Origin of the sequence: Zhenpiania hominis, from assembly GCF_014333425.1 — a bacterium.
Lineage (GTDB): Bacteria > Bacillota > Clostridia > Peptostreptococcales > Anaerovoracaceae > Hominibacterium > Hominibacterium hominis.
Map to the genome: position 1 here is coordinate 1 of NZ_JACRYT010000023.1, position 50,729 is coordinate 50,729.

A 50,729-nucleotide genomic window follows, 5' to 3' on the forward strand; every position below is an offset into this window, starting at 1 on the left:
CATCGATATCAGAAATCCCTCCGGAATATGCTTTCTCCAATATTTTGTTGATGAGTTTTTTTGCGATTTGTTGTATAATTGTTTCCATAAGAGACCAGTTCCTTTCGTGAGTTTTTGTGATGAAAACTATTTTATCATTTTGGAACTGTCTCTTTTTAGTTCTCTCTCAAAAATTCCACAATTATTTTACACTATCAAGACTTCCATCAGTGGAAGCAAGACCTGGGTGGACAACAGCAACAAATATCAGACCAGACCGGGCGAGCTGGAACTGACTCTGACCCGTCAGATTCAGGGCGGCGAGCCAGAAACCGTAAAGGTTGAACCGACCTGGAAAGATACAAATACGAATGAGTGGACATTTAACTATGCAGATCTGCCGAAAGCGGATGAGAATGGCAATGTGTACACTTACACCGTGAAAGAAACAATTCCGGCTGCGGGTGGCGATGACCGCTACGCTGCTTCCAACGAAGGAACCGCGAATGCGGATTATGAGCTCACCAACACTCTGACCGGTAAAACGGAAGTTTCCGTAAGCAAGACCTGGAAAGACGGCAGCGACGCGGAAGATACACGACCGGGCGAAATCACCATACAGCTCTACAAGACGCTGGATGGAGACAAAGAAGAGCAGCCGGTAACAGGAGATAATGGAAAGGTTACGTTAAACAGTGGTAATGGATGGCAGCATACATGGAAGGAACTTCCGAAATATGAAGATGGAAAGCTGATTCACTATACGGTAAAAGAAATTGCGGCAGATGGAACAACCGCTCTTGAAGAAAACGGTGCTTACGATAAGAACTACATCGTAAACTACGGCGGAACACAGGCGGACGACTATACCATCACCAACACGCTGGTTACTTCTCAGACCGTAACGAAGCTTTGGGAAGGCGATGATGAAGCAGATTTAGAGAACACGGTTGATCGACCGACGAACATCACAGCGCAGCTTTACGCGAAGATCGGAGACGGAGAGGCGAAGCCGGTAAATGGTAAAACGGTTAAACTAAATAAAGATAGCGGATGGACCCACACCTGGACGAACCTGCCGAAGTATGATGGTGATAACCTGATTCACTATACGGTAAAAGAGCTGGATGCGGATAACAAACCGGTGGATCATGAAGGTGCGTACAATGACGATTACACCGCGTTTTACGCGACCGATTCGGAAACCGGAGAAGTGACGATTACCAACTACCACCAGCCGCCTCAGTACATGTACCTGGGTCAGGTGGAAATCCGCAAGGATGTTGTGGTAAATGACGCGGAAGGAAATCCGCAGCCGCAGAAAGTAACTGACACCTTCTATGTAGCCTTGTTTGAAGATGAAGAGCTGACGACCATGGCAACCGATTATGACGGCAACAAAGCTATGAAAGCGATTGAGTTTAACGGCGAATCTTCTAAGGCGGTGACCATCGACAATATGCCGGTAGGTCCGACAACACATCCGGTTACCTATTATGTAGCGGAAGTGGATAAAGACGGAACCCCGGTTGATAACAGCTTCAAGTACCAGGCGACAGTGACAAAAGGAAAAATCAGTCTTGACATCAAGCATCTTGATAACAAGGAGGATCCGGCAGTCATTACTAATGCCTTTGGTAACATCCTCGCCAGCATCGGCGGGACTAAGACCTGGGCGGATGAAGACGCAAGCGAGCGTCCGGCTTCCATCGAGGTAATCCTGCAGCAGAACGGTCAGGACTATGTGGACGCCAACGGCGACAAGTACATTAAGACGGTAACCGCGGCGGACAACTGGACCTACACCTTTGAAAATCTGCCGGAATACGATGAAGACGGAAAAGCTTACCAGTACTCTGTCAAAGAAGGATACGTAGACGGCTATACTCCGGAAGTAACCGGAATGGATATCCGGAACATTCAGGACTACGAAGGTTACTACTATGAAGGAACCGTCCGCATTACCAAGCAGGTGCTGCTGAAGGGCGATGACTACAATGTAAAAGACGTGTATTACGCGGGTATATTCAACGACAAGGATTATAAAGATCCGCTGACAAATGATGACGGCTCTCAGTATATTGTGCCGCTGGTACTGGAGGATGAGAGTGAAACAACGGTGGAAATCACAGTGCCGTTTAACAAAGAGGATTCCGCGGAATACTATATCACCGAAGTCGATGAAAACGGCGTTCCGGTGAAAGACGCCAAAGGTTTGGAATACAAAGCGTCTGTAAAGGGCGGCAAGGTAGTTCTCGATACAGAGGATACCGAAGGCGATGTGACAATCGTCAACTCTTACGACAAAGAAAAGAAAGGCAACCCGAACGCTCCGAATACATCGGATACCCCGGGCGGCAGCGGAACCCAGACCGGCGACAACAGCAATATGACCCTGTTGATTCTGACTATGCTGATGGCTCTCACCCTGATGGGAGTTCTGGCTCTCGGCAGAAAGCGGAAAAAGTCCTGAAAAAATCATAAGTTAATACCATAAGAATCTTTTTCAAAGAAGGGGCAAGCCACATTCCTGTGACAGCCTCTTCTTTTATTGAAAATCTGCCCTGTTCCCTTGCCTGCCCCCATTCGTCCCAAACTGAACGGATTTTCAAGATTTAGGACGAATTTTTCCCGTTTTCGCGCCCTGTAACCCGGGAACCTGCCCGGATCGCCCCGCATCCTCGATTCCCAACCCCTCTAGCCCACAAATTTTGTACCAAATCTCCGGTTTTTAACCTGTTTCGGACGGAGCCCCCCGGACGGAAACGTGAAAAAACCAAAAAACAAAAAAGAAAAGGGCCCCTGCCTGGCAAGCCGGGGCTCTTCCCTGTGCTATATAAGCAATATTGTAAGTCAGAAGATGACAAAATCAGAGGCTCTTCACATATTCGTGAAGGGGCTTTATCATGTACTGGCTGTAAGGCAGCTTATCCGTACTGATGTAGCCCGCCTCAGCGTCGATCAACTGAGGCAGCCGGTTTAAAATCGTAGCGCATGTCAGCTCTACTGTTGCCGGTCTGTTGACAATAACTGTCGTATCCGGCTCCCCGTAAAGAGTCCATTCATTCTTATCAAACTCTTCCGGCGCGTATACTTTTCCGATACATTCCGTTTCCAATGTGATGCCTTCGGCAGTTTCGGTCGTTACAATCGCGGACATTCCTGTAGCATCGCCTGCCTTAATGGTCATACCCAGTGTTTCAGAATGCAGGTCTTTTTCATAAGTGTGCGGCACGCATTTCTGCGTCTGAGAAGTAATGGTCAACCCCAGCTTACTGCAGAGCCAGCCATTCTGATTCCACATGTAAGACGGGATGTACTCTCCTTTTTCCACCAGACTCCCGATTTCGTCCGAAGACAGGGAGTTGTAATTGCCAATCTGTTTTTCAAATTCATCCAACGTCAGACCGGCTCCGTGGCCTTGAGCCAGCGCGATCCCGTAGTCTTCCACGTTGTAGCTGCTGCTGCCCTTTATCTTTGTGATGTGAGCGGAAGAAGCCGCCAGATTGGTAATCATTGTGCCCCAGAAAAGATCCGGATAGCCGCTGCCGCACAGCGTACAGCCATGTTCCTTTGCGAGAGCGTCCAGTTCCTTTGTGATGTCAGGAGAAGAATTCCATGGATAAAGGGACTCTTCACAGGTGGAAATGGCATTGACGCTGTTCTTCGCGCAGACGGAAAATGCTTCCTTCAGCTCAGCCATTGTACTGCGGGTGGCAATCACACACACATCCGGCTTTGTTGCCTTCAAAATGGCGTCCGCCTCATCCGCCGGGGAAATTTTCACTCCCACCGGATCGCATCCAATGACACTGCTTACGTCTTTTCCGATAATTTCAGGGTTCATATCGAAAGCAGCTACAAGCTCCGCGCCTTTATCCAGCACATACTGCATCAGATATTTGCTCATTTTTCCGCACCCGTACTGGGCAACTCTTACTTTACGTTTCATAGTAAGACCTCCTTTTATTGGGACAATCACTTACTTAAAAGTATAAACAATAAACGAGTATTTGATACGCGTATCTTATGCTGTTTTCCTATGATACTGTCAGTATAAAGGTTATACTAACTATAAAGTCAAGTGTTTTTTAAAATTATTTTTTGGATACAATGGGAATTTCGATTTTATAAAACATATTCCGCTGATCATCCTCAAAGACCGGAAATTCCACCAGCACCTCGCACATGTAGTCCCCGCACACCTCAAAGCCGCTTTCCTGAATCCGATCCAGCAGCCTGCGCGCGTTGTCCCGTTCCGCGTAAAAATCGTCTGAACAGATACAGTAGTACATGGCGGCAGGGATTTTTTCCGGCTGAAAGGATTCGTCTTCCGGATCCACAAAGAGAAATACTTCATGGGCGGAAAACGTGCCGTCCAACAGATCCTGCCGCCGCATAATCGTCCCGACATTGCAGAAATAGCTCATAGCCAGGTCATTATTCGCAAGATGCATCTTCAGCTCCCGCAGCATATACTCGTAGCCGGTGTAGTCCTGATCAAAAAAATCCTTCTCAGAAGTATAACGGTAAATATAGCGTTCCGAAATATACTCCATGAACATCTGTCCGTCCTTGGGAAGGGCGTCGTACTGCCTGTAGTTCTCCAGGGTTCTGGAGATGGAGCGCTTTCTCCGGTTCAGATCTTCAATCTGCCGGTCAATTGCGCCGTTCTGCTCCTGAAGAAACTGTTTGATGCTTTCTGTATTTCCTTCCTCCAGCTGCTGGCGGATCTGCTTGAGGGTCATGCCGTAGTCCTTCATGTACTGAATCATGTCCAGCCGCGCGGATTGGATGATGTGATAATAGCGATATCCGGTATTGGGATCGGTAATCATTGGGGTCAGCAGCCCTTCCCGATCATACAGCCGTAGCGTCTGCTGAGAAATCCGGTTTAATTTTGCCATCTGACCGATGGTTAATCTTTGCAGGTCCATAAAAACCTCCTAAATGTTTACTCTTGATGTAAGGTTATAATTCATTATAACCGCCAGAAGAGAAAAAAGAAAGTCTTGCCTGACTTTAGCTTCATCCGGCAAGCACAGGATATTGCAGGATAACCATTACATGCCTTCTATCATGCTATTCCTTTCTTTCGGGCAAAACAAAACGACAGATTTTTTTAAGGGACTCCATATCCTTATGATAGTGCCCTGATATAACACAAATAGCAAATATCCCGTATATAGAATACAGATATTTATTTCTTTAATTTTGCTTTTAATGTTTTTAGGATATCATCTACATTTTCTGCATTTGCGACATTTTCATATTCTTTTCCAAAATCAATCAAAATTTCTTTCGACTGCTTTTCTTCCTCCTTTACAGACGAATATATTTCTTCAAATTTACCATTCTTCATCGCGTCTTCAATAAATAGCTTCGAATTTTCAGGGAATTCGTCCCAGCCACCATACAAACTTTCAACGGCTTCATTAATTCTGTCCAAAGTAATTGATTCGCCATCATGTTCATGGGCCGCTAAAACTCCGATAATATCTGATAAATCATTTTTATACTTTCTTCCTGCACGAAGTTTCATAGCAATGAGATATTCGCCCTTAATCGAGCGTACCGTAACAACATTTGCAAATGTTCTATAATAAACAGATATTTCATCCAATTTCGGTGAGTAGGATCCGGTTCGCATAAAATCATTATTGATCCATTTATTCGGCAGTCCAAATCTGTCTCCAACACGATTAATCGCCTCTTTCATGGAAGACGCGGCATGAATGATTGCGTCAATATCTGTTGTCATATCCCGAAAACCATAGTTTACAAGGATTGCCGCGCCGCCTGCCAGAACAATCTCAGCAGGCATATTTTTTCCTGCCACCCTTCGATATTCTTTCGCAAGCTCTTTCAGGTAATTATCTAAATTATCTTTCGTAAAACTGTTAGGTGACATTCCGTACCTCACTCTCTACAATGTTAAATTTTATAAACTCCGGTATGGATTCTTCCATAGCCTTGCGCTTTAAATTGTCATTCCGCGCGATGCGAGACGCGACCAATACGCTTGAGGGATATATGATTTTCTTAAGTTTCATATTCCGAAGATCATTATATTGCGCGCAAATCGGGATATCATTTACCCGGCTGACATAATCGAGCATTGCCAAAAGATACAGACATTCCGGATACCATTTCTTTCTGTGATATTTTCCGATTATATCTTCTTCTAATACCTCTACCACAAATGGGATATCGCCTTTTTCTTTCAGACTATGGCATATATTACTTTTGAAAAGCTCAAAATCTATACGGACTTCCAGGTATGGCTCAATTATGCTTTCCATTGACACGCCAAGCTCTTTTGCTATACGATAGATCGTTTCTGCGGAACACTTTTCAATTCGCGCCTTTCCATTACAAATATCATTGATTGTTGTGTATGGAATCCCACTGTTTTTAGCCAGACGATATTTTGTTATGTTTTTCTCTTTTATCAATTCATTTATCGTCATTTCGCTCCGCCTCCTTATATTGGTATTATAACGGTAAACCGATACAATATCAATGAGTTCATTGTTAATTTTATGCTCTTTTACATCTTTACATTCTTCTGCATAAATCGATTGCAAACGTAATTGGCTTTAAACATTGTATCATGACAAAAAATGCCGGCATTGCGGGGCAGGCCGCTTTTTGCCGCGTGGATACCTTGACAGCCGCGCTTGAAATCCTGTATATTACAGGCAGAAATCCACCAAAGAAGAGCGGACAGAAACGAGGTAACGTATTATGGAAAGATCGAATGGCAAAGGTCCCGTTCTATGCGAGAGAGAGGCGGGTACAGGTTTTAATATCTATAAAGTAAGAGGCAGCAGATATACAGCTGTTCTGGATGGAGGAAAAGTCAGCCATGACTTTCTGCGGGATACGGACTTTCTGATTCTGAATCGGTGCAGTCCGGATCGGATGGAAGGAATGCGGAACATTCTGGACCTTAATCCGGATATTCAGATAATAGGTACCAAAGTGACTTTGAACTTTACACAGGAATTTTTAGGGAGAACCTTTCAGAAGAGAATGATCCGGGATGGAGACTGCCTGGATCTGGGAGATGTAACGCTTCACTTTGTTTGTGTTCCCAACATAACATGGAGCAGGCATCAGAACCGGACCTGGAGAAAGGCCTATAAATTCCTTCAAATGCCCAACTGGCAGTGGATCGACAGCCTTTACACTTATATCCCGGAAGAAAAAACAGTTTTTTCAGGGCAGACATTCAGCGCAAAAGACGGCAGCCGGAGAACCATGTATCTGGAAGATCTCGCGCTTTTCCGGGAGCAGGTCAAAAAAGCCGTCGAGCGGATCCGGCAGCTGGACGCGGAGACGATCCGGCCGGAAAAGGGAAGGGCACTTTCTTTGCGAACCGCGGTGTCTGAATATCAGGAATGGATAGACGAACGAAACACGGAGACCGGAAACAAACAGGCGGTAGTACTTTACCGTTCCGATTTTGGATGCACGAAGCAGCTGGCAGAGTGGGTCGCGAAAGGAATTGAAAAAAACCGGGATCTTGAGGTAAGTCTGATTTCTCTTGCGGAATCGCCGGAGAATCTGAAGGATCTGCTGTATAGGGCAGACGGGATTGCCATGGGCGTCCCGACAAATCAGGAGGACTGCGAAAAAAGCATGCGGCTTCTGACCGCGGAACTGTCTCCTTCGTACTGCAGAGGCAAACTGGGAATGGCGTTCGGCTCCTTTTCTTATCAGCCCAAAGGAGTTTCCAATATGCTGCGGCGCATGGAGCAGCTGCAGATGCGGGTTCTGAAAGAGGACTTTTCCGTAAGATTTCAGCCCCAGCCTGAAGAACTGGAAAGGGCGGAATTCCTGGGTGAACATTTTGGAAAATGTATTTTGGCAGGAGAAGTGCTGCCGATTTTAGAAATGCCTGCGGAAGAACACATAAACCGGATCGAAACGAACCGCCGCTTTGTAATTATCGGAAATGGAGCCGCCGGGACAACCGCCGCGGAGGAGCTGCGCAAACGGGATCGGACCTGTACAATCGAGATAATCGGAGATGAGCCCCTGCCGGGCTACAACCGGCAGATGCTGACAAAGGGCGTTTTAAACGAAATCTCCCATAAAAATATGATGCTGCGTCCGAGGGATTGGTATGAGAAACAGCAGATCGACGTGACACTCCTCGCAGCCGCGGAGCGGATCGATCCGGACAAAAAGCAAGTTTTCCTTTCGGACGGAACAGACAGGCGCTATGACAAATTGATTATCGCTACCGGCGCGGAGCCTGCGATTCCCGATATCCGCGGAACGGAAAAGCAGGGAGCCTTTACGATCCACAAAGTGGAAGCAGTGGATAAAATGCGAACATATCTGCGTGAAAGTCAGGCGCGGGATATTGTGATCGCCGGAGGGGGAATCCTGGGAATGGAGACAGTCGCGGAGCTTTCCGGATCAGGAATGAATCTGACTATCGTGGACAGCGCGCCGTTTCTTATGGCTTCTCAGCTGGATCCGAAGGCCGGAGAACTTCTCGCGGAGGCAGTTGAAAAGAAGGGAATCCGGGTACGTGTCTCCGCGGAGATTTCGGAAATTCTGGGAGACGGGAGCGTGAGCGGCGTAAAACTGGAGTCGGGAGAAATCCTGAAAGCTCAGGCAGTGATCGTCTGCGCCGGGATTTGGGAAAATGGAAGAATCCTTCCGGAGAATCAGAGCGGAGCGATTGTGGTGGATGAAAAGATGCGGACCAAAGTGAAAGATGTTTATGCCTGCGGCGATTGCGCCGCTTTCCGGGGAGTCAACTACGGGCTTTGGACCCAGGCGGTGGAAATGGCAAAGGTTGCGGCGGCCAACGCGGCGGGGGAAGACGCGCGCTACCGACCTGTCGTGCCGGCAGTCACCTACGCGGGACTGGGACTGAGCCTCTTCGCCATCGGCGACACAGGAAAAGACAGAGAGGTATTTTATGCGGCCAAAGAACTGGACCTTCCACAGCAGAAGATTTATAAAAAGCTGTATTTCAGAAATGAGAAATTCTGTGGAGGTGTTTTGTTGGGAGATGTGGATATGGCGCCGGAACTGGTGAAAGCCTATGAGGAAAAAAGCGCAATTTCTGAATTGAAACTATAGAGTAAAAGGGCATGATCCCGTGGAATCATGCCCTTTTGCGGGAAAGGAGCCTGCAGAGCAGGCAGATAACGATCAAAACCGCAGTCAGTATCAGAGCCGCGAATCCCGAAAATTGCAGCCCTTCGCTGATAATTTGCGCGGCCAGTCGGGAGACGGCGTCGCTTTCGTCGGCCATGCTACGGACAAAATCCGTGAGATGGGCATCCGCGTTTGCCGCCAGCAGACAAACCGCGCCAGCGAGAAAGCTGACAACCGCCCACCAGATAAAACCAAGTTTGCTTCCCCAGAACAGCATGATCAGCATAATTCCAAGAATCAGACAAATGGCAGCCAGAACAAGCTGCATAGAACTTCCGAGAAAGGTCTGAGCTTGAGATAATTCAGACTGGGAGGAATTGGGGGCCATTGGATTCTGAGAAACCGGCAGAGAGGAATTGAGATCCTGCACAAGCTCATCGCCGTTTTCTTCCACATAATTGCGAACCTGTTCTTTCTGACTATCCGAAATGGAAAGACCTGATTCCGCGGAAAGCTCGTCCAAACTTTCGTCCGTCAGATCCAGAAGGTCTTGTTTTGTGAAGCGGGAAAAGTTTTCGCCCTGCAGAGCTGACTGGATGGCAGAGGCGGTGTATTGCCCTATAAATTCAGAGGCCGCGTCAGTCTGCATCGCTTCGTTTAGAAATTCGCTGACCTTTTCGTCCGCGTTTTCATCCGCCTGCCTGCTGGCGGCGTCCAGAGCCTGCTGTGAAATTTGATTTGTAAAATCCGTTTCCTGAACAGCTTTTGCGATTGAATCAGATGAGATTGCTTCATTGCAGGCGATGACGCCCATCAACGCGCCCTGCGCGCAGAGCAGCAGGAAAGACAGGATCACTGCGAGAAAAACCTTCAGTACTTTCATTTTTTTCCTCCTTTTTGCTTTTTATAACGGTCAATATGCTGTTTGAGCAGTTCCATTGCTTCTGAATACCTGGTGGAGCCCGCTCCCGGGAAGGCCTTCAGCAGACGCTGCTGTCCATATGTAAGTTTTCGTTCCAATTCCATGCGATGTTCTTCGGCGAGCTGCTTTTTCTTCCTTGCGCGAATTTGCAGCTCTTCTTTTCCCTTTGAAAGTTTTTCGCGAAATTCGTCACTCTGCTCCTCAAGTTCAGATTTCGCTTTTTCCGCGTTATCTTTTGCGCGGATAGAACCTTCGTACAGAACCTCTGTAACATCATCTGAAAATTCACGGAGTCTGGATGCCGTTTTTTCAATATGCAGCAACCGCTTGTTGAGACCTATCATGGTGCCGATTGTAGCGGCGCAGTCCGCCAGAAAGGCCGCTCCCAGAATACACAGGATGACAGGCCCCAGCGTATGGGGTACCAGGGAAAGAAGAAACGCGACCGTAGGGTGCGCGATATATACAACAAAGACACAGGCCAATCCCCACATAATGGAAAAGCGCAGACAAATATAGCCTCCGATGTTAAACGGTTCCTTTGAGTAATCCCACCATCGCTGATGAAACAGCTTTTCCAGTATAAATCCGGTTAGCCATTCCAAAAATGAACAAAGAATGACAGAACCCAAAAATAAAATCACCCCGTGAGCCGCCAGAGGTTCAAGCAGCCATATAATGACAACAACACTGACCCCGTAAATAGGGCAGATGGGACCGTTTAGAAAACCGCGATTTATCAGCTTTCCTCTGCTCAGAGCCTGAAAACAGACCTCCGTACACCAGCCGAGAAACCCGTAAATGAAGAAAAACGCGGACAACTCGTAAAAAGTCAGATGCATAACAGCAGTATCCTTTCCTTCTTTTTTATCATTATATCACAACATCCTGAAAAGGAGAGTGAAGTTTTTCCGAAGGGGCGCCACTTTACACGTTCTGATAAACTTTATATAATAAAAGTCAGAAAACCAGACCGCGGCCGCGGGATTTCTTATAACGCTCGCCAACAGCATCCCCATGTATGATACACGTATGTGCGCGTTAGGAGATCATCTCAGCTATACCGCCGGTGTTAATATGCAGATGTTGGTGCCGCTGATGATAGGAAAATTGACGGCGGGGATTGCCGCGGCGGTTTTGGCATGGATCGTGATGCGCGCAGGTACAGGGCGTGCCGGACAAGCATGATGAGTGCGGAAATGGAACAAAGACGAACGATGATGGGTGTGCATGTGAAAAACGTTCGACATTGTAGAAAAAAACTTGTTTTTTCCGAGCATTCTTCATTGAATCAGGTGAAAAAAGATGCTAGAATAATCCCGTAAATATGCAGTTTTTAGACAAAAAGGCGAACGATATTTGCCTGAGAGGCGATAACGTACGGAAAGGGCGAAATCATGGTAAGAAGAATATACGTAGAGAAGAAAGATGGATTTGACGTAGAGGCGCAGGGGATGTTTGCCGATATCCGGGAAAACCTGCACGTGGACGGACTGACCGGAATCCGCGTTTTAAACCGCTACGACATTGACGGAATTGATGACGCGACCTACGAGAGAGCGAAATACACGGTGTTTGCAGAACCAGCGATTGATACGGCTTATGACGAAGAGATGCCGGATAACCTGGGTTCTGCAACTTTTTTTGCGGTGGAATATCTGCCGGGACAGTACGACCAGAGAGCGGATTCGGCGGCTCAGTGCATCAAATTGATGAACGCGGAAGCGGAAGCTTCGGTCCGGTTCGCGCGGGTGATTGTTCTGGAAGGGAATGTAACGCCGGAGCAGCAGAAGGAAATCCAGAACTATTGCGTGAATCCGGTGGATTCTCAGATCGCGGAAAATGAAAAGCCTCAGACCCTGGATATGGAAACAATGGTTCCTGAAAATGTAAAAATCATGGACGGATTTACAAAGCTGGATGAAGAGGGACTGCAGAGCTTTCGCAAAGATATGGAATTTGCCATGAGTGAAGGGGATATCCGCGTGATTCAGGAGTATTTCAAAAATGAAGAACAGCGGGATCCGACTCTGACAGAACTGAAGGTCATCGATACTTACTGGTCTGACCACTGCCGCCATACGACTTTCAATACCCAGCTGACACAGGTGGAATTTGAGGATGGCCCTTACGGAGCGATTGTCCGCAAAGCCTTTGAAGAATATATGGATATGCGAAAAGAGGTTTATGGAGACCGGGAAAAAGATGTGTGCCTCATGGACATGGCCAGCATCGGAACCAAATACCTCAAGAAAAAAGGAATTCTTCACGATCTGGACGAATCCGAAGAAATCAACGCCTGCAGCATTAAAGTAAAGGCAGAAATCGACGGAAAAGAAGAGGACTGGCTGGTGATGTTCAAAAACGAAACCCACAACCATCCGACGGAAATCGAGCCTTTTGGCGGCGCGGCAACCTGCCTGGGCGGTGCCATCCGCGATCCTCTTTCCGGCAGAGTGTATGTTTATCAGGCTATGCGGGTAACCGGTTCGGCGGATCCGAGAAAACCGGTGGAAGAAACCCTTCCGGGAAAACTTCCTCAGAGAAAGATTACACAGGGCGCGGCGTCCGGATACAGTTCCTACGGAAACCAGATCGGACTTGCCACCGGACTTGTGGATGAAGTGTACGATGAGGATTACGTTGCCAAGAGAATGGAAATCGGCGCGGTAATCGGCGCGGCTCCGGCTGACCATGTGAACCGGAAGGTTCCGGCTCCGGGAGACGTTATCGTACTGGTAGGCGGCCGCACGGGAAGAGACGGGTGTGGAGGCGCTACCGGTTCTTCCAAGGAGCATACTGAAGAATCCATTCTGGAGTGCGGAGCGGAAGTCCAGAAAGGAAATCCGCCGGTAGAACGGAATATCCAGAGAATGTTCCGCAGAAAAGAAGTAGCGACCCTGATCAAACGCTGCAACGACTTCGGCGCGGGCGGCGTGTCCGTAGCTATCGGCGAGCTGGCGGACGGCCTGGACATCAATCTGGATCTGGTTCCGAAAAAATATGAAGGACTGGACGGCACGGAACTGGCGATTTCCGAATCGCAGGAACGAATGGCCGTTGTTGTAGAGAAAGAAAAGGAAGCGGAATTCATCGCCTACGCCAGCGAAGAAAACCTGGAAGCCACAACGGTGGCAAAAGTAACGGATGAAGGACGTGTTAAAATGTACTGGCGCGGAGACTGCATCCTCAACCTCTCCAGGGCGTTCCTCGATACCAACGGCGCGAAACAGGAAGCTGCCGTAGAAATAAAAGGAAATTTCGACCCATCCGTGCTGACAAAGACTATGGCGCCGGAAACGGCTCTGTCGGATCTGAACTGCTGCAGCAGGAAAGGTCTCATTGAACGGTTTGACAGCACCATCGGAGCGTCAACGGTGCTGATGCCTCTGGGCGGAAAGTACCAGCTTTCCCCGGCTCAGGGTATGGCGGCGAAACTTCCGGTAACCCAGGGAGAAACAACGACAGCGACCCTTATGGCCTATGGATTTAATCCCAAAATCGCCAAAGCGAGTCCTTTCCATGGAGCCATGTACGCGGTCATCGATTCGGTAACGAAAATGGTCGCTATGGGAGCGGACTATAAGACCATCCGTCTGACCTTCCAGGAATACTTTGAAAAACTGGGTGATAATCCAAAACGGTGGGGCAAGCCCTTTGCCGCTCTGCTGGGCGCGCTGCGGGCGCAGAAGGAACTGGAAATCCCGTCCATCGGAGGAAAAGACAGCATGTCGGGAACCTTTATGGACATCAATGTTCCGCCGACGCTGGTATCTTTCGCGGTAGCGGCGCTGGACGCCGGCGAGGTGGTTTCCACGGAACTGAAACAAGCCGGATCCCAGCTTGTTTACCTGCCTGCTTCCAGAGACAAAGAAGGTATCATCGACTTTACAGCATATAAAAAATCCATGGACAAGGTAAGAGAACTGACGGCGGCCAAGAGAGTGCTGTCCGCCTCCGCTATCGGAGAAGGCGGTCTCTTTATGACCCTTGTGAAAATGGCAGTGGGAAATAAAATCGGCGTCTGCGCTCCGGAAACGGAAAACACCGGCCTGGATTACGGCGGAATGGTTCTGGAGCTTTCGGCGGACGAGTCCCTTGAGACTCTCTTTGAAGGGGTAACCTTCCGCAAGATCGGAAACACAACCGACAGAGAAGAAATTCTCATGAAAGGAATTTCCATGAGCCTGGATGAAATCATCCGCAAATGGGAAGCTCCGCTGGAAGGGGTGTTCCCGGTACGAACCAAAGATAATACCAGCGAAACGGTGGAGGCCCTTTCCTATACAGAAAGAAACCGCAAGGCTCCGGCAGTAAAACTCGCCAGACCGCGGGTTCTGATTCCGGCATTTCCGGGAACCAACTGCGAAATGGATTCCAAGCGCGCCTTTGAGCGGGCAGGAGCCCAGGCGGACATTCACATTATCCGCAACATGACTCAGAACCAGCTGATTGATTCCATCAAAGAACTGGAAGCGAAAATCCGGGAAAGCCAGATCATTATGATTCCAGGAGGCTTCAGCGGCGGAGACGAGCCGGACGGTTCGGCCAAATTCATTACCGCCGTATTCCGCAATCCGCGGATCAAAGACGCGGTAACGGATCTTCTGGAAAACAGAGACGGTCTGATGCTGGGAATCTGCAACGGCTTCCAGGCTCTCATCAAACTGGGACTGGTGCCGGAAGGAAGGATTATCGACACGGATGAGAACAGCCCGACTCTGACCTACAACAAGATCGGCCGCCATGAATCCTGCCTGATTCGGACGAGAGTGGCTTCCGTAAAATCTCCATGGCTTGCCGGCGCGGAATTGGGAGATATTCATACGGTCGCGATTTCTCACGGAGAAGGAAGATTTATCGCCGATGAAGCGGTTATGAAACGGATGATTGAAAACGGACAGGTGGCAACTCAGTATGTGGATTTTGACGGCAATCCTTCTATGGATATTGCCTTTAATCCGAACTTTTCCAACATGGCCATTGAGGGAATCACCTCGCCGGATGGAAGAGTCTTAGGTAAAATGGGTCATTCCGAACGAATCGGACAGTATGTATATAAAAATGTAGACGGAAACAAGGAACAGAAGATCTTTGAATCCGGCGTAAAATACTTTAAATAATTGGAACATAGGAATGGATTGTATCCATTCCTATGTTTTGCGGCTAGTTGGATACAAAATTTATGGATTTGCAGGATCGGATTTGAAAGAAAGCAGCAGAAAAGAGCCTTTTTTCAAGAACCCGATCTCGCAACCGGGAAACTTTTGTATCCTGCCCCGCATTTTCAGCAAAAAGGATACAAAGGAGCCTGAGCCCGGACGGAGGCTGGAAGGCTCGGAACAAACAGGAGGGAAAAATGAAAGTTGCGATTATTATGGGAAGCAAATCGGATTACCCGGTTGTACAGAAAGCAGAGGATATTTTAAAGCATTTTAATGTGGAAACAGAAACGAGAATCATCAGCGCTCATAGAACGCCGAAGGTTGCGGAAGAGTTCGCGGAAAACGCGGAAAAGAACGGATTTGAAGTGATTATCGCGGCAGCGGGAAAAGCGGCGCATCTGGCAGGCGTACTGGCGGCCACTACGCCCCTTCCGGTAATCGGGATTCCGATGAAATCCAGCACACTGGATGGACTGGACTCTCTGCTGTCCGTTGTACAGATGCCAAAGGGCGTTCCGGTAGCTACCGTGGCTGTTGACGGAGCGGAAAACGCGGGAATCCTGGCGGTCCAGATCCTCAGTACCAAATATCCGGAATTGCGACAGGCCATTAAGGATTATAAACAGAAGATGGCGGAAGATATCATCAAGCTGGACGAAGAATTCCGCACGCCGGATGAAGAAAAAGTGATTGTTTCCGATAAATAACCCCAAGAAAGAAAGGAAGAATACCATGAAAAAATTAGAACAGCTCTATGAAGGAAAAGCAAAGAAAGTATTTAAAACCGACGACCCAAACCTGTACATCGTAGACTACAAAGACGACGCGACCGCTTTTAACGGCGAGAAAAAAGGGCAGATCGCGGGAAAAGGCGCGGTGAACAACGTAATGAGCAATATCGTATTCCAGCTCCTGGAACAGAAAGGGGTGCCGACCCATTTCGTGGAACAGCTCAGTGACAGAGAGACTGTGGTAAAGGCAGTAAAAATTCTGCCTCTGGAAGTCATCATGCGGAACGTTTCCGCGGGTTCCTTCGCCAAACGCTACGGAGTGGAAGAAGGAATTGTATTTGACAAGCCGACCTTTGAATTTTCCTACAAAAACGACGATCTGGGCGACCCGCTGATGTGTGAATCCCATGCCCTGGCGCTGGGACTTGCTACCGAAGAGCAGATCGCGACCATTAAAAAATACGCGGCTATCGTAAATGATACGCTGAAAGAATTCTTCCTGGATAAGGGACTGAAGCTGATCGACTTTAAAATCGAATTCGGTCTTTATGACGGAGAAGTGATTCTGGCGGACGAAGTTTCTCCGGACACCTGCAGACTGTGGGATGTAAAGACCAATGAGAAGATGGACAAAGACCGGTTCAGAAGAGACCTGGGCAATGTGGAAGAAACTTATCAGGAAGTATTAAAGCGCGTAAAGAAAGCGGATTAATGAAGGGGATAGAAGAAAAATTTCATGACGAATGCGGCGTCATCGGAGTATACGCGCCGGGGAAAAAAGATATTGCCCGCGGCGTATATTTCGGACTGCATTCCCTGCAGCACAGAGGGCAGGAAAGCGCGGGAATCGCGGTTAACAGGCAGGGAACCATTCAGTACCATAAAGATATGGGTCTGGTGCAGGAAGTCTTTAACGACGAAATCATAGAGCGGATGCAGGGCGATATCGCGATCGGGCATGTACGCTATTCCACCGCGGGGGAAAGCCACGCGGGCAACGCGATGCCCCTGGTGATCTATTTGAGGGACAAGGCGGTAGCGCTGGCCCATAATGGAAACCTGGTCAACGCGCGGATTCTGAAGCAAAAGATGCAGAATAAAGGCGTCATCTTTCAGACGGAGATTGATTCAGAGGTCATTGCCGCGCTGATCGCCAGATACGGGCGGGACGTCCCCATTGAGGAAGCCATTGAGAAAGCGCTAAAGAAAATTCAGGGAGCTTACGCGCTGGTTATTACCACCGGGGACAAACTCATCGGAGTAAGAGATCCCAACGGTTTGAGGCCCTTATGCATCGGGAAAAATGAAGATGGCTATATCTTCTCCTCAGAAAGTTGTGTGTTTCCACTTCTGGGCGCGAAGCTGGTGCGGGATGTGGAGCCGGGCGAACTGGTTGTTATCAAAAATGGGGAGATTACCTCATATCCGTACGCTCGAAAAGAAAAGCTCGCTTCCTGCGCGTTTGAGTATGTCTACTTCGCGAGACCGGACAGCCGGATTGACGGAATCGGCGTGTATACCGCCAGGAGTAAGTGTGGAAAAATCCTGGCGAGGGAATGGCCGGTTCCGGCGGATATGGTGATTTCGGTTCCGGATTCGGGAACGGTTGCCGCTATCGGCTATGCGGAGGAATCCGGTATTCCCTATGGTGAAGGGCTGATTAAAAATCGCTATATCGGAAGAACCTTTATCCAGCCGGATCAGAGAATGAGGGAACTGTCTGTGAAACTAAAACTCAATGTGCTGGAGGAAAATGTCGCGGGCAAGCGGCTGATTATGGTAGATGACTCGATTGTAAGAGGAACAACCAGCGGAAAGATTGTAAAAATGCTGAAGGACGCGGGCGCCAGAGAAGTTCATATTCGCGTGGCTTCTCCTCCGGTAACCGACCCCTGCTTTTTTGGCATTGACACTCCGGATAAAGAAAAGCTGGCAGCGGCAAAGTATACCATTGAGGAAATCTGTAAGATGACCGGAGCGGATTCTCTTGGATATCTCAGCGTGGAGGGTATGTTGCGGGCCATTGGCCTGGGCAAAGACCGAATTTGCACCGCCTGTTTTACAGGAGAATATCCGATGGAACTGCCGGAACAGAATCGGAAAGAGAGGAAAGATCATGGATGATACAAAAAAACTGACTTACAAAGACGCGGGCGTGGACACCAAAGAAGGCGAACGGGCCGTCACCCTGATGAAGGATCATGTAAAGCGTACCTTTAATGAAAACGTCCTCACCGGACTGGGAAGCTTTGGCAGCCTGTTCCAGATCGATGTGGCGACCATGAGCCAGCCGGTGCTGGTTTCCGGTACGGACGGCGTAGGAACCAAACTGAAAATCGCCTTTATGATGGACAAGCATGATACGGTAGGCATTGACTGCGTGGCAATGTGCGTCAACGATGTTCTCTGCCAGGGGGCAAAACCCCTCTTTTTCCTGGACTACATCGCGACCGGAAAAGTAAAGGCGGAAAAAATCGCGGATATTGTAAAGGGTATCGCCGAAGGATGCAGACAGTCAGGCAGCGCCCTGGTCGGCGGTGAGACTGCGGAAATGCCGGATTTCTACGGGGAAGGCGAGTATGACATGGCGGGCTTTTCCGTGGGAATGGTGGACAAGGAAAAGATCATCACCGGAGAACATGTGGCGGAAGGAAATGTTATCATCGGCATCGCTTCCAGCGGAATCCACAGCAACGGCTATTCTCTGGTAAGAAAAGTCTTTTTCGATAAGATGAATATGAAAGTGGATACCTACGTGGACGAGTTGGGACAGACCCTGGGTGAAGCTCTGCTGACTCCGACAAAAATCTACGCGGCAGCCTGCAACGCAGTGCTTCCGAAATATGATGTGAAGGGAATCGTCCACATTACCGGGGGCGGATTCTTCGAGAATATTCCGCGGATTCTGCCGGAAGGGCTTGCGGCGAAAATCAAAGTAGGCACCTGGAAAGTTCCCCCGATTTTCCCGTACATCAAAAAATGCGGAAATATCGATAAGATCGAAATGTTCTCCACCTTTAACATGGGCGTGGGCATGATGATGATTGCATCAGCCAAAGACGCGGACGCGGCGGTAAAGGATCTGCGGGCCGCGGGAGAAACGGCGGATATTATCGGACAGATCGTCAAATCAGACAGTGAACGAGTAATATTGGAGGATAAATAAATGGTCAATATTTCCGTACTGGTTTCCGGCGGAGGGACAAACCTGCAGGCCCTCATTGATAAAGTGGAGAGCGGCGAACTGGCGGGCGCGGAGATCGTGCAGGTCATTTCCAGCAGGGAAGGCGTCTTCGCCTTGGAGCGGGCGGCAAAAGCCGGAATCAAAGGAAAGGTCATAAAGGATACGGACGGGCTGCTCAAAGCCCTCGCGGAGGAAGACACGGATCTGGTGGTTCTGGCCGGTTACATGAAAGTACTGGAGCCGCCGGTGATCGACGCTTACCGGGGGCGGATTATCAATATCCATCCGTCTCTGATTCCCAAATACTGCGGAAAAGGATTTTACGGCAAGCGGGTGCACCAGGCAGTGCTGGACGGGGGAGAAACGGTGTCCGGAGCAACCGTTCACTTTGTGGATGAAGGCGTGGACACCGGAGAAATTATCCTGCAGCGGGAGGTGCCGGTAGAGCCGGGGGACACGGCGGAGACTCTGGCCGCGCGGGTATTAAAAACCGAACATGTTATTTTAGCAGAGGGAATAAAAAAAGTAATGGAAACTTTACCAGAAAAAGGAGGTCAATAGATGGGAGGAGTTATTGGATTTGTCTCAAAACAGGACTGCGTAATGGATTTGTTTTTCGGAACCGACTACCATTCGCACCTGGGAACCAAACGGGGAGGAATGTGCGTACTGCAAAAGGACGGCTTTAACCGGTCGATCCACAATATTGAGAACACCCCGTTCCGCAGCAAATTCGAAGTGGATATCGAAGAAATGGAAGGGAATATGGGAATCGGAGCTATCAGCGACGGGGATCCCCAGCCCCTTACCGTCCGCAGCCGGCAGGGCGACTACGCCATTACAACGGTGGGACGGATTAATAATAAAGAAGAAATCGTAAAGGATCTTCTGGAAGACCGGCCGGGACAGTTTATGTCCATGAGCGGCGGAGGCATCAACAACACAGAACTGGTAGCCGCTCTGGTTTCGGAAGGAAAAGACATTGTGGACGGAATCCGTATCGCTCAGGAGCGGATCGAAGGTTCCGTTACCATGCTGGTTCTGACGAAAGAAGGTCTTTACGCGGCCAGAGACAAATACGGCAGAACCCCTCTGATCATCGGCAAAAAGGATGGGGCCTATTGCGCGGCTTCTGAGTCCTTTGCCTTCATCAATCTGGGATACAAATACCAGCGCGAACTGGGCCCCGCGGAAATCGCTTTCCTTACCGCGGAAGAGGAAAAGACCGTGGGAGAGGCCCAGGAAGACATGCGGATCTGCGCGTTCCTGTGGACCTACTTCGGATATACCACATCCATTTACGAAGGCAGGAATGTGGAAATGATGCGTAACCGCAACGGGGAGCTTCTGGCTCAGAGACCGGGAGAAAGCGATCTGGACGTGGACTATGTGGCCGGCGTTCCCGACAGCGGCGTGGCTCACGCGCTGGGATACGCCAACCAGTCGAGAGTGCCTTACGCGCGTCCGCTGATTAAATACACGCCGACCTGGCCGAGAAGCTTTATGCCGCAGAACCAGAAGGCCCGGAATCTGATTGCCAAGATGAAGCTGGTTCCGGTATTTCAGATTATCAATGATAAAAAATTCGTACTGATCGACGACTCCATCGTAAGAGGAACCCAGCTTTCGGAGACTGTTTCCTACCTTCTGGACAACGGAGCAAAGGAAATTCATGTCCGCTCCGCCTGCCCGCCGATTATGTACGGCTGCAAATACCTGAACTTCTCCCGTTCTGTCAGCGACCTGGAGCTGATTACCCGCCGGGTTATCCGGGATTTGGAAGGCATTGAGGGAGAAGAAATCGACGCGGAAATCCTGAAAGAATACGCCGACAGCAATACGCAGAAGCATGAGGATATGGTGGAGGAAATCCGCAAGCGTCTGCAGTTTGACAGTCTGAAGTTCCAGAACCTGGAGGACACCATCGAAGCCATTGGTGTTGATAAATGTAAGTTATGTACCTATTGTTGGGATGGAAAGGAATAGAAAATGAGAGCATTACTGAGTGTTTCCGATAAAACCGGAATTGTAGAGTTCGCCCGTGAACTGGAGAATCTGGGAGTTACCATTATTTCCACCGGCGGAACGCATAAAAAACTGGAGGAAAGCGGCATTGCCGTTACCGGAATTTCCGATGTGACGGGATTCCCGGAATGTCTGGACGGCAGAGTGAAAACCCTGCATCCGGCAGTCCACGGCGGAATTCTGGCCATGCGGGACAAGCCGGAGCATATGAAACAGCTTGCGGATCTGGGAATTGAGACCATCGACATTGTGGCGATCAATCTGTATCCGTTCAAAGAAACGATTTTAAAGCCGGGGGTAACTCTGGAAGACGCCATCGAAAACATCGACATCGGCGGACCGACCATGCTCCGCTCCGCGGCGAAGAACCATAAAGACGTGGTTGTAATCTGTGATCCGGCGGATTATGAGACGGTAATTGATGAGTTAAAGAAAAACAAAACCGTTTCCTATGACACCAAATACCGTCTGGCTCTGAAGGTGTTCCAGCACACGGCTGCTTACGACGCGATGATCTCCGACTATCTGAGAAAGCAGATCGGAGCGGAGCTGCCGGATAATCTGACTATGACCTTTGAAAAGGTGCAGGAACTGCGCTACGGCGAAAATCCGCATCAGAAAGCTTCTTATTATAAGGAGATTCAGCCTGCGGACGGAAGCCTTGTAAAGGCGCAGCAGCTCCACGGAAAAGAGCTTTCCTTTAATAACATCAATGACACCAACGGCGCTCTGGCAGCTCTCAGAGAATTTTCAGAGCCTACCGTCGTGGCGGTAAAACACGCCAACCCGTGCGGCGTCGGAACAGGAAGCGACATCTACACCGCTTATAAAAGAGCTTATGACTGCGATCCGACTTCGATCTTCGGAGGAATCGTGGCGGCAAACCGTCCGATTGACAAGGCGACTGCCGAGGAAATCAACAAGATTTTCATTGAGATCGTCATCGCGCCGGACTTTACAGACGAGGCCATGGAAATTCTGACACAGAAAAAGAACATTCGTCTCCTGAAGCTGCCGGACATTGAAAATAAAGAGGCGGCAGGCGAGATTGATATTAAGAAGGTGAGCGGCGGCCTGCTGGTTCAGGGTGTGGACGATATTCTCTTTGACGAAAACGCGCTGAACGTTGTGACCGACCGGGCGCCGACGGAAAAAGAGATGGAGGATCTGCGCCTTGCCATGAAGGTGGTAAAACATATTAAATCCAATGGCATTGTAATTGCCAAGGATCAGGCGACTGTCGGCATCGGACCGGGACAGGTGAACCGGATCTGGGCGGTGGAAAATGCCATCCGCCAGGCCAATACTTCTCTGGAAGGATCGGTTCTGGCTTCAGACGCGTTCTTCCCCTTTGACGACTGTGTAACCGCGGCGGCGAAAGCGGGCGTGACGGCAATTATTCAGCCGGGAGGCTCTATTCGGGATCAGGAATCCATTGACAAGGCCAACGAGCTGGGAATCGCCATGGTATTTTGCGGAATCCGCCATTTCAAACATTAATTGCAGGAGTAACATATGCGAGTATTAGTAGTGGGCGGCGGCGGCAGAGAACACGCCATCGTGTGGAAGCTGGCCCAGAGCCCGAAGGTTGATAAAATTTACTGCGCGCCGGGCAACGCCGGAATCGCACTGGACGCCGAATGTGTGCCTATCAAGGCCGAGGATATTGAGGGTCTCTGCGCCTTTGCCAGAGAAAGCCAGATCGATCTGGCGGTTATCGGGCCGGAGGTACCCCTCGCCATGGGAATTGTGGATGAAATGGAGGCTGCGGGAATCGCGGCCTTTGGCCCTAATAAAAAATGCTCCCAGCTGGAGGCCAGCAAAGCCTTTACCAAGGACTTTTTAAAGCGGCACAGCATCCCGACCGCCGGATACAGAGAGTTTACTGACAAACAGGAACTGCTGGACGCGGTGGGAATCTTCGGCTATCCTATGGTGCTGAAGGCCGACGGTCTGGCAGCGGGAAAGGGCGTTGTCATCGCGGAAACAGAAGAAGACGCCAGAAAAGCCATAGAGGAAATGATGGGAGAGAAAGTGTTCGGCAGCGCCGGAGACAAAGTAGTCGTAGAGGAGTTCCTTACTGGCGTGGAAGCTTCCATGCTGTGCTTTGTAGACGAGTATACGATTGTTCCCATGGAATCGGCCCAGGACTACAAGCGGATTTTTGACGGCGACAAGGGTCCGAATACCGGAGGAATGGGGACCTACTCTCCAAGTCTTGTGTTCGATAAGGAACTGGAAGAGCGGATTCGCCGGGAAATTCTTGAGCCGACTCTGAAAGGCTTTCAGGAAGACGGATTGGATTTTAAAGGCGTGCTCTTTATCGGTCTGATGATTACAAAAGACGGCCCGAAGGTTATCGAATTCAATAATCGGTTCGGTGATCCGGAGGCGCAGTCGGTTCTGATGCGTCTGGACAGCGATCTTGCGGATATTTTTACGGCAGTGACGGAAAACCGGCTGTCGGAAACAGAGATGAAATGGAGCGACAAAAAGGCCGTGTGCGTGGTTCTGGCTTCCGGCGGCTATCCGGGAAGCTATGAAAAAGGCAAGGAAATTACCGGCCTTGATAAAGTGGATGAGGATGTGGTCGTGTTCCACGCGGGTACCGCCAGCGACCATATCTGCGACGCCAGCTCCTGCCGCAGCGCCATTGTAACCTCCGGAGGAAGAGTGCTGGGCGTGACGGCTGTGGGGGCAACCCATGAGGAGGCTCGTCAGAAAGCCTTTGACAATGTGAAACGGATTTCCTTTGAAGGGATGCAGTATCGAAATGATATTGGATTAATCCGCTCGGATCTGCTATAATAGAAAAAAGAAATAAGGGAGGCAATATTATGAGTAAGCAGATTATAACCATCAGCCGTGAATTCGGTAGCGGAGGAAGATTGATCGGAAGACGACTGGCGGATGATTTGGGGATTCCTTATTATGATAAAGAGCTTCTGAGCAGAATTTCGGAAGAAAGCGGATTTTCGAAAGAGATGATGGAAGAGGCGGAAATGAAAGCCAAGAACAGCTTTTTCTACAGCCTGTCCTCTGCTTTTGGAACCGGAGATTCCGGCCCGGACAGCCTTTCTCTGAACGAGCGGTTTTTCCTGGCGCAGTTTGATACGATTCGCAAGATTGCCGACGAGGGATCCTGTGTCATCGTAGGAAGATGCGCGGACTATGTGCTGCGGGGTATTCCGGGAGCGACGAACATTTTCATCTATGCGGAAAAAGGCGATAAGATCAAACGCGCGGTGGAAGAGTACAATGTTCCGGAAAAAGATGTAAAGAAGGTTATGAACGATACCGACAAGGCCCGCGCCAATTATTACAATTACCATACAGGCCGCAAGTGGGGAGATCCGGTCAACTATAACCTGTGCATTGACAGCGGTTATATCTCCATCGATAATATTGTCAAACTGATTAAAGATTATCTGGAGCTGAAAAACGAACGTTAAATAAACAAAATCCTCAATTAAATCCTGACTGAAATACGAATATGGAGAAGGGATTCCCGTCAGAAGACTTTTCTTATGACGGAGGAACCCTTCTCCTTTTTTAACAGAAAGCTAAAGTGTTTACGGATTTTTCTCCTCAAGACAGGACTTCATAATCTGCCAAAATCGCTTGAAAAGCCAGCTGCGGTCTGTGTCCGAGTAATAGAGCCCAAAAGAAAAGGGCTTTTGATCGGTGAGGGGGATACAGCACAGCGTCTTCGTCGACATATTGGGAAGCGCGGGAAGCAGTGTATAACCAAGTTCCGCCTTGACTAAGGTCAGAACGCTTTCATAGCTGTCCCCGAAAAAACGCTCTTCCTCCGGAAAGGAAGAAGCGATTCTCAGCTGCAGCTGAAACAGGGACTGGGGAATCCGGTGGGATTCGCATAAAACGATGGGGCCATGCAGCTTGTCCGCTGTCAGAGACTGATATTGAGCCAAAGGGTGATTCCTGCTGCAGATACAGCAAATCGGGCTGGAAAAGAGATTGTGATACTGCAGGGAGTCGCTTTTATAGGTGTTCTTTGCGCCGAACATCACATCAATCTGCCCGGATTCCATAAGATTGGAAAGTATATCAAAAGGAACCAGACGGATGAAGGGCTGAAGCTGAGGGAATTCTTTTTTCAGCCTGCTTATGGGGCGGGGAAGGAGTTCCAGCTCTAACTGATTGTCACAGGCGATTTCAAGGGGGATCGGATCTGCCGAACTGTGGAGCCGATCTCTGGCAGAGGCGATAATCTTCAGAATCCGATCCGCGTCCGGGAAAAATCGCCGCCCCTCCGGCGTCAGGGATACGCTTTTGCTGGTACGGAGAAAAAGCTTGACTCCCAGTTCCTCTTCCAGAGAGCGAATCTGGTGACTGACCGCGGGCTGGGTAATTTTGATTTCTTCCGCGGCTTTTGAGAAATTCAGGTGCCGCCCTACCGCGAGGAAACATTCTAACTGAATGGTATTCATAGGCTCTCCTTGTTATAAAAAATATATATAATCATCTATAAGAATATGTTATAGATTATAACATATTTGAATTTTACAAACAACAAAATTGACGGTAGAATAGGTGCGTGAACAAAAAAGAGAGAAATTTACGGAATAAAGGGGGAATTAGAATTGAGGACAATTTTAAAGCAGCTCGGGAAGTACAAGCGAGATTCGATTCTGACTCTGTGCTACGCCGGGCTGGAAGCTGTGATGGAGGTAATCCTTCCGTTTACGACAGCTCTGATTATTGACAAGGGGCTTCAGGCCGGAGATATGGGGGCCGTATTCCGCTATGGACTACTCATGATTGTTATGGCGCTGTGCAGCCTGACCTGCGGGATACTGGCGGGAAAATACGCGGCCAGCGCGTCCGCGGGATTTGCCTGCAATCTGCGGCAGAATATGTACGAACGGATACAGGACTTTTCCTTTTCCAATATCGACAAGTTCAGCACCGCGGGGTTGGTTACCAGAATGACAACGGATATTACCAATGTACAGAACGCCTTTCAGATGTCTATCCGAATCGCGATAAGGGCGCCGCTGATGCTGGTTTTCAGTATGGTTATGTGTTTCTGGATCAATCGGACGCTGAGTCTGATTTTTCTGGTCGCGCTCTGTTTTCTGGCCGTTATGCTGTTCTTTCTCCTGGGAGGGGCTTCGAAAGTGTTCCGTCAGGTATTTGACAAGTATGACGATTTGAATGAGGATGTGCAGGAAAATGTTTCCGCCATTCGCGTGGTAAAGGCCTATGTGCGGGAGGATTTTGAAAACAAGAAGTTCACAAAAGCGACGCAGAACCTGTACCGGCTCTTTGTAAAGGCGGAAAGTCTGCTGGCGCTGAACGCGCCGTCTATGATGCTGGTGATCTACGGCTGTATTACGGCGGTTTCCTGGTTTGGCGCCAAGTTCATCGTAGCCGGAGATATGACGACCGGACAGATTACATCGCTGTTCAGTTATATCATGGGCGTTATGATGTCGCTGATGATGCTTTCCATGATTTTCGTTATGGTTTCCATGAGTTCGGCCAGTGTAAAGCGAATTTCGGAAGTGCTGAATGAAGTGCCGGAACTGCGAAATCCGGAAGAGCCGGTGATGGAACTGGCGGACGGCAGCATTGATTTCGATCATGTGGACTTTTCCTATCAGAAGGGTTCCGGTGAAGAGGTGCTTAAAGACATCGATCTTCATATTAAATCCGGAGAGACCATCGGAATTGTCGGAGGGACCGGGTCCGGAAAGACCAGCCTGGTGAACCTGATCAGCCGCCTTTACGACGCGACGGAAGGGGAAGTCCGCGTCGGCGGAAGAAATGTAAAAGATTATGATCTGGAAGCGCTGCGAAATCAGGTGGCGGTTGTGCTGCAGAAAAACGTTGTTTTTTCCGGCACCATTTTGGAAAACCTCCGCTGGGGAAAGGAGGACGCGACAGAGGAAGAATGCGTCGAAGCCTGCCGGGCGGCCTGCGCGGATGAGTTCATTGAAAAGATGCCGAAAAAATATGAAACGTATCTGGAGCGGGGCGGCGCCAATGTTTCCGGCGGGCAGAAGCAGAGACTCTGTATCGCGAGAGCTTTGTTAAAGCAGCCGAAGGTGCTGATTCTGGACGATTCTACCAGCGCCGTGGATACGGCGACAGACGCCAGAATCCGCAAGGCCTTCCGGGAAAAGATTCCGGGTACTACCAAGCTGATTATCGCTCAGCGGGTGTCCAGCGTGGAGGACGCAGATCGGATTCTGATTCTGGATGACGGGCATATTCTGGGATTTGACACACATGAAAACCTGCTGAAGAACAATGCGATTTACAGGGAAATCTATGAGTCGCAGATTAAAGGCGGCGGTGATTTCGACCAGGCAGGCTGATGAAAGGGGATTTGATATAGATGGAAGCAAGACCGGAAAAAATGAAAAAAAGTGACGTTTTGGGGATTTTCAAACGTCTGCTCGGATACATGATAAAGAATTACAAGTTTTCGTTTCTGCTGGTGGTAATCTGTATTCTCATTACTGCGGTGGCGACTATGCGGGGAATGCTCTTTGTGCAGTCTCTGGTGGATGACTACATCGTGCCGCTGATGCAGTCCGCTTCGCCGGACTTTTCGCTGCTGGCGAAGGCGCTTGTGGGAATCGCGATTATGTACATCATCGCCATTGTATCGACTTACGGGTACAACCGGATTATGGTCAATGTCAGTCAGGGAACAATGAAAAAGCTGCGTATCGAGCTTTTTACAAAAATGGAGTCCCTGCCGATCCGGTTTTTTGATACCCACGCCCATGGGGATATTATGTCGGTTTACACAAATGACGTGGATACGCTGCGCCAGCTTTTCAGCCAGAGCATCCCGCAGGTCATCAACTCGCTCGTGACCATGGCGGCAGCTTTTATTTCCATGCTGATGCTGGATGTGCCCCTGACGGTTCTGACGCTTGCTATGGCGGTCATTATGCTGATTGTAACGAAAAAGTTCTCTGCCCTTTCCGGGAAGTATTTTCAGCATCAGCAGCATGACCTGGGCGCGGTAGACGGGTATATTGAGGAAATGATGGACGGTCAGAAGGTGGTTAAGGTGTTCTGCCACGAAGAGCAGGCAGTGGAGGAATTCCGGAAGCTCAACGACAGGCTGAGGGACAGCGCGGACAAGGCAAACCGGTACGCGAATCTGATGATGCCGGTGAACGCCAATATCGGCAATCTCAGTTATGTGCTGTGCGCGGTTTTCGGAGCGCTGCTGGCTCTTTCCGGCGCAGCGGGAACGACGGTCGGAACGATTATCGCCTTTCTCGGATTGAACCGGAACTTTACTCAGCCGATTGCGCAGATCAGCCAGCAGATGACCTTTATCGTTATGGGACAGGCCGGCGCCAACCGGGTCTTTGAACTGCTGGATCAGGAGCCGGAGGAAGACCACGGTTATGTAACACTGGTCAACGCGAAGGAAGCAGAGGACGGAACTCTGACAGAGGCGGAAACCCGTACCGGAATCTGGGCGTGGAAACACCCGCATAAAGACGGTACGCTTACTTATGAAAAGCTGGAAGGAAGAGTGGTCATGGATGGCGTGGACTTTGGCTATGACGACGATAAAATGGTGCTTCACGATATTCGTCTGTACGCGGAGCCGGGTCAGAAGATCGCCTTTGTCGGCTCCACTGGGGCGGGAAAGACGACGATCACCAATCTCATCAACCGCTTTTATGATATTCAGGACGGGAAGATCCGCTACGATGGAATCAATATCACCAAGATCCGCAAGCCGGATTTAAGGCGCTCCCTCGGCATGGTACTGCAGGATACCCATCTGTTTACCGGAACCGTTATGGACAATATCCGCTACGGAAAGCTGGACGCGACCGATGAAGAGTGTATCGCGGCAGCAAAGCTTGCCAACGCGGACAGCTTTATTCACAGGCTGCCGGACGGCTACCAGACGGTTCTGACCGGCGACGGGGCTAATCTGAGCCAGGGGCAGAGACAGCTTTTAGCCATTGCCCGCGCCGCGGTTGCCGACCCGCCGGTACTGATTCTGGACGAAGCTACGTCGTCCATTGATACCCGAACGGAGAGTCTGATTCAGGCCGGTATGGACGCGCTGATGGAAGGACGGACCACCTTCGTCATCGCTCACAGACTGTCTACGGTAAAGAACTCCGACTGCATCATGGTCCTGGAACACGGACGCATTATCGAGCGGGGCAGCCATGAGGATCTGATCGCGGAAAAAGGAAAATATTATCAGCTCTATACCGGGAATTTCGCGGAATAAGGAGGCGGCTGCCTTCTAATTTCAGATTGAGCATTGACAGACCCCTTTAAATGTAATAATATTACAGTAAATATTATCCATTTAAAGGGGGGTTACTGTATGAAGAAAAAGGTACATAGAGAGCCGCTGACCAGCGACGTGATTTTCAATGGTAAACTGAAAAAAAGCATCGTAATCGTGATCCTGCGGGATACATATTTCCCCGAAAGCGAGCCTCCCCACAGTTGTTTTATGCTGAAAAGCAGAGAAACAGGGAAAATTTTGAGCGAGATGATGCAGCTTCACATTCTGGAATTGGGAAAGTATCAATGGGAAGAGAAGGAGGCGGAGGAACTGAACCCGCTGGAAGTGCTGAGCGCATATATGAGTTGCTCTGGAGATCCGGAAAGGGAAGCGTATGTGGAACGGCTGCTGGGGACTGGAGATGAGGTGATAGCCATGGCAGACAAAGAACTGAAGAAGGTCAGCGAAGATGGTCGACTGAGCGCGTACCGGATGTCAAAAGAGATGTATCAGATTGACCAGGCGATCCGCATGCGGACGGCAAAAGAGCAAGGCATAGAGCAAGGTCGAATCAAGGGGCGACTTGAAGTCGCGAAAAAAATGAAAGCCAGGGGCATGTCAGTGGAAGAAATTGCGGAGCTTACAGGGCTTAGTCCACAGGAAATTGAAAACCTTTGAACGCAGAAAAGGGTTGTCATTTAGTAACAGATTGAAATTTTTCGCGTTTGTTACTAACATTTCAAGGTTTTCAGGTCGTAAATCAGGCGGAGTCGCTTACTTGCAGGGAAAAAAGCGAAAGCGATCTCTGGAACACTGTAATTTTTAGAAACAAACGGAAAATCTCGCAAAGTGTTGATAAAGATAATGGGAACGAAGGGTTCCGTCTTCTGCATGATAAAAGAGGGGCTGCCGCATTGACGAGTAAAAGTCGTCAGAGCGGCAGCTTTTTTCTTGCACATAAAAACAACTCCCAAATGCCGGAACATCGGGAGCTGTTGGTGTGAAAAATGAAAGTCAAAGGGAAACCCTCTGCCGTTAACGGCAGAAGAACTAATTGTTTTCAATAAACTTCAGCAGCGCTTTTGCCGCGTCCTTTATATCGTCTCCCTCCGGGTTGAGGCCCAGATGGGTATAGACCTCGCCGATAAATACATTGTTCTTCTTGAGACATTGGAACATTTCCTCAATAATCGGCTCGCATTTGTCCTGCTCCTGCATCGGACCGAAGGGATTGGCAAAGTAGGTTTCCGAAAGCCCTGTTTCCTGGGTTGTGCCTTTAGCCATACGGATCCCCTTTACGAAGGTCTCTTTTGCCTCTCCCAGATCCTCGAACTGCCGCAGCCCCTGCTTGTCATCATAGTTGTTGGCATAGGCAAACAGATCAATTTTGTGGTTGCGCGTGATGAGAGAATAGGGAGCCGCGGGGGTGATAACCCTGGCGTTTGCCTGATCCGGATTGAAGAAAATAGAACGGTTGATATCCCGGTACGGCGCTCCCGGATCCAGATCGTCGAGGCGGACAAAGGCGCCGATTTCCGTTCCCTGAGCAACCGGTACGCCGTCTTCAATGTGGAAGGTGCCCATATCATCAAAGACGATTTCCAGCTTTTGTATTTTATCATTTCCAAGAGATTTCAAAGCCTCGATGGTTTCTGACTTGCCGGCGCCCGAATCGCCCATAAGACAGATCCCTTTACTCTTTCCGCTTTTCAGGATTACGTTGATAAAGGCTCCGTGAATCGGCAGCCAGCCCCGCTGCATCATAGCCACATTATGAAGGGTCAGCACCATCTTTTTCATATAGCCGAAATACTCGATTTTTTCACTTGATGATACGCTTCCAACCCAGAGATCTTCGTCCTGATCGTGATAGAAGGTACATTGTCCCTGTCCGTCCGGATTTCCAAAGAGGACGATTCCGTCCGGCTTTTGTGAAGCTTCCTCCGGCGTTGCCAGTTCAAAAAGGTTTGCGCAGGAGATCCCGTTCGCCATATAATCCCGGTGGAAACAAATAAAGAAGAGAAGCTCCCCCACTTTGGCCGGATAGCAAAAATATTCAGCAGGATCCCCACTGAAGGTAAAGGCCGGGTTTTTCAGTGTCTTTTCAAATAACCCTTCCCGTTTATTGGATTTCGGATGAAGGATCGTCGGCGTCCGCAGCATGACCGAATCAATGAACATGATTTCCTTTAAGAAATGGTATCGTTCGCTCAAATGGATACTGGAATTCATGTAGCACGCGATAGCGGCGTTGGTTCCTGCCGGCTGCTGGCGGAATATTTTATTGGGGTGGCCGCTCAGAGACTGTTCGATCTTGCGGAAGGTATTGCGGATCAGCTGGTTAAATTCCGAGTCCTGATTTACAAAGACCGTCGATTCCGTATCGCTGAGGCGATTGGTGGTAATCGAGTATCTTTGATGATCCTTCCAGTAATTAAAGATGCCCTCTACAAAGTTAAGGGCGTTGTCCGTGCCGTCCAGGTACGGGCTGCTGACCTCCTGTATATCGAAGACGAGAATCATTCTTCCCAGTCTGCACAGATCCTCCACGGCTTCCTTGTCGCTTTTTCCCGCGGCAGCCCACTCATAAAGATCGGTATCATGAGTCCGGAGATAATCCATATAACGCAGAGCAAAGGCTTTGAATTCTTCCGATTTTAAAAGTCCCGACTTTGTGTCCGGAAGCGCAAGATCAAAATTAAGAATCGCTACATTATCCGTAAGGTGAAATTTTTCTTTCATTTACATCCCTCCAATCCCTTAGATTCTGAAACTATTTTATCTTATGCCCATTTTACCACAAAGCCATGGGGCGGGGTTATAATTATTTGAGAAGACACCTTAAATCCTTCTTAAATTAGCGTGATTTTTTTGACAAACCTGTATATTTCCTATATCATATAGAGTTAGGACGCTGTGGAATTTACAGCTTGCAAGGATAAGAAAGAAGGAGTGTTTTGGCTAAATGGAGATGGAAATTATAAAAGCGATTATCCTCGGGATTGTTGAGGGAATTACAGAGTGGCTTCCCATCAGCAGTACCGGACATATGATTCTGGTAGATGAGTTTATCAAAATGGATGTTTCGCCGGAATTTATGGAAATGTTCCTGGTTGTCATCCAGCTTGGCGCGATTATGGCCGTTGTGGTGATCTATTGGAAGCGATTGATTCCTACGAATAGAGCGACATGGATTATGTGGCTGAAGATTATCGTAGCCTGCCTGCCGGCGGCGATTATCGGACTGCTGTTTGACGATGTGTTTAACGCCTTGTTCTACAATTATCAGACCGTAGCGATCATGCTGATTCTGGTCGGGGTGCTGTTCATTATTATTGAAAACAAAAATAAGCACGCCATTCCCAAGGTGGAAAGCATTGACGATTTGACCTACAAGCAGGCTCTGATTATTGGAATTTTCCAGCTAGTGGCGGCAATCTTTCCGGGGACATCCCGTTCCGGCGCCACGATTATGGGAGGGCTGATGATTGGCGTTTCCCGGACCGTAGCGGCGGAATTCACCTTTTTCCTGGCGATTCCGGTTATGTTCGGCGCCAGCCTTTTAAAACTGGTGAAATTCGGATTCCACTTTACAAGTGATGAGAGTCTGCTGCTGATTAACGGCCTGATTGTAGCGTTCCTCGTTTCCATTGTGGCGATCAAATTCCTGATGAGCTACATTAAAAAGCACGATTTCAAAGTCTTCGGCTGGTACCGGATTGTCCTGGGCGTCATCGTGCTGGGATACTTTGGAGTTAAGACCTTTCTGTAATGATAGGGTGGAATGGTGAGGAGCCCATGAACCTCAAAAAAAGGAGACAAGCGCCTGAGCTTCAGGCGCTTTTTTACATTTTATTATGGCTATGTACAACTGTAATTTATTTGCAAACTGGCTGGCTAGGCCAGGGATGCACCTAATTCCTTGCAGGATTCCAGACCCGCGTCATCCGGAGTTTCATTGACAATCAGCGGTTCAGCCGCAAAATTGAACCCCGCGTCGCGGCATTCGGCTTCCCAGTTCCGCATCCATTCCCCGTCGCCCCATCCATAGGATCCGAAGAGGGCGATTTTTTTCCCTGCGAGGGAACCTTTGCAGGCGTCCCACATAGGCTGAAACTCTTCTTCCTCCAGAACTTCCGCGCCCATGGAAGGACAGCCGAACGCGATTGCGTCAAATCCGGCCGCTTTATCCGGCGTGAATTCACTGGCTGTAAAAAGCTCGGCTTCCGCCCCGGCGCCTTTCGCGCCTTCGATAACGGCATGCGCCATAGCTTCTGTATTTCCTGTACCGCTCCAGTACACAACTGCTGCTTTGCTCATAATCAATACCTCGTCTTTCTTTCTATATTCAGGCGGAAACTGTCAGCTGACAGATGGTTTTTCCGCGGTTAAACAATTCGTGGTAAAGGCATCTGCACTTTTCAAATCTGGCGAAAAGTTTTTTTGCCTCACATTCGTTGCAGTATACTTTCCAGCATCCGCTGCAGCGACTGTTCTTTCCTTTGTTTTCAACAAAACCTATGACATCACCGAGAGGGTAGCCAAGAAACAGACCAATCTCGTGAGGAAATTCCAAGTGAGAAGATATCCGCATGCTGAGAAATTGCAGACAAATGTCGAGACGGTCCGTTTCGTAGCCATAGTTTGAAAGGAAGTCAAAAACACCCTGTCTTTTCAATTCTTCCTGAACCCGGTGCCCGCGGTAGACATAGATCAGAGCTTTATTCTCTGAAGCCCGCAAAACATGGATGGAAACGCCTTTTGGACGAAGCATCCGGCCGCAATGCTCAAGTTGCTGTTTTAAAAGTTTTATTGATGTGAAAGAGTAATTAAATATGTTGGCACTTTTTAACCCTGCCAGGGTTGGTGAGCAGTGCGCGACTAAATACTTTTCCAGCATAGAAACGCTGCCTCCTTGTTCAGAAAAAATTAGTTAGTATAGGCTAACCAATGAGGTAAAAAATAAGGGATGCGACATTTCCCTGTGTGGACATGTTTTTTTGTTTGGTTAGCTTTAACTAACCTGAGTATACTATGACGAACTATGTCTGTCAACTGTTTTTTAAAAATTTTTGAAAAAAAGTTTTCGCCTCAGCCGGACCATTCATTGACGATACTCGAAAACCGTGATATTCTAATGATTAGCAACGCTGCTTCCCATTCGAAGCCGCGCAGGAAAGGAATGATAAAAATGACACAAAGCAAAGGAAAATACTATATTACAACTCCGATTTACTATCCGAGTTCCAACCTTCATATAGGGCATACCTATTGTACGGTAATGGCAGACGCCATGGCGAGATTCAAGCGACTGGCCGGTTATGATGTCCGGTTCCTCACCGGTACGGACGAGCACGGGCAGAAGATTCAGACCATCGCCAAAGAACAGGGGGTAACTCCGCAGGAGTATGTAGATAAAATTGTAAGCGGCGTAAAAGAGCTGTGGAAGACTATGGAGATTTCCTACGATGATTTTATCCGTACCACAGAGCCGCGGCATGTAAAGCGGGTACAGCAGATCTTTATGCAGCTTTATGAAAAGGGTGATATTTATAAAGGCGAGTATGAAGGTATGTACTGTACGCCGTGCGAATCCTTCTGGACGGAAAGCCAGCTGGTGGACGGCAAGTGTCCGGACTGCGGCCGTCCGGTGGAGAAAGCAAAGGAAGAGGCGTACTTCTTCCGTCTTTCCAAATATCAGGACAGACTGCTGGATTTATTTGAAAACAACCCGGACTTCCTGCAGCCGGAAAGCCGGAGAAACGAAATGATTTCCTTCGTAAAGCAGGGGCTGGAGGATCTGTGCATCTCCCGTTCCACTTTTGACTGGGGAATCCCGGTGCCGATTGATGAAAAACACGTTATCTATGTGTGGCTGGACGCGCTGACAAACTATATTACCGCACTGGGCTATCCGGATGATCCGGAGCTTTACGAAAAGTACTGGCCGGTAGATGTGCATCTTGTGGGGAAAGAAATCGTGAGATTCCATACCATTATCTGGCCGGCAATGCTCATGTCCATGGAACTGCCGCTGCCAAAGCAGGTTCTGGGTCACGGCTGGCTGCTCCTGGAGGGCGGAAAAATGTCCAAATCCAAGGGAAATGTAGTGGATCCGGTAATGCTCATCGACCGCTATGGCATCGACGCGCTGAAATACTTCCTGCTCAGGGAGTACACCTTCGGACAGGACGGCGTGTTCACCAATGAGGTAATGCTCAAGAGAATGAACTACGATCTGGCTAATGACCTGGGGAATCTGGTTTCCAGAACCGTTTCCATGATCGAGAAATACAATGGCGGAATTGTTCCGGACGCCTGCGAGCCGGAAGACGCCACAGATAAAGATTTAAAAGCCATCGCCACTTCCGCGGGACATAAAGTGGAAGCCCATATGGATAAATTTGAATTCAATCTGGCGCTGGAAGAAATCTGGGTAGCTGTCAGACGGGCCAACAAATATATTGATGAGAACACGCCGTGGATTCTGGCGAAAAACGAAGCGGACAAGCCGCGCCTGGATACGGTGCTTCACAATCTGGCGGAGACCCTGCGCATTGTGTCGATTCTGATCTATCCGTTTATGCACTCAACTTCCAATGAAATCAGAAAACAGCTGGGTCTGTGGTACGCGGATGTAGCCTGGGAAGATGCCTTTACGTTTAATATGATGCAGGGCGAACAGGTTAAGAAGGGAGAGCCGATCTTCCCGAGACTGGACATTGAAAAAGAGCTGGAAGAACTGGAGGCTCTGAAAGGAACTCCTGCTGAGGATGAAAATGTTCCTCTGGAATTAAAGCCAGCCATTGAGTATGATGATTTTGCCAAACTGGATCTGCGGGTCGGCACAATTCTGTCCGCGGAAAAACATCCGAAAGCGGACAAGCTGCTGGTCTTCCAGGTGAAGATGGGTACGGAAAAACGGCAGATCATATCCGGCGTAGCGGAGTATTTCAAGCCGGAAGACTGTGTAGGAAAGAAAGTCACGGTTGTAGCAAACCTCAAGCCGAGAAAGCTGAGGGGGCTGGAGTCCAAAGGCATGATCCTTTTCGCGGATAATGTTGTAGATGGGAAGGAACGGGTGGAATTCGTGACGACCATCGCCGATGACGGGAATCCGGTGACATAAGATAGAAGACGATAGGGGCAAGACCCTGAATCAATCGGCATAGTTGGTATGATTTGTATCAATTATGCCGATTCTTGTTATATCTGTCAAATTAGAACGAAATCAAAATTTTATCAGTTATAACTGATAAAATTTTAATTTTAACCTTGTTTTTAAGATATAATTGTAGTATTCTGAGTGCGATCAACAGAAAGGAGGCTTTCCGATTTATGATTAAACGTGAACTATATATGCGCCGCATTCGTCCGTTTATTGATACGGATCTTATAAAGGTGATGACTGGCATTCGGCGCTGTGGAAAATCAGTCATGCTGGAGCTTATCAAGCAGGAACTCAAAGAATCCGGTATCAATCCGCAGCAGTTTATCTCTATCAACTTTGAGGACCTGAACTTTGCCCATTTGCAGACCGCAAAAGCCTTGCATGATGCGATTACGAAAAAAGCTTCTGAAATCGGCGGCAAGGTCTATCTTTTTTTTGACGAGATTCAGGAAGTGCGGGACTGGGAAAAATGTGTCAACTCTTTGCGTGTTTCTCTTGACTGTGATATTTATATCACGGGTTCAAATGCCAGGCTGCTGTCCGGTGAACTTGCGACCTATCTTGGAGGACGTTACGTAGAGTTTGTCATCTATCCATTCTCCTTTGCAGAGTTCATGGAACTTTATCGATCCGTTGTGCCGAACGAATCAATGCAGAAGTGCTTTCAGAAGTATCTTCTTCTTGGTGGTATGCCGTACCTCTCCAATATTAAGTACGCGGACGAGCCGTCAAAACAATATCTTCAAGATCTGTTCAGCTCCGTCCAGTTCAAGGACGTCATGAAGAGAAATAAGATACGTGATGTGGATTTGCTGGAACGCATCATCGCTTATGTTATGGCAAATGTGGGAAATACGTTTTCCGCAACTTCGATTGCCAGATTTCTCAAAAGCGAGCAGCATACAGTTGCGCCGGAGACAATTTTGAACTATATCAAATATTGCTGTGACGCATATCTGTTCTATCAGGTGAAGCGTGAAGATCTACAAGGGAAACAGATCCTTTCTTCTAACGAAAAATACTACATTGCGGATCATGGTATCCGTGAGGCCGTCTTTGGCGGCAATATGAAGAATATCAATCTTATTCTTGAGAATATGATTTATCTGGAAGCTTTGCGTCGGGGTTATCATGTTACCGTAGGTAAGGCAGGGGATAAAGAGATTGATTTCGTGTGTGACAAGCGTGGCGAAAAGTTGTATATTCAGGTAGCCTATTTGCTTGCATCCGACGAAACCATCAGCCGTGAGTTCGGCGCATACGATACTATCCGCGACAATTTCCCAAAGTATGTTGTTTCTTTAGATGAATTTGACATGAGCCGCAATGGGATCAAGCATTGCAATATCCGTGATTTTCTTTTGATGGAGGAATGGAACTAAAAAATATCACAGCACAGAAGCCCGCAATCAGGCAAAAAACTGCAAAAGAATCATATAACAGATCGTCCCGCCGGCGATGGAAAGCAGCATCTGGCGCTTCCATAAATGGAGAGCTCCTGTGGCAAGAATAGAAAGAAATTCGAAAAGCCCGTGATTTCCCTGCAGGAGGCTGACATCCCGAAGGCAATAGACGACCAGCATGCCAAAAACAGCAGACGGGAGAAATTTCCCAAGATACTGGACGAAATCAGGCGTTTTGCGGTTTTCACGAAATATGAGGAACGGGAGAAAACGTGTCGACATCGTTCCTACGACGCACAGGCCGATGGTGATCATTTGCTGCAAAAGTGTCATTTGACTTTAAACCTCCAATCGCGATAGTTTCTTTTTCAACAGGGTGAGAAGCCCGACGATGGCAGCCATAGCCGGAATCATAAAGGAATCCGCTCCAAAGAAGAACAGACATATCGCGGATACTGAAAGTCCGAGGAGAGAGGAAATATGATTTTTTTCTTTCAGCCATTGCTCCAGGAAAATAACGACAAACATGGCGGTCATAACAAAGCTGATGCCGGAAGTATCAAATTTAAGCAGAGCGCCGGCAAGGCCGCCGATTGTCGCGCCGGAAACCCAGTAAACATAATTAAGCAGCGTTACAAAGAAGAGGAACCAGCCTCTGTCCACATGTTCCGGAATCGCGGCGGTATAATTGATGGAAAAGGTTTCATCGCACATGCCGAAAATCAGAAAAAATTTTTTCCATCCCAGGCCCTTATATTTTTCCAACATTGAAATTCCATAAAACAAATGTCTTGCCTGAATTAAAAGCGTCATAATCAACACCTGAACCGGCGCGAAGGGGCTGAGCAGCATTTCTACCGCTATAAACTCCAGCGAACCGCCAAAGATGAGCGCGCTCATAATCATAGGATACACAAAGGAAAAGCCGGAAGCGCGCATATAGATGCCATACGCGAGGCCCAGAAACCAGAATCCGGAAAAAATAGGAATGGTATATGGAAATGCCGCTTTCAGCGCCTGATACCTCATAAAATCGCCTTCTTTCTTCTTGAAACTATAGTAAACATATTGTAAAATTAAATTTACAAGCAAGATTATAACACCGTTAATTATAATTTACAATATAGAAAATAAAGTTTGTCGAGAGGGATTTTGAAATATGGAAATCGGGAAAGTTATCGCCCATAATCTGAAAAAATTAAGAGAAGAGCGAAATCTCAGCCAGGGACAGCTGGCGGAACTGGCAGGCGTGAGCAAGGTGGTGGTTTCGCAGATTGAAAAGGGAGATTCCAATCCCACCATTAATACTATATGGAAGCTGACGGGAGCGCTGGAACTTCCGTATACGAGCCTTCTGGAAATGGAACGTGTAAAGCCGGTTCACATAAGAAAAGAGGATATATCGGAGCTGGTGGAAGACAAGTATCATATTTTCAGTTATTACCCCAAAAACGCGGAAAGAAATTTCGAGGTCTATCAGGTGGAAATGGAGAGCGGGTGTGAATATACTTCGATCGGACATTCCTCCAACAGTTATGAATATCTGATGCTGATGGAAGGAAAGGCTGCCGTGATTGTAAACGATTGTGAATATCAATTGGAAAAAGACGACGCCTTGTATTTTGACGCGTCCGTGCCTCACAGCTATGTTAATCGGGAGGAGCAGACCGCGAAAATCGTGATGCTGATTCAGTATCTTTGATTTCGCTTGGATGTGGATCTTACTTGGTGCTTTTCTCCGATGCTTTTTCCTTGGGAGGCGAACGTTTTCTCTGCAACAGGAAGGAGCCCCAGAAGGATAGGAAAAGGCTATTTATAACGGTATAATATGGTATAATAAAGTTAATTATGGCATGCAAATATTTAAGGAGGTAAACATGAAAAAAGGAACAAATATACTGCTTTCTGCATTACTGATTTTTACACTTGTCTTTACTTCGTCCAGTGTTGTTTTTGCGGAAAGCGGTCAAAGCGGAAGATCCCAAACCGTTTATAATAACAAGCCGATTTCAATCGAATTGGACAAGGGACAGGATTACTATTTCAAATTCAGGGCTGTAAAGAACGGATATCTGAAATTAGAGTCTTATAACTACTACGGCTATACCTATGGGAACGCTACCCTGTGCAACAGCAAGAAAAAAGCGATTTCCAGCCCAACCAATCTCCAGTATAGTCCTACGTTTGGTGTAAAAAAAGGAAAAACGTATTATATTAAGGTGGTTCCAGCCGAGAATCATGACGTCGCGCATACCTTTACCGTAATCAATAAGGCGATCCGCGAAAAGAGCGGGAAAAAGAAATCCAAAGCGGTTCTTCTGAAAAAGAACAAACAAAAACAGGGCACGATCGTAGCCGGTGAAAAGAGAACCGACTGGTATCGATTCCGGGTGACGAAAAAGTCGAAAAAACATGAGCTTGCCATAAAAGGCGCGACCAATAATAAAATTAAGGTTGTAATTTACAGAGGGAACAAGCGCATGCGCTTTGCAGGAGAGAGACAGCCCCTGGTGCTTAACGCCATAAGGAGTAACAGTTCAAACACTACATTCATAACGGGTGATAACTGGAAGAAGGGTACATACTATGTTAAAGTTTACAGAGGTACTTCCAAATCTTCCGGTTGGTATTCTCTGAAATGGCGCTGACTAATTTCAGGCAGAGGATTGTCAACCGAATTTGAAAATGTATCAAAAAAAGAGAAACATGAGCACCGAAAAACGGTGCTTTTGTTGTGATCTGCCAGGGATACACAGAATTAATAGAAGTCAAGTACCATATTTTCAGCTATTACTCAAAAAACGTGAAAATCGTGATGTTGATTCAGTATCTTTGATTTCGCTTGGATGTAGGCTCTTGCCCGGTGATTTTTCCTCAGAAAGGCGAACAATTTCTAAAAAATTGAAAGATGTTTGCGGGGAATCGCCGCGGAGGGATATTTAGGGCGAACATATTAGAAGGATGAGATAGTTTGTTTGCCCAAAACAGGCCCAATCGCTAAATTTTCATTCTCAGATCACAATATTTGGAAAAAATGTGCAACTAAACGATAAAAATGTTCTTCTTTGTTCGCGGATGAGGTGAGCCGGGCAGGTTTCGAAAAGCTTTCGGGCAAACAAAAGCCAGAAAATATAGCAGATGTTCGCCTCATGTATAATCCTTTTGAAAAATTGAATTTTCCCAATTCTCATGATACACTAAAGGACATAGTGACGATATCAGATGGGATACCGAACAGGAAGAGGAGTAGTCAATGGATAAAACGATGACATTTTTCAGTGATTTATTTCGTGCAGCCTATTTTTCCGGTATTATCATGACCGATGATAGGGGAAACATCATATATGTTGATGAAGGATTTGAAACAAAATACGGACAATCCCCCGATGATTTGATGGGAAAATCTGTATTTGAACTGGAAAAGCAAGGGGTATTCCGTCCATCCTCTGCCGCACTTGTTCTTAAAACCGGAAAAGAGGTTAATTTAATCCAGACAATCGCAGGGACACAGAAAGTAGTCGTATCGGCATTTCCCATTTATGGAGAAGGCAGGACGATCTCCAGTGTGATTACATTTACCAGAAATCTTGAGGAATACATTAAAACAAAAGAGCTCTATGAAGAAATGGCGTTAAAGATTCATCGCTATGAAAAAGCAATGGATGAGATGAAATATGAAGCAATTGTTATTGATCAGTTTCATACAAAAAATAGGGACTTTCAGCAAACATTAAAGGCGCTGCAGCGCGCGGCAAGATATCCGCTCAATATTTTGCTGCTTGGAGAAACTGGAGTCGGGAAAACGCTGCTCGCGAAAAAAATTCATAAGATGAGCGATTATCGGGATGGGGATTTTGTAGAAATTAACTGCGGCGCACTGCCAGAAGCTCTGATTGAATCGGAACTTTTTGGATATGAGAAGGGTTCGTTCACAGGGGCGGATGATCATGGAAAGAAAGGGATTTTTGAGATTGCGAATCAAGGGACTCTGTTTTTAGATGAAATTTCGGAACTGCCGCTTGTATCTCAGGCAAAACTGCTCAAAGTGCTGGAGGATGGAGAATTCCGAAGAATTGGAGGAACCCAGGCTCGAAAAGCAGACTGCAGAATTATTGCGGCGACGAATAAGAATCTGGACGAAGAAGTAGAAAAAGGAACATTTCGCCAGGATTTATATTATCGACTGAACACCACTATGTTTACACTGCCGCCGCTCAGAGCGCGACGGGAAGATATTATTCCGCTTTGCAATGATTTTCTTGATAAGGCAAAAGAACGCTTTGGACTTGAACGAGTGTTGGACAGGGAAGTCATGCGTATATTAACGGAATATAACTGGCCGGGAAATGTAAGGGAGTTGGAAAATGCAGTTTTTCACATGGCAGTTACATCAGAAGAACGAGTTATTACCAGTACCTGCGTTCCAGACGAAATTTTGAAAGCTATCGAAACCCAGGCTGTTCAGGAAAAACAGGTGTCGGATCTGCAGCTCGCGCTGGAAGAATTTGAAGGAGACATTATCCGAACGGCTTTTGCAAAGTATGGATCTTCCGTAAAGGTTGCTGCCGCATTAAACATCAGTCAATCAACTGCGGCGCGCAAAATTAAAAAATATCTGAATGAAGTACCTGCTCAGGATTGACTAGGCTATTCTTAAAAAAACGATTCTAATTATTGAAAACAAACGATTTTTCTTCCATACCCAAATCTGACGGCTCTGTTAAAAATGACAGTACAATAGACAGAGCCTTTTTTGTGTGTAAAATTATTTGATTTTTTTGAAAACGTTCAAAATACTACGCACGGGGGCAGTCAATCTAAGGATGGGTATCTTTGGCACATTTTTTGCTTTATCAATATAATAAGTCGCGACACACTTCTAAAAGGTAAAATTGAGAGTGGATAAGAAAAAAGGAGATAAGATGAACAGAATTTTTACAGGCGGAACAATACTTACTATGGCGGATGATAAGCAAGTAGAAGCGGTTTATGTGGAAGACAATATCATAAAAGCCAAAGGAAGTCTGGAAGACTGCAAAAAGGTGGCCAGATGGTATGAAATCGTTGATTTGAAAGGGAAATGCATGACTCCGGGATTTGTGGATACGCACACTCATCCTATGATGATTGGAATGTGCCGAATTTGGGCGGATCTGGATTTCCCGAAGGTTGCCTGCATCGATGATTTGGTGCGCGTACTGAAAGAACATGCCGAGACGATTCCGGAAGAGGAATCCATCTGTGGATATGGGTTTGATCAGAGAATGTTTAAGGAAAAAGTTCACCCAACGGCCAAAGATTTGGATCGGGTGTCTACCGACAGATTTGTACAGATCATGCATGCCAGCGGTCATTGTAATGTAGTAAACACAAAATTACTTCGGGCAATCGGAGTACAGGATGACACGCCGGATCCTCCAGGAGGAGCTTTTGGGCGGGATCATGACGGAAAACCGAACGGTCAGCTCTTTGACAGCGCCAACGACTTGCTTTCCGGAATTCATGGCGTTCGCCCGCAAAACCACGGTCCGAATATTCATATGCCGGGAACCGAAGAGAATCTGATGAAGCGGTTTGAAGTGGGGCAGGAATTTTTCGTAAGGGCAGGAATCACGACTGTAAACGAAGTTCAGCTGACAAAACAGGAACTGAACACCTATCTGAGAGCCAGAGATCAGGGGAAACTGCGGATGCGTATGGAAATGTCCTTCCTGTCCAATTATCTGGACGAGGTAATCGATCTTGGCTTTAATAGTGATTTTGGGGATAACTGGTTGTCCATTGGGTCTATTAAATTCTATTCTGACGCATCCTTGCTTTCGGGGACGGCGAATGTAAGTACCGGATATCTGGACAGCGAAAGAAATAAAGGCTACAATTACCATGAACCGGAAGAAATGATTGAAATTCTGGTAAAAGCTCACAAAAATCGGCTGCATACGCTGACTCACGCGTGTGGTGACGGCGCAGTAGATCCGATTATTGACGCGATTGAAAAAGCCCAGGCAGAAGATCCATGGCCTGAAGCAATTCACAGAGTAGAACACGCGGGCCTTGTAACAGAAGAACAGGCTATCCGCATGGGGAAAGTCGGTATGATTCCAAGCACACAACCGGAATTCCTGTACCTTTACGGCGATGGCGTTGTAAACGGCGTGGGATCGGAAAAGGGCGAAGAGTTTATGCCGATGGCAAGATTCAAGAAATACTGCCCGTACTTTACCCTGTCTTCCGATGCTCCGGTAACTACGCCGAATCCGATGGAGTCGATAAGCACGGCAGTCAGCAGAAAGACCAACTTAGGGACTGTGATGTGTCCGGAACAGGCAATTACTGTGGAAGATGGACTGAAAGGGTATACGATCTACGGCGCCAGAGCGCTGAGACGAGACCATATCTGCGGCTCCATTGAAGTTGGAAAACTGGCGGATTTCGCAGTGCTTAGCGAATCGCCTTTGGATATTCCAATAGAGGAAATTGAAAAAATGCGTGAAATTACCGTTGATGAAACCTGGCTGGACGGCGAGAAAATTTACGAACGCAAATAATGTGAGGATAAAAGTATGAAACCACCGACTCTTTTCAGTGAAGATTGGAAATCGTTTCTGGAGATGTCCTATGACGGGATTGTCATTGCAAACCATGAGGGAAGGATTGTGTACATGAATCCGGCTGCGGAGCGGTTAGAAGAAGTAAAAAAAGAGGAAATTCTGGGAAGAATGGCAAAGGAACTGGAAGAAGAAGGAATCTACCGTGTTTCGGTTACCGTTAAAGTGTTTCAATCGGGGAAGAAAGAAACCTGCATGGATATCAAAGGCGGACGACAGCTGCTGCTGACGGGAATTCCTGTTTTTGAAGGTGACGCGATCAAATGGGTCTATGTCAATGAACGCGATATCACAGAATTGATGAAAATGCGTGAAGACGAAAAACATATGCGCGAGCAGGTAAAGCACTACAAAGAAGAACTGGATCGGATTACTGCCTCTGAAAAGCAGGGTTTGGTTATTGCGAAAAGTCCCAAAATGAAGCAGAATATGGAGCTGCTCAAACGGCTTGCGCCTACAGAAACTTCCATTCTGATTGAAGGAGAGTCCGGAGTCGGTAAAGACGTCTTCGCACGGTGGATTCATGACAACAGCATGCGTGCAGAGCTGTCCTATGTGAAAATTGACTGCGGGGCGATTTCGGAAAACCTGTTGGAGTCAGAACTGTTTGGATATGAGGAAGGAGCCTTTACTGGAGCCAGAAAACAAGGGAAAAAAGGACTGGTAGAAGAAGCGAACGGTGGAACACTGTTCCTTGATGAAATCGGGGAACTGCCTCTGAACCTGCAGACAAAAATGCTGAGACTGGTGCAGGAAAAGGTGTTCCTTCCTGTAGGAAGCACGACAGAAAAGATGGTCGATATCCGGATTATTGCGGCGACCAATAAGAACTTGAAAGAAATGGTCTTAAAGGGAAAGTTTCGTCAGGATCTTTATTACAGGCTGAATGTGATTCCAATCAAACTGCCGCCCCTGCGAGAGCGAAAAGAGGATGTTTTTGAATTTGTACAGTATTTTCTGAAGGTCTATAATCGGAAACACGGCTATCGAAAACGTCTGTCCCCGGAAGCGGTCCATATCTTATGTGATTATGAATGGCCGGGAAATGTCAGGGAACTGTCAAATATTATGGAGCGGCTGGTGGTGGTTACGCCAAGTCCCGTAATTGGGGAAGATGATGTGCTTCTTGCCATTCCGGATTATCAGGCGATAAAGCTTCAGAGGGCTGATATGATTGAAAAAGGGATGACACATCAATCTGCGATGGAGGCCTTCGAAGAAACGTATTTCCGCTATATTATGGAGAAGGGGCTGACATTGAAAAAAACAGCGGATTTGATAGGGTTGTCCGAAAGCACTTTAAAACGAAAGCTGAAAAAATATGGACTGCGTCCAAGAGATTAGTTCAAAATTGACACAATGGTTCAACTTTGAACTAATCAGATAAAAACCGAATTTACAACGAATTTCGTAAATTCGGTTTTTGATTACCGTGGGAAAGGTGCAAATTTGACCCCTCTTTTAAAGGAAGAGAAGGATTTGTACTGAGAAAGGACCGGGAAATGTTGAAAAAAGCACGTTTTTTAAGTTGGCACAATTGTTGCGTTTTAATAAGAGTGTAAAGATGCATCATCGTTTATAAGGTAAAATTTTATCAAACATTGAGTAAAAGGAGGATTCTATGGAAAACAATTTGAACAAAAAACAAAAAGCCATAACAGATGTTCCTGTCGCGGCAGCTTGTATCATTATCGTTGCTGTTTTCGTTGCACTTGTATGTATTTTTCAAGAAGCGACATTGGACATAGTTGGAAATATTTTCAATGCTGTTATCGCTGTTGCGGCTGAACCGATTCTTTGGTTTGTACTGCTCTCTTTGGCCGTATGCCTTTATATTGCGCTCAGCAAACACGGAAATGTAAAGCTGGGAGAAGGAGAACCGCAGTATTCCATGTTTAGTTATCTCGGCATGATGCTCTGCGCGTCCCTGGCAGCGACAGCCGCGTTCTATTCCTTTATTGAATGGTCTTATTATTATGAAAGCCCGGCTTTTGGAATTGAACCTTATTCCGAAGAAGCGGCGGAATGGTCGATTACCTACGCCTTCTTCCACTGGGGATTCAGCTGTGAATCGATTTTCGCTCTGGCAGCCATTCCGATGGCATATGGATATTATGTGAGAAAGATCGACTCCCTTCGTATTAGTAAAATTTGCGGAGCAATGATGGGGAACTTTAAGTATAGAGGGCCTCTGGAAAAAGTGATTGACGCTCTTACGATTATCAGTATTGTAGGCGGCCTGGGCGTATCTCTGGGACTGGGACTTCCTCTGGTTACCGCGGGAATCTGTAAGATTTTCGGACTTCAGGCGAGTTTTCTGCTCAACCTGGTCGTTCTGCTGATTATGGCAGCGATCTTTACCATCAGTTCTATTGTCGGAATTGATCGCGGCATGAAGAAGCTCAGCGATTGGACGTTGTATTCCGCGATTTTCCTGATTGCCTTTGTATTCATTTTAGGCCCTACAGAATTCATCTGGAGTGAACTGACTTACAGCTTTGGAAAAATGATTCAGCACTTCCCGGAAATGAGTTTATATACAGATCCCGTCAGAGCCTCCGGATTTGCGGATATCAATACCATCTTCGTATTTGCTTTGGCGCTGACCTATGCAGGCATGATGGGAATTTTTATTACAAAAATTTCCAAAGGAAGGACGCTGCGGGAAATGATTCTGACCGAAGTTGTAGGACTGACAATGGGCGTTATGATTCTGTTCGGAGTCAATGGTGCCTTTGGGCTTCATTCCGAACTGACTGGTGCATTTGAACTGACAAAAGCGGCAGATGAACAGGCAGGCGTTATGGATTTGCTTGGCGTACTTCCGCTCGGAGAATTGTTCCTGCCAATTGTATATACCCTTGTTATTATCGGTATGCTGACGACTTCTCTGGATTCCGCGTCCTTCACCCTGGCAACTTCATCAAGCAAACAGTTGGACGCAAACGGCAACCCATCTACAAAGCTGAGAATTGTATGGTGCGCGATGCTGACGCTGATCCCGCTGTCCATCATATTTGTAGGCGGGGAATTCACAACGATCCGCTACCTGTGCATTATTTTGTCCATTCCGTTTGTCCTGATTCTGGTTGGAATGTACATTGGACTGTTTAAATGGTTTAAAGAGGACGGAAATTAAAAACATTTTATATATCAAAAAGGAGGTTTAAAATGAACAAGCAGGAAAGAATGGAAAAGTACAGAAAAATGGTAGAAGGCAAAGGTCTGTGGGAGGTCGATCATCCGGATGTAAGAGCCTTTTACGAAAGAGCTGAGGCGGAAGGTGTGGAACTGGTAAGCAATAATGTACCGCACCTGGGACTTTTCCGGGCACCTTACAGCCAGAACCTGGACGGAGTTGATATTGTGATTATCGGTCTGCCTATGGATATCGGTGTGCCAAACCCGAGACCGGGTACAAGAAACGCGCCAAGAGCTGTCCGTTTCTGGGGCCTTGACAGAAATATGGTAAACTATGCCAATAATCTCTGCCCCTTCGACATCTGCAATATCGTAGATTACGGCGATCTGGAATTCATGGATAATCCTTATGATCTGACATCAAATCTGAATGAGATTTCCAGACTCTACGGGGAATTTAAAGACAGAAATATTGTTCCACTGACAATTGGCGGTGAACATACCTGTACCTTCGCGACATTGAGAGGACTTGGCAAAGATGAACCTCTGGCAGTTGTCCATCTGGATGCTCATGGAGATACAAGCGTTGGCTTCCAGGGAAGTGAAGTCAGCGACGCGTCACTGTTCCAGAATGCGGCATGCGGCGGGTACATCCTGCCGGAGAAGATGGTTCAGGTTGGACAGAGAGGACGTGGAATTATCCGTTGTGACTTCTCTACCAACAGTGGAATGAGAAGAATTATGGCGGACGAGGCTCAAGAAAAAGGAATGGATTATGTAGTAAGTGAAATCAAGCGGGTTGTAGGCGACCATCCATGCTACTTAACGATTGATACTGACTGCCTTGACTGTGGAGAAATGCCGGGAACAACACTTCCGGAGCCATTCGGACTTTTCGGACGGGAAGTAAGAGATATCATTCGCGGCATGTATGGCATGAACCTCGTTGGGGCCGATATTATGGAACTGAGTCCTGATTTTGATCAGACCGGTAAGTCCGCGTGCCTGGCAGCAGGACTGGCGTTTGAAATGATGTGTCTGCTGGCGGAAAGCAAGGCAAGACAGAATGGAGAAAAACATCAGACACATTGGAAATAAGGGAGTGTTGTAGTAACTGAAAGAGAAAGGAGTGAAACTATGGTAGAAGAAAGAAAGCAATTTATTATGGATTGGATTGCGCAGAGGGAAAAACAGTTTTCAGAATGGCACCAAATCATTTGGGACTACGGAGAAACCGCCTTTCGTGAGTATCGTTCTTCAAAGTGGTATGTAGAGAAACTGAAAGAGGAAGGTTTTGAAGTAGAAGAGGGAAGTGCGGGAATGCCGACTGCATTTTGCGCAACCTGGAAAAATGGCGATGGTCCGGTGATCGGTGGATATGCAGAATATGACGGCATTCCGGGGAACTGTCAGGCTGCAGATACCGTACAGAGACCACGGGACGGACTCTCTCCTCTGGCAGGAGGGCATACGGATCCGCATTCCATCCTGGGAATGAGCAGTTTTGGCGGATTCCTGGCAGCAAAAGCTGCAATGGAAAAGTATGACATCAAAGGAACGTTGAAATTCTTTGGTGAACCGGCGGAAAAACTGAGAGCTTCAAAACCAATTCACGCGGCTGCTGGATATTATGATGATTTGGATGCGGCGTTCAGCTTCCATCCATTCTATATGCTGCCTTTGTGTAATACGACAAGATGGAATACACACTGCGGCGCGGGCTACGGAGTGATGTACACGTTCCGCTGCGATAATCCGGAAACCTGGATCTCTTCTCCGGATGATTCTCCGATTCCGGCGTCCCACTCCGCGACCAGATGCCCGGGCGCAACAGATGCAGTGCTTCAGATGTATACAACATCGAAGATGTTCAAAGAACATATGATTTCCAATAATGTGGGATGGTCAATGAATGAAACCATTACAACTGTAGGGCAGGCGACAGCGGATAATATCCCGGCGCAGATTGGACAGATTCATTATATGATTCGAGTACCGGATGTAGATATGGCTGAGACTGTCGTTCGCATTCTGGACCAGTGCGCAGAAGCGGCGGCTCTGGCCACCCACTGCACATGGCAGAAAGACTGGATCGCCAAATCCAGACCAGGTCTTGCGAATCATGTAATGGCAGATCTGACCTATAAAAACCTCGAAATTGCGGGACCTCCTGTTTACAGCGAGGCAGCCAGAGAAAAAGCGAGGGAGATTCAGAAAAATCTCGGATATGAACCAATGGAAGATCCATTCATTGATGAAATTCAGAACCTCATTACACCGCAGGAATGCGAAGAAAAACTGAGAAAAGTGCTGCCTGAATGGCAGGAACACTTTACATCGGATGATTATACGGAATTCTGCTGGCATGCGCCGACAGTACGCATGTATATAGGACGACCGGCATTAAGACCGCCGAAACCGGGAGTGGCATATCCAGCGTGGGTTATGAACGCTCTTGGAGGTATTCCGGAATGTATTGATCCGACCTTTGTTACCGCATCAAAAACAATCGGAATGACAATTCTGGATCTGTTAACAAAACCGGATCTTCTGCAGGCTGCGAAAGATGAGTTCAATGAACGAACTGGCGGAGGCGTAGGAGGAAGCAAATGGATTCCTTGCCTTTGTGATTACAAACCGCCGATTGACTTCAGGTGGCCGGAATACATCACTACAGCGAGAGGGGAAAATCAGTGGTGGATCCCTGCGGAGGGAGATAAATAAATTCCAAATGGGATATATAGCCTGACAGATTTTGCAGGACTGCGATCCGGAAAGGAGGAATCCTTCGGATACAGTCCTGCGTTTCCGTTTTTTAGGGTGCATCCGCGATAGTGTAAAATAATTGTGGAATTTTTGAGAGAGAAATAAAAAGAGACAGTTCCAAAATGATAAAATAGTTTTCACCACAAAAACTCACGAAAGGAACTGGTCTCTTATGGAAACAATTATACAACAAATCGCAAAAAAACTCATCAACAAAATATTGGAGAAAGCATATTCCGGAGGGATTTCCGATATCGATG

General features: G+C 47.6%; 40 protein-coding genes. 27 read left to right on the forward strand and 13 right to left on the reverse strand.

What is annotated here, in order from left to right; translation table 11 throughout:
- The first annotated feature begins 106 nt into the window (after window positions 1–106).
- Window positions 107–2,452 (forward strand): Cna B-type domain-containing protein, encoded by a 2,346-nt coding sequence (locus H9L42_RS14235; RefSeq protein WP_187304076.1) that lies wholly within the window; start codon window positions 107–109, stop codon window positions 2,450–2,452.
- A gap of 396 nt (window positions 2,453–2,848) precedes the next feature.
- Here the strand turns inward: H9L42_RS14235 and H9L42_RS14240 are convergent, their stop codons facing one another.
- The 4 genes from H9L42_RS14240 to H9L42_RS14255 form a co-directional block, all read right to left on the reverse strand.
- Window positions 2,849–3,931 (reverse strand): NAD(P)H-dependent amine dehydrogenase family protein, encoded by a 1,083-nt coding sequence (locus H9L42_RS14240; protein WP_187304077.1) that lies wholly within the window; start codon window positions 3,929–3,931, stop codon window positions 2,849–2,851.
- Window positions 3,932–4,076: 145 nt separating this feature from the next.
- On the reverse strand, window positions 4,077–4,916 hold the full coding sequence (locus H9L42_RS14245) for a MerR family transcriptional regulator (protein WP_187304078.1): 840 nt from the start codon (window positions 4,914–4,916) through the stop codon (window positions 4,077–4,079).
- Between the two features lie 263 nt (window positions 4,917–5,179).
- The gene (locus H9L42_RS14250) at window positions 5,180–5,890 is read right to left on the reverse strand and encodes a DUF6036 family nucleotidyltransferase (protein ID WP_187304079.1); all 711 of its coding nucleotides are present in this window, start codon (window positions 5,888–5,890) and stop codon (window positions 5,180–5,182) included.
- Entirely contained in the window at window positions 5,880–6,449 is a 570-nt protein-coding gene (locus H9L42_RS14255; protein WP_187304080.1) for a helix-turn-helix transcriptional regulator, read from the reverse strand. The genes H9L42_RS14250 and H9L42_RS14255 overlap by 11 nt, the downstream gene beginning before the upstream one ends.
- Window positions 6,450–6,726: 277 nt before the next feature.
- Here H9L42_RS14255 and H9L42_RS14260 point away from each other — a divergent pair, with 277 nt between their 5' ends.
- Window positions 6,727–9,084, forward strand: a complete 2,358-nt coding sequence (locus H9L42_RS14260; protein ID WP_187304081.1) for an FAD-dependent oxidoreductase — start codon at window positions 6,727–6,729, stop codon at window positions 9,082–9,084.
- A gap of 25 nt (window positions 9,085–9,109) precedes the next feature.
- Here H9L42_RS14260 and H9L42_RS14265 read toward each other — a convergent pair whose 3' ends face one another.
- Both H9L42_RS14265 and H9L42_RS14270 read right to left on the reverse strand, forming a co-directional pair.
- Window positions 9,110–9,985 (reverse strand): hypothetical protein, encoded by an 876-nt coding sequence (locus tag H9L42_RS14265; protein ID WP_187304082.1) that lies wholly within the window; start codon window positions 9,983–9,985, stop codon window positions 9,110–9,112.
- A complete protein-coding gene (locus H9L42_RS14270) occupies window positions 9,982–10,866 on the reverse strand; it encodes a putative ABC transporter permease (protein WP_187304083.1) in 885 nt (294 codons plus the stop codon). The genes H9L42_RS14265 and H9L42_RS14270 overlap by 4 nt, the downstream gene beginning before the upstream one ends.
- Window positions 10,867–11,041: 175 nt before the next feature.
- Here H9L42_RS14270 and eutH point away from each other — a divergent pair, with 175 nt between their 5' ends.
- The 11 genes from eutH (at window position 11,042) to H9L42_RS14325 (ending at window position 24,581) form a co-directional block, all read left to right on the forward strand.
- The gene (eutH, locus tag H9L42_RS14275; RefSeq protein ID WP_187304084.1) at window positions 11,042–11,212 is read left to right on the forward strand and encodes an ethanolamine utilization protein EutH; all 171 of its coding nucleotides are present in this window, start codon (window positions 11,042–11,044) and stop codon (window positions 11,210–11,212) included.
- Between the two features lie 209 nt (window positions 11,213–11,421).
- Complete coding sequence (locus H9L42_RS14280; protein WP_187304085.1) at window positions 11,422–15,147, forward strand: phosphoribosylformylglycinamidine synthase; 3,726 nt, start codon at window positions 11,422–11,424, stop codon at window positions 15,145–15,147.
- A gap of 236 nt (window positions 15,148–15,383) precedes the next feature.
- Window positions 15,384–15,896 carry a 5-(carboxyamino)imidazole ribonucleotide mutase gene (gene purE / locus H9L42_RS14285; protein ID WP_187304086.1) on the forward strand — a complete coding sequence of 171 codons (513 nt, stop codon included), beginning with the start codon at window positions 15,384–15,386 and terminating at the stop codon, window positions 15,894–15,896.
- A 25-nt stretch (window positions 15,897–15,921) separates the two neighbouring features.
- The gene (gene purC, locus H9L42_RS14290) at window positions 15,922–16,632 is read left to right on the forward strand and encodes a phosphoribosylaminoimidazolesuccinocarboxamide synthase (RefSeq protein WP_187304087.1); all 711 of its coding nucleotides are present in this window, start codon (window positions 15,922–15,924) and stop codon (window positions 16,630–16,632) included.
- Window positions 16,632–18,044: an amidophosphoribosyltransferase gene (purF, locus tag H9L42_RS14295; RefSeq protein ID WP_187304088.1), complete on the forward strand. Its 1,413-nt coding sequence runs from the start codon at window positions 16,632–16,634 to the stop codon at window positions 18,042–18,044. Before purC ends, purF begins: the two co-directional genes overlap by 1 nt.
- A complete protein-coding gene (gene purM, locus H9L42_RS14300) occupies window positions 18,037–19,086 on the forward strand; it encodes a phosphoribosylformylglycinamidine cyclo-ligase (RefSeq protein WP_187304089.1) in 1,050 nt (349 codons plus the stop codon). The genes purF and purM overlap by 8 nt, the downstream gene beginning before the upstream one ends.
- Window positions 19,087–19,665, forward strand: coding sequence for a phosphoribosylglycinamide formyltransferase (purN, locus tag H9L42_RS14305; protein ID WP_187304090.1), 579 nt, complete (start codon window positions 19,087–19,089; stop codon window positions 19,663–19,665). It abuts the gene before it with no gap.
- Entirely contained in the window at window positions 19,666–21,090 is a 1,425-nt protein-coding gene (locus H9L42_RS14310; RefSeq protein ID WP_187304091.1) for an amidophosphoribosyltransferase, read from the forward strand.
- Between the two features lie 3 nt (window positions 21,091–21,093).
- Window positions 21,094–22,629: a bifunctional phosphoribosylaminoimidazolecarboxamide formyltransferase/IMP cyclohydrolase gene (gene purH / locus H9L42_RS14315; protein ID WP_187304092.1), complete on the forward strand. Its 1,536-nt coding sequence runs from the start codon at window positions 21,094–21,096 to the stop codon at window positions 22,627–22,629.
- Window positions 22,630–22,644: 15 nt separating this feature from the next.
- Complete coding sequence (gene purD, locus H9L42_RS14320) at window positions 22,645–23,937, forward strand: phosphoribosylamine--glycine ligase (protein ID WP_187304093.1); 1,293 nt, start codon at window positions 22,645–22,647, stop codon at window positions 23,935–23,937.
- A 29-nt stretch (window positions 23,938–23,966) separates the two neighbouring features.
- On the forward strand, window positions 23,967–24,581 hold the full coding sequence (locus H9L42_RS14325) for a cytidylate kinase-like family protein (RefSeq protein ID WP_187304094.1): 615 nt from the start codon (window positions 23,967–23,969) through the stop codon (window positions 24,579–24,581).
- 120 nt (window positions 24,582–24,701) lie between these two features.
- Here the strand turns inward: H9L42_RS14325 and H9L42_RS14330 are convergent, their stop codons facing one another.
- Window positions 24,702–25,580, reverse strand: coding sequence for a LysR family transcriptional regulator (locus H9L42_RS14330; protein ID WP_187304095.1), 879 nt, complete (start codon window positions 25,578–25,580; stop codon window positions 24,702–24,704).
- A 153-nt stretch (window positions 25,581–25,733) separates the two neighbouring features.
- On the opposite strand from H9L42_RS14330, the gene H9L42_RS14335 reads away from it, so the two are divergent.
- The 3 genes from H9L42_RS14335 to H9L42_RS14345 all read left to right on the forward strand — a co-directional run bounded on the left by H9L42_RS14335 (window position 25,734) and on the right by H9L42_RS14345 (window position 30,058).
- The gene (locus H9L42_RS14335) at window positions 25,734–27,473 is read left to right on the forward strand and encodes an ABC transporter ATP-binding protein (protein ID WP_187304096.1); all 1,740 of its coding nucleotides are present in this window, start codon (window positions 25,734–25,736) and stop codon (window positions 27,471–27,473) included.
- 20 nt (window positions 27,474–27,493) lie between these two features.
- Window positions 27,494–29,377 carry an ABC transporter ATP-binding protein gene (locus tag H9L42_RS14340; protein ID WP_187304097.1) on the forward strand — a complete coding sequence of 628 codons (1,884 nt, stop codon included), beginning with the start codon at window positions 27,494–27,496 and terminating at the stop codon, window positions 29,375–29,377.
- A 99-nt stretch (window positions 29,378–29,476) separates the two neighbouring features.
- Entirely contained in the window at window positions 29,477–30,058 is a 582-nt protein-coding gene (locus H9L42_RS14345) for an Rpn family recombination-promoting nuclease/putative transposase (protein WP_187304098.1), read from the forward strand.
- Window positions 30,059–30,111: 53 nt separating this feature from the next.
- On the opposite strand, the gene H9L42_RS14350 is transcribed toward H9L42_RS14345, so the two are convergent.
- Both H9L42_RS14350 and H9L42_RS14355 read right to left on the reverse strand, forming a co-directional pair.
- Window positions 30,112–30,339 carry a hypothetical protein gene (locus H9L42_RS14350; protein WP_187304099.1) on the reverse strand — a complete coding sequence of 76 codons (228 nt, stop codon included), beginning with the start codon at window positions 30,337–30,339 and terminating at the stop codon, window positions 30,112–30,114.
- A gap of 91 nt (window positions 30,340–30,430) precedes the next feature.
- A complete protein-coding gene (locus H9L42_RS14355) occupies window positions 30,431–32,122 on the reverse strand; it encodes a hypothetical protein (protein WP_187304100.1) in 1,692 nt (563 codons plus the stop codon).
- A 223-nt stretch (window positions 32,123–32,345) separates the two neighbouring features.
- Between H9L42_RS14355 and H9L42_RS14360 the strand changes: the two genes are divergently transcribed.
- Window positions 32,346–33,152 carry an undecaprenyl-diphosphate phosphatase gene (locus tag H9L42_RS14360; protein ID WP_187304101.1) on the forward strand — a complete coding sequence of 269 codons (807 nt, stop codon included), beginning with the start codon at window positions 32,346–32,348 and terminating at the stop codon, window positions 33,150–33,152.
- A 125-nt stretch (window positions 33,153–33,277) separates the two neighbouring features.
- On the opposite strand, the gene H9L42_RS14365 is transcribed toward H9L42_RS14360, so the two are convergent.
- Complete coding sequence (locus H9L42_RS14365) at window positions 33,278–33,700, reverse strand: flavodoxin (RefSeq protein ID WP_187304102.1); 423 nt, start codon at window positions 33,698–33,700, stop codon at window positions 33,278–33,280.
- A 28-nt stretch (window positions 33,701–33,728) separates the two neighbouring features.
- Entirely contained in the window at window positions 33,729–34,280 is a 552-nt protein-coding gene (locus H9L42_RS14370; RefSeq protein WP_187304103.1) for a DUF3793 family protein, read from the reverse strand.
- Window positions 34,281–34,571: 291 nt separating this feature from the next.
- On the opposite strand from H9L42_RS14370, the gene metG reads away from it, so the two are divergent.
- Entirely contained in the window at window positions 34,572–36,509 is a 1,938-nt protein-coding gene (gene metG, locus H9L42_RS14375; RefSeq protein ID WP_187304104.1) for a methionine--tRNA ligase, read from the forward strand.
- Between the two features lie 209 nt (window positions 36,510–36,718).
- Window positions 36,719–37,933, forward strand: a complete 1,215-nt coding sequence (locus tag H9L42_RS14380; protein ID WP_187304105.1) for an ATP-binding protein — start codon at window positions 36,719–36,721, stop codon at window positions 37,931–37,933.
- A gap of 27 nt (window positions 37,934–37,960) precedes the next feature.
- Here H9L42_RS14380 and H9L42_RS14385 read toward each other — a convergent pair whose 3' ends face one another.
- Entirely contained in the window at window positions 37,961–38,287 is a 327-nt protein-coding gene (locus tag H9L42_RS14385; protein WP_187304106.1) for a branched-chain amino acid transporter permease, read from the reverse strand.
- Between the two features lie 6 nt (window positions 38,288–38,293).
- Window positions 38,294–38,983, reverse strand: coding sequence for an AzlC family ABC transporter permease (locus tag H9L42_RS14390; RefSeq protein ID WP_187304107.1), 690 nt, complete (start codon window positions 38,981–38,983; stop codon window positions 38,294–38,296).
- A 130-nt stretch (window positions 38,984–39,113) separates the two neighbouring features.
- Here H9L42_RS14390 and H9L42_RS14395 point away from each other — a divergent pair, with 130 nt between their 5' ends.
- The 8 genes from H9L42_RS14395 (at window position 39,114) to H9L42_RS14430 (ending at window position 50,427) form a co-directional block, all read left to right on the forward strand.
- Window positions 39,114–39,656, forward strand: coding sequence for a helix-turn-helix domain-containing protein (locus H9L42_RS14395; RefSeq protein WP_187304108.1), 543 nt, complete (start codon window positions 39,114–39,116; stop codon window positions 39,654–39,656).
- A 175-nt stretch (window positions 39,657–39,831) separates the two neighbouring features.
- Entirely contained in the window at window positions 39,832–40,602 is a 771-nt protein-coding gene (locus H9L42_RS14400) for a hypothetical protein (RefSeq protein ID WP_187304109.1), read from the forward strand.
- A gap of 605 nt (window positions 40,603–41,207) precedes the next feature.
- Window positions 41,208–42,596 (forward strand): sigma-54 interaction domain-containing protein, encoded by a 1,389-nt coding sequence (locus tag H9L42_RS14405; protein WP_187304110.1) that lies wholly within the window; start codon window positions 41,208–41,210, stop codon window positions 42,594–42,596.
- A gap of 280 nt (window positions 42,597–42,876) precedes the next feature.
- The gene (locus tag H9L42_RS14410; protein ID WP_187304111.1) at window positions 42,877–44,502 is read left to right on the forward strand and encodes an amidohydrolase; all 1,626 of its coding nucleotides are present in this window, start codon (window positions 42,877–42,879) and stop codon (window positions 44,500–44,502) included.
- A gap of 15 nt (window positions 44,503–44,517) precedes the next feature.
- Window positions 44,518–45,906: a sigma-54 interaction domain-containing protein gene (locus tag H9L42_RS14415; protein WP_187304112.1), complete on the forward strand. Its 1,389-nt coding sequence runs from the start codon at window positions 44,518–44,520 to the stop codon at window positions 45,904–45,906.
- Window positions 45,907–46,183: 277 nt separating this feature from the next.
- Window positions 46,184–47,701, forward strand: coding sequence for a BCCT family transporter (locus H9L42_RS14420; protein ID WP_187304113.1), 1,518 nt, complete (start codon window positions 46,184–46,186; stop codon window positions 47,699–47,701).
- Between the two features lie 32 nt (window positions 47,702–47,733).
- Window positions 47,734–48,801, forward strand: coding sequence for an arginase family protein (locus H9L42_RS14425; RefSeq protein WP_187304114.1), 1,068 nt, complete (start codon window positions 47,734–47,736; stop codon window positions 48,799–48,801).
- Window positions 48,802–48,840: 39 nt separating this feature from the next.
- Entirely contained in the window at window positions 48,841–50,427 is a 1,587-nt protein-coding gene (locus H9L42_RS14430; RefSeq protein ID WP_187304115.1) for a zinc-binding metallopeptidase family protein, read from the forward strand.
- Window positions 50,428–50,729 lie beyond the last annotated feature (302 nt).

What these genes read in the sequence shown, in the direction of transcription:
- eutH (WP_187304084.1), top strand. Translation starts at nt 11,042, where the DNA reads ATGTATGATACACGTATGTGCGCGTTAGGAGATCATCTCAGCTATACC.
- H9L42_RS14350 (WP_187304099.1), bottom strand. Translation starts at nt 30,339, where the DNA reads ATGTGCAAGAAAAAAGCTGCCGCTCTGACGACTTTTACTCGTCAATGC.
- purM (WP_187304089.1), top strand. Translation starts at nt 18,037, where the DNA reads ATGGATGATACAAAAAAACTGACTTACAAAGACGCGGGCGTGGACACC.
- H9L42_RS14330 (WP_187304095.1), bottom strand. Translation starts at nt 25,580, where the DNA reads ATGAATACCATTCAGTTAGAATGTTTCCTCGCGGTAGGGCGGCACCTG.
- H9L42_RS14250 (WP_187304079.1), bottom strand. Translation starts at nt 5,890, where the DNA reads ATGTCACCTAACAGTTTTACGAAAGATAATTTAGATAATTACCTGAAA.
- H9L42_RS14390 (WP_187304107.1), bottom strand. Translation starts at nt 38,983, where the DNA reads ATGAGGTATCAGGCGCTGAAAGCGGCATTTCCATATACCATTCCTATT.
- H9L42_RS14405 (WP_187304110.1), top strand. Translation starts at nt 41,208, where the DNA reads ATGGATAAAACGATGACATTTTTCAGTGATTTATTTCGTGCAGCCTAT.
- purD (WP_187304093.1), top strand. Translation starts at nt 22,645, where the DNA reads ATGCGAGTATTAGTAGTGGGCGGCGGCGGCAGAGAACACGCCATCGTG.
- H9L42_RS14410 (WP_187304111.1), top strand. Translation starts at nt 42,877, where the DNA reads ATGAACAGAATTTTTACAGGCGGAACAATACTTACTATGGCGGATGAT.
- H9L42_RS14340 (WP_187304097.1), top strand. Translation starts at nt 27,494, where the DNA reads ATGGAAGCAAGACCGGAAAAAATGAAAAAAAGTGACGTTTTGGGGATT.
- H9L42_RS14380 (WP_187304105.1), top strand. Translation starts at nt 36,719, where the DNA reads ATGATTAAACGTGAACTATATATGCGCCGCATTCGTCCGTTTATTGAT.
- H9L42_RS14245 (WP_187304078.1), bottom strand. Translation starts at nt 4,916, where the DNA reads ATGGACCTGCAAAGATTAACCATCGGTCAGATGGCAAAATTAAACCGG.
- H9L42_RS14370 (WP_187304103.1), bottom strand. Translation starts at nt 34,280, where the DNA reads ATGCTGGAAAAGTATTTAGTCGCGCACTGCTCACCAACCCTGGCAGGG.
- H9L42_RS14355 (WP_187304100.1), bottom strand. Translation starts at nt 32,122, where the DNA reads ATGAAAGAAAAATTTCACCTTACGGATAATGTAGCGATTCTTAATTTT.
- H9L42_RS14280 (WP_187304085.1), top strand. Translation starts at nt 11,422, where the DNA reads ATGGTAAGAAGAATATACGTAGAGAAGAAAGATGGATTTGACGTAGAG.
- H9L42_RS14255 (WP_187304080.1), bottom strand. Translation starts at nt 6,449, where the DNA reads ATGACGATAAATGAATTGATAAAAGAGAAAAACATAACAAAATATCGT.
- purN (WP_187304090.1), top strand. Translation starts at nt 19,087, where the DNA reads ATGGTCAATATTTCCGTACTGGTTTCCGGCGGAGGGACAAACCTGCAG.
- metG (WP_187304104.1), top strand. Translation starts at nt 34,572, where the DNA reads ATGACACAAAGCAAAGGAAAATACTATATTACAACTCCGATTTACTAT.
- H9L42_RS14310 (WP_187304091.1), top strand. Translation starts at nt 19,666, where the DNA reads ATGGGAGGAGTTATTGGATTTGTCTCAAAACAGGACTGCGTAATGGAT.
- H9L42_RS14345 (WP_187304098.1), top strand. Translation starts at nt 29,477, where the DNA reads ATGAAGAAAAAGGTACATAGAGAGCCGCTGACCAGCGACGTGATTTTC.
- purF (WP_187304088.1), top strand. Translation starts at nt 16,632, where the DNA reads ATGAAGGGGATAGAAGAAAAATTTCATGACGAATGCGGCGTCATCGGA.
- purE (WP_187304086.1), top strand. Translation starts at nt 15,384, where the DNA reads ATGAAAGTTGCGATTATTATGGGAAGCAAATCGGATTACCCGGTTGTA.
- H9L42_RS14365 (WP_187304102.1), bottom strand. Translation starts at nt 33,700, where the DNA reads ATGAGCAAAGCAGCAGTTGTGTACTGGAGCGGTACAGGAAATACAGAA.
- H9L42_RS14385 (WP_187304106.1), bottom strand. Translation starts at nt 38,287, where the DNA reads ATGACACTTTTGCAGCAAATGATCACCATCGGCCTGTGCGTCGTAGGA.
- H9L42_RS14360 (WP_187304101.1), top strand. Translation starts at nt 32,346, where the DNA reads ATGGAGATGGAAATTATAAAAGCGATTATCCTCGGGATTGTTGAGGGA.
- H9L42_RS14395 (WP_187304108.1), top strand. Translation starts at nt 39,114, where the DNA reads ATGGAAATCGGGAAAGTTATCGCCCATAATCTGAAAAAATTAAGAGAA.
- purC (WP_187304087.1), top strand. Translation starts at nt 15,922, where the DNA reads ATGAAAAAATTAGAACAGCTCTATGAAGGAAAAGCAAAGAAAGTATTT.
- H9L42_RS14415 (WP_187304112.1), top strand. Translation starts at nt 44,518, where the DNA reads ATGAAACCACCGACTCTTTTCAGTGAAGATTGGAAATCGTTTCTGGAG.
- H9L42_RS14240 (WP_187304077.1), bottom strand. Translation starts at nt 3,931, where the DNA reads ATGAAACGTAAAGTAAGAGTTGCCCAGTACGGGTGCGGAAAAATGAGC.
- H9L42_RS14260 (WP_187304081.1), top strand. Translation starts at nt 6,727, where the DNA reads ATGGAAAGATCGAATGGCAAAGGTCCCGTTCTATGCGAGAGAGAGGCG.
- H9L42_RS14265 (WP_187304082.1), bottom strand. Translation starts at nt 9,985, where the DNA reads ATGAAAGTACTGAAGGTTTTTCTCGCAGTGATCCTGTCTTTCCTGCTG.
- H9L42_RS14400 (WP_187304109.1), top strand. Translation starts at nt 39,832, where the DNA reads ATGAAAAAAGGAACAAATATACTGCTTTCTGCATTACTGATTTTTACA.
- H9L42_RS14425 (WP_187304114.1), top strand. Translation starts at nt 47,734, where the DNA reads ATGAACAAGCAGGAAAGAATGGAAAAGTACAGAAAAATGGTAGAAGGC.
- H9L42_RS14430 (WP_187304115.1), top strand. Translation starts at nt 48,841, where the DNA reads ATGGTAGAAGAAAGAAAGCAATTTATTATGGATTGGATTGCGCAGAGG.
- purH (WP_187304092.1), top strand. Translation starts at nt 21,094, where the DNA reads ATGAGAGCATTACTGAGTGTTTCCGATAAAACCGGAATTGTAGAGTTC.
- H9L42_RS14325 (WP_187304094.1), top strand. Translation starts at nt 23,967, where the DNA reads ATGAGTAAGCAGATTATAACCATCAGCCGTGAATTCGGTAGCGGAGGA.
- H9L42_RS14270 (WP_187304083.1), bottom strand. Translation starts at nt 10,866, where the DNA reads ATGCATCTGACTTTTTACGAGTTGTCCGCGTTTTTCTTCATTTACGGG.
- H9L42_RS14420 (WP_187304113.1), top strand. Translation starts at nt 46,184, where the DNA reads ATGGAAAACAATTTGAACAAAAAACAAAAAGCCATAACAGATGTTCCT.